The organism is Nonomuraea sp. MTCD27, from assembly GCF_041950495.1.
Taxonomy (GTDB): Bacteria; Actinomycetota; Actinomycetes; order Streptosporangiales; family Streptosporangiaceae; genus Nonomuraea.
Genome location: NZ_JBGNUW010000013.1, coordinates 344,508 through 397,174, shown reverse-complemented (window position 1 = coordinate 397,174; position 52,667 = coordinate 344,508). Strand labels below are relative to the sequence as shown.

At 73.5% G+C, this 52,667-nt stretch carries 52 protein-coding genes (1 of these 52 only partly in view); 32 read left to right on the top strand and 20 right to left on the bottom strand.

The genetic code is table 11. The annotated features are described in order from the left end of the window. Positions 1-398, bottom strand: a 398-nt coding sequence (locus tag ACBJ59_RS35065) for an NUDIX hydrolase (protein WP_375114491.1), incomplete at its 3' end; no start/stop codon positions are given. Between the two features lie 216 nt (positions 399-614). On the opposite strand from ACBJ59_RS35065, the gene ACBJ59_RS35060 reads away from it, so the two are divergent. Both ACBJ59_RS35060 and ACBJ59_RS35055 read left to right on the top strand, forming a co-directional pair. Then, positions 615-1,226 carry an RNA polymerase sigma factor gene (locus ACBJ59_RS35060; RefSeq protein WP_375114490.1) on the top strand — a complete coding sequence of 204 codons (612 nt, stop codon included), beginning with the start codon at positions 615-617 and terminating at the stop codon, positions 1,224-1,226. A gap of 90 nt (positions 1,227-1,316) precedes the next feature. Further along, complete coding sequence (locus ACBJ59_RS35055; RefSeq protein ID WP_375114489.1) at positions 1,317-1,556, top strand: anti-sigma factor family protein; 240 nt, start codon at positions 1,317-1,319, stop codon at positions 1,554-1,556. Positions 1,557-1,562: 6 nt separating this feature from the next. On the opposite strand, the gene ACBJ59_RS35050 is transcribed toward ACBJ59_RS35055, so the two are convergent. After that, positions 1,563-1,796, bottom strand: coding sequence for an anti-sigma factor family protein (locus ACBJ59_RS35050; RefSeq protein ID WP_375114488.1), 234 nt, complete (start codon positions 1,794-1,796; stop codon positions 1,563-1,565). A 104-nt stretch (positions 1,797-1,900) separates the two neighbouring features. Here ACBJ59_RS35050 and egtA point away from each other — a divergent pair, with 104 nt between their 5' ends. The 7 genes from egtA to ACBJ59_RS35015 are packed head-to-tail and all read left to right on the top strand — an operon-like array spanning position 1,901 to position 8,958. Continuing rightward, positions 1,901-3,136: an ergothioneine biosynthesis glutamate--cysteine ligase EgtA gene (gene egtA, locus ACBJ59_RS35045; RefSeq protein ID WP_375114487.1), complete on the top strand. Its 1,236-nt coding sequence runs from the start codon at positions 1,901-1,903 to the stop codon at positions 3,134-3,136. After that, positions 3,133-4,425 (top strand): ergothioneine biosynthesis protein EgtB, encoded by a 1,293-nt coding sequence (egtB, locus tag ACBJ59_RS35040; protein WP_375114486.1) that lies wholly within the window; start codon positions 3,133-3,135, stop codon positions 4,423-4,425. The genes egtA and egtB overlap by 4 nt, the downstream gene beginning before the upstream one ends. 1 nt (position 4,426) lies before the next feature. Beyond that, positions 4,427-5,134 carry an ergothioneine biosynthesis protein EgtC gene (egtC, locus tag ACBJ59_RS35035; RefSeq protein ID WP_364123762.1) on the top strand — a complete coding sequence of 236 codons (708 nt, stop codon included), beginning with the start codon at positions 4,427-4,429 and terminating at the stop codon, positions 5,132-5,134. Positions 5,135-5,153: 19 nt separating this feature from the next. Beyond that, positions 5,154-6,134 carry an L-histidine N(alpha)-methyltransferase gene (gene egtD, locus ACBJ59_RS35030; protein WP_375114485.1) on the top strand — a complete coding sequence of 327 codons (981 nt, stop codon included), beginning with the start codon at positions 5,154-5,156 and terminating at the stop codon, positions 6,132-6,134. Then, a complete protein-coding gene (gene egtE / locus ACBJ59_RS35025; RefSeq protein WP_375114484.1) occupies positions 6,131-7,414 on the top strand; it encodes an ergothioneine biosynthesis PLP-dependent enzyme EgtE in 1,284 nt (427 codons plus the stop codon). Before egtD ends, egtE begins: the two co-directional genes overlap by 4 nt. Positions 7,415-7,423: 9 nt before the next feature. Beyond that, positions 7,424-7,684, top strand: a complete 261-nt coding sequence (locus ACBJ59_RS35020; protein ID WP_375114483.1) for an NAD(P)H-binding protein — start codon at positions 7,424-7,426, stop codon at positions 7,682-7,684. Positions 7,685-7,737: 53 nt separating this feature from the next. After that, the gene (locus tag ACBJ59_RS35015; protein WP_375114482.1) at positions 7,738-8,958 is read left to right on the top strand and encodes an exo-alpha-sialidase; all 1,221 of its coding nucleotides are present in this window, start codon (positions 7,738-7,740) and stop codon (positions 8,956-8,958) included. A gap of 60 nt (positions 8,959-9,018) precedes the next feature. On the opposite strand, the gene ACBJ59_RS35010 is transcribed toward ACBJ59_RS35015, so the two are convergent. Then, positions 9,019-10,641, bottom strand: a complete 1,623-nt coding sequence (locus ACBJ59_RS35010; protein ID WP_375114481.1) for a hypothetical protein — start codon at positions 10,639-10,641, stop codon at positions 9,019-9,021. 160 nt (positions 10,642-10,801) lie between these two features. Here ACBJ59_RS35010 and ACBJ59_RS35005 point away from each other — a divergent pair, with 160 nt between their 5' ends. After that, on the top strand, positions 10,802-12,175 hold the full coding sequence (locus tag ACBJ59_RS35005; protein WP_375114480.1) for a hypothetical protein: 1,374 nt from the start codon (positions 10,802-10,804) through the stop codon (positions 12,173-12,175). Positions 12,176-12,594: 419 nt separating this feature from the next. Here ACBJ59_RS35005 and ACBJ59_RS35000 read toward each other — a convergent pair whose 3' ends face one another. The 3 genes from ACBJ59_RS35000 to ACBJ59_RS34990 all read right to left on the bottom strand — a co-directional run bounded on the left by ACBJ59_RS35000 (position 12,595) and on the right by ACBJ59_RS34990 (position 16,939). Beyond that, entirely contained in the window at positions 12,595-14,496 is a 1,902-nt protein-coding gene (locus ACBJ59_RS35000) for a S41 family peptidase (RefSeq protein WP_375114479.1), read from the bottom strand. Between the two features lie 198 nt (positions 14,497-14,694). Then, complete coding sequence (locus tag ACBJ59_RS34995; protein ID WP_375114478.1) at positions 14,695-15,423, bottom strand: maleylpyruvate isomerase family mycothiol-dependent enzyme; 729 nt, start codon at positions 15,421-15,423, stop codon at positions 14,695-14,697. Positions 15,424-15,460: 37 nt separating this feature from the next. Then, positions 15,461-16,939, bottom strand: a complete 1,479-nt coding sequence (locus ACBJ59_RS34990) for a carboxylesterase/lipase family protein (RefSeq protein WP_375114477.1) — start codon at positions 16,937-16,939, stop codon at positions 15,461-15,463. Positions 16,940-17,159: 220 nt separating this feature from the next. Here ACBJ59_RS34990 and ACBJ59_RS34985 point away from each other — a divergent pair, with 220 nt between their 5' ends. Both ACBJ59_RS34985 and ACBJ59_RS34980 read left to right on the top strand, forming a co-directional pair. After that, entirely contained in the window at positions 17,160-18,473 is a 1,314-nt protein-coding gene (locus ACBJ59_RS34985) for an OFA family MFS transporter (protein ID WP_375114476.1), read from the top strand. Further along, positions 18,470-18,595 carry a hypothetical protein gene (locus tag ACBJ59_RS34980; protein WP_375114475.1) on the top strand — a complete coding sequence of 42 codons (126 nt, stop codon included), beginning with the start codon at positions 18,470-18,472 and terminating at the stop codon, positions 18,593-18,595. The genes ACBJ59_RS34985 and ACBJ59_RS34980 overlap by 4 nt, the downstream gene beginning before the upstream one ends. A gap of 1 nt (position 18,596) precedes the next feature. Here ACBJ59_RS34980 and ACBJ59_RS34975 read toward each other — a convergent pair whose 3' ends face one another. Further along, a complete protein-coding gene (locus tag ACBJ59_RS34975) occupies positions 18,597-20,198 on the bottom strand; it encodes a flavin-containing monooxygenase (RefSeq protein WP_375114474.1) in 1,602 nt (533 codons plus the stop codon). Continuing rightward, a complete protein-coding gene (locus ACBJ59_RS34970) occupies positions 20,195-21,109 on the bottom strand; it encodes an alpha/beta hydrolase (protein ID WP_375114473.1) in 915 nt (304 codons plus the stop codon). Before ACBJ59_RS34970 ends, ACBJ59_RS34975 begins: the two co-directional genes overlap by 4 nt. A gap of 104 nt (positions 21,110-21,213) precedes the next feature. Here ACBJ59_RS34970 and ACBJ59_RS34965 point away from each other — a divergent pair, with 104 nt between their 5' ends. Continuing rightward, entirely contained in the window at positions 21,214-22,764 is a 1,551-nt protein-coding gene (locus ACBJ59_RS34965; protein ID WP_375114472.1) for an acetyl-CoA acetyltransferase, read from the top strand. Positions 22,765-23,071: 307 nt separating this feature from the next. After that, positions 23,072-23,878 carry an FRG domain-containing protein gene (locus tag ACBJ59_RS34960; protein ID WP_375114471.1) on the top strand — a complete coding sequence of 269 codons (807 nt, stop codon included), beginning with the start codon at positions 23,072-23,074 and terminating at the stop codon, positions 23,876-23,878. On the opposite strand, the gene ACBJ59_RS34955 is transcribed toward ACBJ59_RS34960, so the two are convergent. Together ACBJ59_RS34955 and ACBJ59_RS34950 are read right to left on the bottom strand one after the other, a co-directional pair. After that, positions 23,821-24,528, bottom strand: a complete 708-nt coding sequence (locus tag ACBJ59_RS34955) for an HD domain-containing protein (RefSeq protein WP_375114470.1) — start codon at positions 24,526-24,528, stop codon at positions 23,821-23,823. The genes ACBJ59_RS34960 and ACBJ59_RS34955 overlap by 58 nt on opposite strands. Beyond that, a complete protein-coding gene (locus ACBJ59_RS34950; RefSeq protein WP_375114469.1) occupies positions 24,525-24,983 on the bottom strand; it encodes a hypothetical protein in 459 nt (152 codons plus the stop codon). Before ACBJ59_RS34950 ends, ACBJ59_RS34955 begins: the two co-directional genes overlap by 4 nt. Before the next feature lie 127 nt (positions 24,984-25,110). Between ACBJ59_RS34950 and ACBJ59_RS34945 the strand changes: the two genes are divergently transcribed. Together ACBJ59_RS34945 and ACBJ59_RS34940 are read left to right on the top strand one after the other, a co-directional pair. Further along, the gene (locus ACBJ59_RS34945; RefSeq protein ID WP_375114468.1) at positions 25,111-26,088 is read left to right on the top strand and encodes a GlxA family transcriptional regulator; all 978 of its coding nucleotides are present in this window, start codon (positions 25,111-25,113) and stop codon (positions 26,086-26,088) included. Then, on the top strand, positions 26,085-26,696 hold the full coding sequence (locus tag ACBJ59_RS34940) for a DJ-1/PfpI family protein (RefSeq protein ID WP_375114467.1): 612 nt from the start codon (positions 26,085-26,087) through the stop codon (positions 26,694-26,696). Before ACBJ59_RS34945 ends, ACBJ59_RS34940 begins: the two co-directional genes overlap by 4 nt. 22 nt (positions 26,697-26,718) lie before the next feature. On the opposite strand, the gene ACBJ59_RS34935 is transcribed toward ACBJ59_RS34940, so the two are convergent. After that, positions 26,719-27,153: a MarR family winged helix-turn-helix transcriptional regulator gene (locus ACBJ59_RS34935; RefSeq protein WP_375114466.1), complete on the bottom strand. Its 435-nt coding sequence runs from the start codon at positions 27,151-27,153 to the stop codon at positions 26,719-26,721. Positions 27,154-27,193: 40 nt separating this feature from the next. On the opposite strand from ACBJ59_RS34935, the gene ACBJ59_RS34930 reads away from it, so the two are divergent. The 3 genes from ACBJ59_RS34930 (at position 27,194) to ACBJ59_RS34920 (ending at position 31,291) form a co-directional block, all read left to right on the top strand. Further along, positions 27,194-27,616, top strand: a complete 423-nt coding sequence (locus ACBJ59_RS34930) for an NUDIX domain-containing protein (RefSeq protein ID WP_375114465.1) — start codon at positions 27,194-27,196, stop codon at positions 27,614-27,616. A 71-nt stretch (positions 27,617-27,687) separates the two neighbouring features. Further along, positions 27,688-28,506: an SAM-dependent methyltransferase gene (locus tag ACBJ59_RS34925; RefSeq protein WP_375114464.1), complete on the top strand. Its 819-nt coding sequence runs from the start codon at positions 27,688-27,690 to the stop codon at positions 28,504-28,506. A 91-nt stretch (positions 28,507-28,597) separates the two neighbouring features. After that, a complete protein-coding gene (locus ACBJ59_RS34920) occupies positions 28,598-31,291 on the top strand; it encodes a S8 family serine peptidase (RefSeq protein ID WP_375114463.1) in 2,694 nt (897 codons plus the stop codon). A gap of 48 nt (positions 31,292-31,339) precedes the next feature. Here the strand turns inward: ACBJ59_RS34920 and ACBJ59_RS34915 are convergent, their stop codons facing one another. Next, entirely contained in the window at positions 31,340-31,687 is a 348-nt protein-coding gene (locus ACBJ59_RS34915; protein WP_375114462.1) for an STAS domain-containing protein, read from the bottom strand. A gap of 262 nt (positions 31,688-31,949) precedes the next feature. Here ACBJ59_RS34915 and ACBJ59_RS34910 point away from each other — a divergent pair, with 262 nt between their 5' ends. Continuing rightward, complete coding sequence (locus ACBJ59_RS34910; RefSeq protein ID WP_375114461.1) at positions 31,950-32,624, top strand: phosphatase PAP2 family protein; 675 nt, start codon at positions 31,950-31,952, stop codon at positions 32,622-32,624. Here the strand turns inward: ACBJ59_RS34910 and ACBJ59_RS34905 are convergent. The 4 genes from ACBJ59_RS34905 to ACBJ59_RS34890 all read right to left on the bottom strand — a co-directional run bounded on the left by ACBJ59_RS34905 (position 32,605) and on the right by ACBJ59_RS34890 (position 36,828). Next, positions 32,605-34,785 (bottom strand): xanthine dehydrogenase family protein molybdopterin-binding subunit, encoded by a 2,181-nt coding sequence (locus ACBJ59_RS34905; RefSeq protein WP_375114460.1) that lies wholly within the window; start codon positions 34,783-34,785, stop codon positions 32,605-32,607. The genes ACBJ59_RS34910 and ACBJ59_RS34905 overlap by 20 nt on opposite strands. Further along, a complete protein-coding gene (locus ACBJ59_RS34900; protein WP_375114459.1) occupies positions 34,782-35,786 on the bottom strand; it encodes an FAD binding domain-containing protein in 1,005 nt (334 codons plus the stop codon). Before ACBJ59_RS34900 ends, ACBJ59_RS34905 begins: the two co-directional genes overlap by 4 nt. 4 nt (positions 35,787-35,790) lie before the next feature. Continuing rightward, positions 35,791-36,270: a (2Fe-2S)-binding protein gene (locus ACBJ59_RS34895; protein ID WP_375114458.1), complete on the bottom strand. Its 480-nt coding sequence runs from the start codon at positions 36,268-36,270 to the stop codon at positions 35,791-35,793. Positions 36,271-36,354: 84 nt separating this feature from the next. After that, positions 36,355-36,828 (bottom strand): hypothetical protein, encoded by a 474-nt coding sequence (locus ACBJ59_RS34890; RefSeq protein ID WP_375114457.1) that lies wholly within the window; start codon positions 36,826-36,828, stop codon positions 36,355-36,357. Positions 36,829-36,852: 24 nt separating this feature from the next. On the opposite strand from ACBJ59_RS34890, the gene ACBJ59_RS34885 reads away from it, so the two are divergent. The 4 genes from ACBJ59_RS34885 to ACBJ59_RS34870 all read left to right on the top strand — a co-directional run bounded on the left by ACBJ59_RS34885 (position 36,853) and on the right by ACBJ59_RS34870 (position 40,372). Beyond that, on the top strand, positions 36,853-37,047 hold the full coding sequence (locus ACBJ59_RS34885) for a hypothetical protein (protein ID WP_375114456.1): 195 nt from the start codon (positions 36,853-36,855) through the stop codon (positions 37,045-37,047). Positions 37,048-37,054: 7 nt separating this feature from the next. Beyond that, positions 37,055-38,737 (top strand): fibronectin type III domain-containing protein, encoded by a 1,683-nt coding sequence (locus ACBJ59_RS34880; RefSeq protein WP_375114455.1) that lies wholly within the window; start codon positions 37,055-37,057, stop codon positions 38,735-38,737. 109 nt (positions 38,738-38,846) lie between these two features. Further along, positions 38,847-39,581: a hypothetical protein gene (locus tag ACBJ59_RS34875; protein ID WP_375114454.1), complete on the top strand. Its 735-nt coding sequence runs from the start codon at positions 38,847-38,849 to the stop codon at positions 39,579-39,581. Continuing rightward, positions 39,578-40,372 (top strand): nickel/cobalt transporter, encoded by a 795-nt coding sequence (locus ACBJ59_RS34870; RefSeq protein WP_375114453.1) that lies wholly within the window; start codon positions 39,578-39,580, stop codon positions 40,370-40,372. Before ACBJ59_RS34875 ends, ACBJ59_RS34870 begins: the two co-directional genes overlap by 4 nt. A gap of 20 nt (positions 40,373-40,392) precedes the next feature. Here ACBJ59_RS34870 and ACBJ59_RS34865 read toward each other — a convergent pair whose 3' ends face one another. Both ACBJ59_RS34865 and ACBJ59_RS34860 read right to left on the bottom strand, forming a co-directional pair. Next, on the bottom strand, positions 40,393-41,367 hold the full coding sequence (locus ACBJ59_RS34865) for an NAD(P)-dependent alcohol dehydrogenase (protein ID WP_375114452.1): 975 nt from the start codon (positions 41,365-41,367) through the stop codon (positions 40,393-40,395). 22 nt (positions 41,368-41,389) lie between these two features. Further along, positions 41,390-42,853 carry an IclR family transcriptional regulator C-terminal domain-containing protein gene (locus ACBJ59_RS34860; RefSeq protein ID WP_375114451.1) on the bottom strand — a complete coding sequence of 488 codons (1,464 nt, stop codon included), beginning with the start codon at positions 42,851-42,853 and terminating at the stop codon, positions 41,390-41,392. A 114-nt stretch (positions 42,854-42,967) separates the two neighbouring features. Between ACBJ59_RS34860 and ACBJ59_RS34855 the strand changes: the two genes are divergently transcribed. Genes ACBJ59_RS34855 through ACBJ59_RS34820 form a run of 8 tightly spaced genes read left to right on the top strand, consistent with a single transcriptional unit; the run spans position 42,968 to position 49,940 of the window. Next, the gene (locus ACBJ59_RS34855; RefSeq protein WP_375114450.1) at positions 42,968-43,747 is read left to right on the top strand and encodes a CoA transferase subunit A; all 780 of its coding nucleotides are present in this window, start codon (positions 42,968-42,970) and stop codon (positions 43,745-43,747) included. Next, the gene (locus ACBJ59_RS34850; protein ID WP_375114449.1) at positions 43,744-44,373 is read left to right on the top strand and encodes a CoA transferase subunit B; all 630 of its coding nucleotides are present in this window, start codon (positions 43,744-43,746) and stop codon (positions 44,371-44,373) included. Before ACBJ59_RS34855 ends, ACBJ59_RS34850 begins: the two co-directional genes overlap by 4 nt. Before the next feature lie 58 nt (positions 44,374-44,431). Further along, positions 44,432-45,580, top strand: coding sequence for a thiolase family protein (locus ACBJ59_RS34845; RefSeq protein WP_375114448.1), 1,149 nt, complete (start codon positions 44,432-44,434; stop codon positions 45,578-45,580). 4 nt (positions 45,581-45,584) lie between these two features. Next, positions 45,585-46,337, top strand: a complete 753-nt coding sequence (pcaH, locus tag ACBJ59_RS34840; protein ID WP_375114447.1) for a protocatechuate 3,4-dioxygenase subunit beta — start codon at positions 45,585-45,587, stop codon at positions 46,335-46,337. Continuing rightward, complete coding sequence (pcaG, locus tag ACBJ59_RS34835) at positions 46,334-46,858, top strand: protocatechuate 3,4-dioxygenase subunit alpha (RefSeq protein ID WP_375114446.1); 525 nt, start codon at positions 46,334-46,336, stop codon at positions 46,856-46,858. Before pcaH ends, pcaG begins: the two co-directional genes overlap by 4 nt. Next, positions 46,845-48,155 carry a 3-carboxy-cis,cis-muconate cycloisomerase gene (gene pcaB, locus ACBJ59_RS34830; RefSeq protein WP_375114445.1) on the top strand — a complete coding sequence of 437 codons (1,311 nt, stop codon included), beginning with the start codon at positions 46,845-46,847 and terminating at the stop codon, positions 48,153-48,155. Before pcaG ends, pcaB begins: the two co-directional genes overlap by 14 nt. Then, positions 48,155-49,252, top strand: coding sequence for a 4-carboxymuconolactone decarboxylase (pcaC, locus tag ACBJ59_RS34825; RefSeq protein WP_375114444.1), 1,098 nt, complete (start codon positions 48,155-48,157; stop codon positions 49,250-49,252). The genes pcaB and pcaC overlap by 1 nt, the downstream gene beginning before the upstream one ends. 31 nt (positions 49,253-49,283) lie before the next feature. Beyond that, positions 49,284-49,940 carry a TetR family transcriptional regulator gene (locus tag ACBJ59_RS34820; RefSeq protein ID WP_375114443.1) on the top strand — a complete coding sequence of 219 codons (657 nt, stop codon included), beginning with the start codon at positions 49,284-49,286 and terminating at the stop codon, positions 49,938-49,940. Positions 49,941-49,949: 9 nt separating this feature from the next. On the opposite strand, the gene ACBJ59_RS34815 is transcribed toward ACBJ59_RS34820, so the two are convergent. Together ACBJ59_RS34815 and ACBJ59_RS34810 are read right to left on the bottom strand one after the other, a co-directional pair. Continuing rightward, positions 49,950-51,059 (bottom strand): acyltransferase family protein, encoded by a 1,110-nt coding sequence (locus ACBJ59_RS34815; protein WP_375114442.1) that lies wholly within the window; start codon positions 51,057-51,059, stop codon positions 49,950-49,952. Positions 51,060-51,131: 72 nt separating this feature from the next. Next, positions 51,132-52,667, bottom strand: partial view of a hypothetical protein gene (locus tag ACBJ59_RS34810; protein WP_375114441.1) — the 3' portion only. 1,551 nt of this gene lie beyond the right edge of the window; 1,536 of the gene's 3,087 nt are visible here — the last part of the coding sequence; the start codon falls outside the window, past its right edge; it ends in the stop codon at positions 51,132-51,134.

The window sequence follows — 52,667 nt, the reverse complement described above, 5'->3', positions numbered from 1 at the left end:
GTGGGGTGGGCGGGGCTCGGGGTGGGGTCGGGGTGGTGGGCGGCGAACACGAGGTGCTCGCAGTCGGCGACGTCACCGGCCGGCCGGATCCGGATCAGCGGCAGCAGCGGCCCCGCCCGCCAGCCCGTCTGCTCCTCCACGTGCCGGGCCGCCGCCTCCTCCGGCTCCTCGTCCGGCCCGATCTCGCCGAGCGGGATCTCCCACCCCCACGTGTCGGTGATCGGCCGGTGCCGCCACAGGAGCAGCACCCGACCGCCATGGAACACGACGGCGCCGGCGGCTCTCGGCGTACGGATGAAGGGTTGCTCCACGCGCCCACCGCCGGTCAGCTCGACGTCCGCGACCCGCAGATCGACCCCGTTCGCCGCGTAGAGCAGCCTTTCCGACCGCCGCCGCATGGAATGCTCCTCACCCGTTCGCCGGGACGTGGCCCGCCGGCAACCGCCAGGACCGCTCTCCTGAGAATACGCACAGGAATAGCTACGCTCCGGCGTGGCAGGGAAATGTCAGAGGGGGAGATTAGCCTGAGCGGTGTCGTCCCGACGTGGGGCGGCGCCGGGCTCCGGCTCGGCTCCGAGGCGAGGTCCCATTGTTCGACCGGAGGGGAAGCGATCGTGGTGTCTTTCGCGGGCGGCGGGCTGCCCTCGGACGACGTCGTCGTCACGGCCCTGCGCGCCGGCGATGAGGCGATGTTCGCGGCGCTGCTCGACACCTGGTCCAGGGGCATGTTGCGGGTCGCGAGGTCCTACGTGTCCACCGACCACTCCGCGGAGGAGGTCGTCCAGGACACGTGGCTGGCGGTGATCGACGGGATCGGCGGATTCGAGGGCAGGTCCTCGGTCAAGACGTGGGTCTACCGCATCCTGGTCAACTCCGCGAAGAAGCGCGGCGTGCGGGAGAGCCGCACGCTGCCGTGGAGCGCCGTCGAGCAGGACGGCGGCCCGCCGCCGGGCGGGTGGAGCGATCTCACGGCGGTCTGGCCGACGCCCGAGGGCGAGGCGCTGGCCGCGGAGGTACGCGCGCTGATCGCCGAGGCCCTGGCCCGGCTGCCGCCCCGGCAGCGGATCGTGATCACCCTGCGCGACGTGGAGGGCTGCACCTCCGACGAGGTCTGCGAGATCCTGGAGATCTCCGCGGCCAACCAGCGGGTCCTGCTGCACCGTGCCCGCACGGCTGTACGCGGCTGGCTGGCGGACTACTACGACTCGGTCAAGCAGCCCGAATAGCGGGTCCGAAAACCGCGGCGCGCCATCCGGTCCGCGCAGCGGCGACAATATGTGAAACGGTTCATCCCAGAGACAAGGGCGGTCAACGTCGTGAAGCGGTTCACCTGCGACGAACTGGTGGAACTCCTCACCGCCTACCTTGAAGACGCCCTCGACCGGCCGTCACGCGACGGCGTACAGGCGCATCTGTCCTGCTGCGAGGGGTGCGAGCGCTACTTCGGGCAGTTTCGGGCCACCATCACGGCCCTCGGCGACCAGCCGCCGGAGAAGCTGTCCGCGGACGTGCGCGACCGGCTCATGTCCGCCTTCCGCGAGCACCACCGGTCCTGAGCCTCCTCACCTGGCGAAGCTCTCGTGCAGAGCGGCCAGCACCGGCGGCGGGACGACGCCGTCGCGCAGGCACCTCATGGCCGCGATCGTGGCGATGACCTGCGCCAGCCACCCCGAGCAGGCCGGGCACGCGCCCAGATGGTCCGCGACGACCCGATGCCGGCCGGCCGGGAGCGCCTCCTCCAGAAAGTCCGTGAGCAGCGTCAGCACCTCGTCGCAGCCCATTGGTCGCAGCTCCATGTGAACTAGTGCCCGGCACACCCCATCCGTTACACGAAATTCGTCTGTAACGATCGCGCCCCTCGCGGATCTATAGCTCCGGAGTCTGCGGCGAGGGGGAGACGATGATCGGGGTCACGGCCGAGAGCGCACCGCTGCGGGACGCCTCGGAGGTGGCGGACTTCGCGCGCCGCTGCTTCCGTCCCGCCCCCACTGACCAGGTGGGAGTCGAGCTGGAGTTCCTGATCTTCGACCGCACGGAGGCCGCCAGGCACGTCCCGCTGGCCCGGGCCGAGCGGGCGCTCCCGGCGGAGCTGCCGGGCGGGAGCCGGGTGACGTTCGAGCCGGGCGGCCAGCTCGAACTGTCCGGACCGGCCGGCCCGCTGCCTGGCACGGTGGCCCGACTGGCCGCCGACGTGGCCGCCGTGCGCGACGCGCTGCGGGCGGCCGGGCTGGTGCTGGCCGGGGTGGGCCTCGATCCCGTACGCGCGGCCCGCCGCCAGCTGACCCTGCCCCGGTACGAGGCGATGGCCGAATACCTCGGCGTGCCGTACGGGGCGCTCATGATGTGCTCGACCGCGTCCATCCAGGTCAACCTGGACTTCGGCGAGCACCCCGCGACCCGGTGGGAACGCGCCCACGAGCTCGGTCCCGTGCTGCTGGCGGCCTTCGCCAACTCGCCCTTGAGCGGCGGCCGGCCGTGCGGCTGGATGTCGGGCCGCCAGGCCGTCTGGGACAACCTCGACCCCACCAGGACCTCGCCCGTGCCCGCCACGGGCGACCCCGCCGCGGACTGGGCCGAATACCTGCTGGACGCCCGCCTCATGCTGGTACGCGAGGACGACGAGCGCTACCGCCCCGTCCGCGACGGCTCGACGTTCCGCGACTGGCTGGACGGGGCCGGGGGCCGCCGCCCCACCGCCGAGGACCTGGCCTACCACGCCACCACCGTCTTCCCGCCGGTCCGCCCCCGCGGCTGGCTGGAGATCCGCTACCTCGACGCGCAGCAACCGGCGGCCTGGCCGGTCTGCGTGGCCGTGACCCACGCCCTCATCGCCGACGACCGGGCCGCCGACGCCGCGATGGCCGCCGTGGAGCCGTACCGGGGGGCGTACCCGGACCTCTGGGGCAGCGCGGCGCGCTGCGGGCTGGCCGATCCCCGCCTGCGCCGGGCCGCCGAGGTGGCCTTCCGCGCGGCGCTGGAGGCGCTGCCCCGCCTCGGCGCGGGCCCCGGCCTGGCCGGCGAGGTGGCCGCGTTCGCCGACCGGCACGTGACGACGGGCCGCTCGCCGGCGGCCGACCTGATGGACCCGACGCCGGGGCGTGCGGCCCCGGCCTGGCTCGACGAAGGACTGCTATGAACGACTTCAAGGAACGCATCGCCAAGGAGCTCATCGCGGTGCGCGACCGGTCGCTCGCCTACACGGAGGCGGACGACGACCTTCTCGTACGCCAGCACTCGCCGCTGATGTCACCCCTGGTGTGGGACCTGGCGCACGTGGGCAACTACGAGGAGCTCTGGGTGCTGCGCGAGGCCGGGGGCATCACGCCGCTGCGCCCCGAGATCGACGACATCTACGACGCGTTCAAGACCCCGCGCAAGGACCGCCCCAGCCTGCCCTTCCTGGGTCCGGCCGAGGCCCGCCGCTACATCGAGGGCGTGCGCGGGCGGGTGCTCGACGTGCTCGACGCCGTCGACCTGGAGGCCCCCTCCCCGCTCCACCGCGACGGCTTCGTGTTCGGCCTGGTGATCCAGCACGAGCACCAGCACGACGAGACCATGCTCGCCACCCTCCAGCTCTCGGGGCAGCCCGGCCTCGTACGCGACGGCGACCTGCCGCCCGGCCGCGCCGGAGGCCCCGAGGAGGTGCACGTCCCGGCCGGCCCCTTCCTCATGGGCACCGACACGCTGCCCTGGGCCTACGACAACGAGCGGCCGGCCACCTGGGTGGACCTGCCCGGCTACTGGATCGACCGGCTGCCCGTCGGCAACGGCGCGTACGCGGCCTTCGTCGAGGACGGCGGGTACGACGACCCGCGCTGGTGGACCCCCGAGGGCTGGCGGTGGCGGCAGCGCAGCGGCGCCACCGGCCCGCTGTTCTGGACCAGGGACGGCGGCTCCTGGTGGCGCAACCGCTTCGGCCGCACGGAGCCGGTCCCGATGGACGAGCCCGTCCAGCACGTGTCCTGGTACGAGGCCGACGCCTACGCCAGGTGGGCCGGCAAGCGGCTGCCCACCGAGGCCGAGTGGGAGAAGGCGTGCGGCTGGGATCCCCGGGAGCGGCGCTCGCGCCGGTACCCCTGGGGCGAGGCCGACCCGGGGCCCTCCCTGGCGAACCTCGGCCACCGCGCCGCGCATCCGGCGCCGCTGGGCGCGTACCCGGCCGGGGCCTCCGCCTACGGCGCCGAGCAGATGGTGGGGGACGTGTGGGAGTGGACCGACTCCTGGTTCCGCGGTTACCCGGGTTTCCGCAGCTTCCCGTACAAGGAGTACAGCGAGGTGTTCTTCGGCGAGGAGTACCGCGTGCTGCGCGGCGGCTCGTGGGCGGCCGACCCGGCGGCGGTGCGGACCACGTTCAGGAACTGGGACTACCCGATCCGGCGGCAGATCTTCACCGGCTTCCGCTGCGCCCGGTCGGAGCTGGTCTGAGGTGTGCAGGCACGCCGCCTGGCTGGGCGCCGCCCGCCCGCTCACCTCGCTGATCCACGAGCCCGAGCACGGGCTCCTCAAGCAGTCGTACGCCCCCCGCCGCCAGCGGGCCGGCCTGATGAACGTCGACGGGTACGGCATGGGCTGGTACGACCCCCGCCGCGCCGAGCCGGTGCGCTATCGCCGTGCCGTGCCCATCTGGACCGACGCCAACCTGCCCGCCCTCGCCGAGGTGGCCCGCTCGACCTGCCTGCTGGCGGCCGTGCGCTCGGCCACCGTGGGCATGCCGGTCGAGGAGAGCGCCACCGCGCCGTTCGCCGACCGGACCTGGCTGATCAGCCACAACGGCCGCGTCGCCAGGGACGCGGTCAAGGATCTCGCCGACGGCGCCGAGAGCACCTGCGACGCCGCCTGGGTCGCGGCGGCCGTGTTCCAGCGCGGGCGCGCCGGGGCCGGGCTGGGCGAGGCGCTGGCCGAGGTCGTCGTACGGGCCGGGGAGAAGGACCCCGCCGCCCGCCTGAACCTGCTCGCCTGCGACGGCGCGTCCATCGCCGCGACCGTCTGGGGCGACACCCTGTTCCACCATCGAACCCACGACGGTGTGCTGGTGGCCAGCGAGCCGCTCGACGACCTGCCGGGCTGGCAGGCCGTACCCGAGCGCAGCCTGCTGACCGTCACCCGCGACGACGTACGCGTCCAGCCGTTGTGATCTCACTCCAGGAGGCTTCGTGCCCGTCAGCCAGTCCACCGTGCATGTGATCAACCACCTCGACCGCGACTACCTGCGCCAGGCCCTGGAGAAGGACGTTCGGAACGGCCTGACGTCGTCACCCAAGTGGCTGCCGCCCAAGTGGTTCTACGACGCCGCCGGCAGCGAGCTGTTCTCCCGGATCACCCGGTTGCCCGAGTACTACCCGACCCGCCGCGAGCTGGCCATCCTGCGGGCACGGGCCAAGGACGTGGCGGCGGTGGCCGGCGCGGACACGCTGGTCGAGCTGGGTTCGGGCACCAGCGAGAAGACCGTCCTGCTGCTGGACGCGCTGTCGGCGGCGGGCACGCTGCGCGGCTACACGCCGGTGGACGTGGACGCGGTCACCCTGGAGGCGGCGGCGCGGCGGCTGGCCGGGCGCTATCCCGGGCTGGCCGTAGTCGGGGTGTGCGCCGACTTCGAACGGCACCTCGCGCTGCTGCCCCGCACGGGGCGGCGGATGGTGGCCTTCCTCGGCGGCACGATCGGCAACCTCGAACCGGTCGCCCGCGCGGCCTTCCTGAACGATCTGCGGGCCACGCTGCGACCGGGGGACACGTTCCTGCTGGGGGCCGACCTGGTGAAGGACACGGGACGGCTGGTGGCGGCCTACGACGACGCGGCGGGGGTGACGGCCGAGTTCAACCGGAACGTGCTGCGGGTGATCAACCGGGAGCTGGACGCGGACTTCGACCCCGAGGCGTTCGCGCACGTGGCGGTGTACGACCCGGAGCAGGACTGGATCGAGATGCGGCTGCGGGCGAGCCGGGACATGCGGGTGCGGGTCGGCGGGCTCGGGCTTGAGGTGGAGTTCGCGGCGGGGGAGGAGATGCGTACGGAGATCAGCGCCAAGTTCCGGCCGGAGGGGCTGCGGGAGGAGCTGGAGGCGGCCGGCTTCCACGTACGGCGCCGCTACACCGACCCGGCCGGCGACTTCACCCTGATCCTGGCCGAAGCGTGACCCTCGACCCCATCCGCGCTCCCCGGCCTTCCGACGCTCCCGGCCCCGCGCCGGGGGCAGGGGTGGGGGAGGCGTGGCGGGCGGCCAGGAGCGTGGCACCGCCCGGCCACCTGGACGCGGCCGGCTGCAACGTGCCCAGCGACCGGGTGCTCGACGCGGTCGTGGCGCACCTGCGGCTGGAGCGCGAGCGCGGCGGTTACGGGGCGGTCCCCGACCTCGCCACCTCCCGGGAGGCCCTGGCCGCGCTGGTCGGGGCCGGGCCGGGCGACGTGGCGTTCCTGGAGAGCGGGACGGCGGCGATGGCGGCGCTGCTGGGCGGCTGGCGGCTCGGTGCCGGCGCCCGCGTCGGCTGCGCCCGCACCGAGTACGGCAGCACGCTCATGCTCCTGCGCCGCCTGGCGGCACGGCACGGCTGGCACCTGGTCGAGCTGCCGGTGGACGGCGACACCCGCATCGACCCCGACGGGCTGCGCGCCCGGCTGTCGGCGGGCCTGGACCTGGTGGTGGTCTCCCACATCGGCTCCCATCGCGGGGTGGTGCAGCCGGCGGTCGAGATCGGGGCGCTGTGCCGCCGGGCGGGCGTGCCGTTCGTGCTGGACGTCTGCCAGTCGCTGGGGCACGTGGAGGTGCGGGGGACGGGGGCCGGCGCGTACGTGGGGACGTCGCGCAAGTGGCTGGCCGGCCCGCGCGGCGTCGGCTTCCTGATCACCCCCGGCCTGACCCCCGCCATGGACGCCCCTGCCCCGACACTCGGCGGCCACGTGTGGCACGACCCGTCGTGGCAGGGCCTCGCGCCGGAGGCCGGTGGCCTGTCACGGGACGGGGGAGTGTGGGCGCGCGGAGGCGGCGAGGCGTCGTGGGAGGGCGGGGAGCCGGTGCCCGTGCCCGGGGCGGCGCGTTACGAGAGCTCGGAAGCGGCCGTCGCGGCCCGGGCCGGGCTCGGCGTGGCGGTCCTGGAGCACCACGCGCTCGGCCCAGCGGCCGTCCACGCGCACCTGGCCGAGCTCGGACGCACGGCCCGCGAGCTGCTCGACGGGGCGGGCGGCTGGCGCGTGGCCGAGCCGCTCGACGAGCCGTCGGCCCTGGTGACGCTCATACCCCCGCCAGGCGACACGGCCGAGCGCGCCGCCGCCCGGGCGGCCGAGGCGTCCCTGCTCGTGAGCGTCGTACCGACGGCCAGAGCGCCGCTCGACCTGCGCGAACCCGTCCTCCGCGTCTCCCCGCCCCCAGGCACCCCCGTGGACACGCTGCAGGCTCTCACCCACACCCTGTGTTTTTGAACGGTGTCTATGGATCTTGGAGGACGCTGTGCGTATCGGGTGTTCGGCGCCACGGGTGTCATCGGGTCCCGGGTCGTCGCGGAGGCCGCGCGGCGCGGCCACCAGGTCACGGCGTTCACCCGGGACGCAGCACGCGTCCCGTCCGAGGTCCCGTCCGGCGTTTCGAGCGGCGTCCCGGGCGGTGCCCCGTCCGGCGTCCCGGGCGGTGCCCCGGCACGTCCAGCGGCGGTTCACCGTGGGTTAAGGAGCTCGCCGGTTCATGAGGGTTGATCGCGGTGCCGCCGATGAGATCATGACCGCGAACGCGCGAGATGGAGGCATCCATGCGTATGTTTCGCACTTTAGGCGCCGCGGTCGGGGCCGTCGTGGCGGTGGCGATTATGGCGGCACCGGCCGCTGCCGCGCAGCCGCCCACGTACACCTGGCACAAGCAGACCCTCTGGAAGCAGTACTCGACCACTGATCCGGCCACCGGAGCGGCGGTCGTGACCTGCTTCCGGCTCCCGGCGGTCGTGAAGACCAGGAACAACGTGCTGCTCGCCTTCGCGGAGCGGCGCAACCGGAACAACTGCGCCGACCACGGCGCGTTCGACGTCGTCATGCGGCGCTCCACCGACAACGGAGTCACCTGGGAGGCGAGCAGGACCGTCCTGGCAAGCACCGCCGGGGCGATCCTCCAGGGGAACGCGACCGTCGTGGCCGACTCGACCGGACCCGTGTTCCTGCTCACGACCTCGGAGCCGACCGCCACCCAGACCACGCCGCGCACCCCGAAGGTCCAGGTCAGCAGGGACGACGGGCGCACGTGGTCGGCGCCGGACGACCTGTCGGACGAGATCAAGGCCCCCGCCGGTCCCGGCGACTGGTTCGCCACCGGGCCCGGGCACGGGATCCAGCTCACGCGCGGCGACCACGTGGGCCGGCTGGTGGTGCCGGTCTACTTCGCGGTGGGGAACCAGCAGAGCGTGCGCCTGGTCTACAGCGACGACCATGGCGGCAGCTGGCAGACCGGCGCGACCGCCACGTACGACAAGTCGGTGCTCAAGCTGGGCGAGCAGACCCTGGTCGAGCGGACGGACGGCGGCATCCTCGTGATCGCCCGCAACGGCGCGGTCCCCGACCAGACCTCCGTGCACGGCCTGGCCCGCGGGGTCAGCACGGACGGCGGCCAGACCTTCGACGGCGGGTTCCGCGCCGACAACGCCGTCACCGCGCCCCCGACCCATCCCGCCCTGCTCCGCCAGCGCTGGGACGGCGGCCCGTACACCCGCGTCCTGCTGTCGGCGCCCGCCACCCCGAAGACCGACAACAACCCGGTGGGCATGAACGTGCGCTCGTCCTTCGACGAGGGGGCCACCTGGCGCAACTACAACGACACGGTCAACAACGCCGGGGTTCGGATCGACAGCGATCATGCGGGGTATTCGGACATGACGCTCATCGGCAACGGCGCCATCGGTGTGCTGTACGAGGCGGGAGCGGCCCGGTTCCGCGACGAGATCCGGTGGAACTGGTTCTGGGAGAGCGCCATCGGCCTCCACTGAGGCTGAGGCTGAGGCTGAGGCTGAGGCTGAGGCCGGCGGACGCGTGGCGGCGTGGGGCCGTCAGGGGTGGTGGGGGACGAGGAGCTGGTCGAGGGCGGCGGCGACGCGGCGGGTGAAGGGGGAGGCGCTGGCGGGGCCGTGGAAGGGCTGCGTGACGCCCTCCGTGACGCCCTCGATGGTGGCGAGGTCGGCGCCCGGGTGGCAGACGACGTCAGGCGCCGGCAGGTCGGCGAGCAGGAACTCGCCCTGGTCGGCGCGGGCGTCCGACGGGTGGGCGGCGCGCCGGACCCAGCGCGGGCGGTCGGCGCGGTCCAGCCGGTACACGCCCGAGCCCTGGCCGGTCGCCACCCGTACCGGCGACTCGCGGCTCAGGCGAACCCTGATCGAGAACGGCCCGCCGCGCTGGGTGGCCCGGAGCAGGCTGAGCTGGTTGAACTCCTGCGGGTCCGCCAGCCAGCTCACCGGGCCGCCCAGCATCACGGCCAGGTGGGCCAGGACGAACGGGGGCACGCCGATCACCTGCTGGTTGACCGCCGAGACCTCGGTGCTCGCGTCGTGCCGCCACTTGATGGCCGACAGGTAGACCCGCTCGCCCGGCGTGAGCAGGGCGTTCAGGCTGAACAGCCCCGCCACGCCGTAGCGGCGCCAGCCCCAGATCGCGATGCGTTCCGCGCACTCGATGAGCAGCGCGGCGGCCGGGACCGGCCAGGGGCGGGACCAGTCGTGGCCGGCGCAGGACAGCGGGGCGGCGCCCAGCTCGGCGACGCCGGCCGCCGTGTGCGACGGCCGGTCCACGTACACGCTCACCCCGCCGGCGCCGTCCGGGACGCTGAGGACGGTGACGGCGCAGGGCCAGCCGTCCACGTACGCCGCCACCCGGTACGGCCCCAGCAGCCGCGCCGCCCGCGCCATGTCCTCCTCCCCCGACACGACCACGGTGCCGTGCCCGCCGGACCCGGCCCCCGCCTGCACCACGACCCGCTCCGTGCCCACCGCGCGCCGCAGCTCCGCCAGGCTCGGCAGCCGCTCGGCCGGCACGCAGCGGATCCGCGCCACGGCGGGCACGCCGGCCGCGCGCAGCAGGTCGTCGAAGAGGTGCCTGGCCTCGATCGTGGCCCGTACGCCGGCGTCGATCGCCGCGACGGTGCCGCCGGGGCCGGCCAGCTCGTGGAGCTGGGCGCCGGCGTACCAGGCGGAGATGACCGGTGGGCGGTCGAGTTTGACCAGGTGGCGGGCGGCGTCGTGGCGTACGCGGCGGAGCCAGCCCTGCCGTTCGGCCACCGAGCGTACGCGGGTGCGGTCCTCGGCGGCGACGACCATGCCCGGCAGGGCGGGGTCCCACGCCGAGTAGCAGCCGATGCTCAGGGCGGGACGCAGGGCCTCGATGGGGGCGGGGCCGGTGTAGCCGGTACGCAGGGCGGTGCTGAACCGGCCGACGGCGACCAGCGGCCGGCCCGCCAGCGCGGCCAGCAACTCGGCCTGGGCCACCTCGGCCGGCGCCCCGGCCTCCATCCCGGACCGCCCGCCGTCGCGGTTCACGCGCCCCCGAGGCCCCTCGTCCTGGGCCGGGTGGCCGGGCTCGGGGTCGCTGCCGGCGTGCCCGGGGCCGTTGTCGCAGCTCATGCGTTCGGGGCCGCTGTCGCGGCTCATGCGCCAGGGGCCGCTGTCCGCGGGACCGCTCACTCGTGCACCATCCTCGTATCGGCCGGTCCGGGAGACCGCTGATGCCGTGGGCATCACGGTCCGCACTATTGACGGTGCGCTGCGTACGGCGGATCGTCGAGAGCACCGCGATGTGAAGCGATGTGAAGCTGCGATGCCGCCACGGCGTACCCGCCCCGTCGTGAACGGGGCCCTCGCCGCGCTGATCGAGGAGGCCGGCTGGACGCACGCCGCCACCGCGCAGCACGTCAACGCCGTCGCCGCCGAGACCGGGGAGCGGATCCACTATGACCGCTCGGCGGTGGGGCACTGGCTGACCGGCACCGTTCCCAGGCCCGAGGCGATCCGCGCCGCCGTGGAGGCGTTCCGGCGCCGCCTCGCCCGGCCGGAGCTCTCCCCGACGCACCTCGGCTGGCCGGATCCCGGAACGGCGCCGCCCGCCGACGACCCGTGGCGCGGCGACCCGGTCGCCCGCCTGGCCACGCTGGGGGAGGACGACCTGCTCAACCGCCGTACCGTACTGACCGCCGGCACGTTCACGCTGGCCGCGCTCTCCGGCCTGTCCGGCCACCGAGCCGCCGTCCGGGCCCCGGGCCCCGCCGGCAGGGTGGGCGCGGGCGACGTGGCCCGTATCCGCGCCGCCACCGCCAGCTTCGCTGACCTGGACGACCAGTACGGCGGCGGCCACGCCCGCGTCGCGGTCGCCGCGTACCTGTCGCGCGAGGTCACGCCCCTGCTGCACGATGCGACCGGCCGCACCCGCCCCGACCTGTTCACCGCCGCGGCCGAGCTGAGCTACCTGGCCGCCTACATGGCCATGGACGCCGGCGCGAACGCGCTCGCCCAGCGCTACTACATCAGCACCGTACGGCTCGCGGACGAGGCCGGCGACCTGGTGCTGCGGGCGACGGCGTTACGCAGCATGGCCGTGCAGGCCGCCGAGCTCGGGCACGACGGCGAGGCGCTGGCGCTGGCCGACGCCGCCGCCTCCGCCCTCGGCGGGCACGGCCCCCGCCGCACGCTGGCCTGGATCACCGGCATGCGCGCCGAGGCGCACGCGGCGGCCGGCACCCGCTGGGACGCCCTGAACCTCCTCCGCAGCACGGAGACCCAGCTCGAACGCGCCGACTCCCCGCCGGAGACGGAGTGGACGGGCAACTACCGGCGCGAATCCCTGGAGCACCAGATCGGCCTGACCCTCACCCAGCTCGGCGACCACGCCACCGCCGCCCGCCACTTCACCGCCTCCATGAACGCCCGCCGTCCCGTCGAGCTGCGCACCCGTGCCCTGATCGGCCTGCGGGCGGCGCACGCCTACCTGCGGGCCGGCGACCCGGAGCAGGCCGCCGCCACCGCCCTCGGCCTCAGCGACGACGTACGGCTGATCGCCTCGGCCCGGGTGCGCGACGAGGTCCGCCGCCTCCGGGACGGCTGGCAACGCCACCGCGCCTGCCCGCTCGTCGCCGAGGCCGACAGCGCCATGGCCGGCCACCCGCTTCCACCCACCAGACCGGGCCGTCGCTCCCCACGCCCAGGCCCCCGCCCTGAACGCTGAGCACCTGGAGCCCCCGGGCCTTTGCCGGTCCCGGGCCTCCGCTGGCCCCGCGCCTCCGCCTGTCCCGGGCCTCCGCCGGTCCCGCGCCCCCCGCTGATCCCGCGGGTCTGGCCCCGCGCCGGGCCTGGCTCCCCGCTGTCCCGCGCGCCCCGTGTGCCCGCCCCCCGCCCCCCGCCCCCGCGCGCCCGCGCCCCCGATGCCTTCGGGTCTGACGCGCCCGCGCCGCTCGCGCGGTCCGTGCCTTCCGCGGGTCCCCTGCCTCGACGCCCTGCGTGCCCGACGCCCTGCGCGCACGGAGCCCGCATGTGCCCTCCGCGCGCCAGGAGCCACTGGCGAGGGCGGTGGGGCGGCGGGGCGGCAGGGCGATGGGGCGACTGAGCGGTGGGTGGTGGGACCGTGCGGCAGGGCCGTGCGGGAGGTCAGTGCGGGAGGGTGCGGGAGGCGACGAGGTCGCCGTCCTGGAAGCCCTCCACCCGAATGACGTGAGCCGACCCTGCCCCGGGCACCGGCACGGTCGTGACCTCCCGGGTCACGTTCACCGACGCCACCGGCCGGCCGTCCAGGTAGACGTCGGCCCGGTCCACCAGCCGCGTCGTGAGCGTCAGCTCGCCGGCCGCCCCGGAGACCTGCACGTCGAGCCGCCGCACCGGCCGCCCCGCGAGCAGTTCCCCCGCCCGCGTGAGCAGGTCGGCGTTGTCCTGCAGGACGTCCTTGCGGGTCATCTGGTGGCGGAAGTCGGGCACCACCCCGAGGTCCTCGACGGGCGTGCCGGCGAGCTCGTGGACCCGCAGCGTACGCCGTACCGACACCCGCATGTTCGCCTGCCCGGGCAGCGGCCGGTAGGGGTTGTCGGGTACGGGCGTGGGCAGTTCGAGCAGGACCTTGAGCAGCTCGTGGGTCCACACGTTGGCGCCGCCCGCGCCGGTGTTGTCGTCGGTGCCGAGGATCGGGCCGATCTTGTGGTCCTGGAAGCCGCCGGCGAAGATGTCGGTCGCCGAGTAGCAGAGGGCGTTGGTGACCAGGACGACCGGGCCGAAATACCGCTGGCCGATGGCGTTGGCCCCGCCCGCCGGGGTGATGGGGAAGCTGCCGGAGAAGACGGCGCCGATCTCCAGCGCCTGTTCCATGGACGGGCACCAGGGGCCGAGGTCGATCTGGCCGGTGGGGTTCTCCTGGTGCTGCTTGCAGATCCGCTGGTTCAGGGCGGAGGTGATGAACTGCGTCGGCTCCGGCACGATCGGGCGCGGCGTGAGCGTCTGCAGCAGGAACTCGCTGGCGTGGATGTGCCCGCCGCCGTTGCCGCGCACGTCCACGATGAGCCCGTTCTGCGGCAGGAGCGCGACGAGCCGGAGGAACTCCCCTAAGAACGCGTCCGGGTCGTTGACGTTGAAGCTGAAGATGCGGATGTGGCCGAAGATGCCCGACGGCGTGTCGACGCTCTTGGCCCGGAAGAAGCCCGGCATGGACGTCGGGATGTCGGCCCCCGGCGCGGCGGGCTCGGCCGTCAGCTCGGTGCCGCCCACGATCTCCTGCGTCGAGACGGCCTCCGGGATGTACAACATCTTGAGCGCCCGGCCGATCTCGTCCGCGCCGAGGTCGAGGCCCTGGGCGACGGCGGCGACGCTGAGCTGGTCGGCGTCCACGAAGGACGGCTGGTTGTCGTCGACCCGCCAGCTCTCGCGCAGCTCGCGGCGGATGCCGTCGGCGCCGACGTACGTCAGCACGACCCAGGTCTCGTCCGGCGGCACGTGCAGGCGCAGCGGCCGGATCGTCAGGGACTGCAGGCCGCGCGCGTGCCGGGCCGCCGGGTTGCTGCCCGCGAACCGGGCCGCGTTGATGTCCACCGCCCGGTCGATCGGGATGCCGTTCCAGTGGGTGACCTCCACGCCGGGGGCGAACCCGGGGGCGGAGAAGCCCGCGACCGTCCTGGTCACCACGTAGTGGCGCTCCTCGCCGACGTAGTACTCCTCGATCAGGTACGGCAGGTAGGCGATCTTGCCGGCGTACGGCAGGGGGAGGATGTAGTTGGTGTGCAGGTCGCGTACGGAGTGGAAGATCTCCGACATCTCCGCGTGGAAGCGCCATTCCGGGCCCATGGTCCTCGGGGTCTGCCGGTTCAGCCGCACGGCGAGCAGCCGCAGCCGCTGCACCGGGTTCACGGCGTGCATCGCGGCCTTCAGCGGCAGATGTACGTAGTTCTGCTCGATGAGCAGCAGCGCCTGCTGGACCAGGAGCTTCCTGTCGTCGAGCGTCAACCTGTCCGCCGTGCGCAGGAAGTCCTGGAGCTCCTGCTTCGCCGCCGCACCTGATGGCTCGGTCATGTCTTCCACCCACCCCGGGTCGTCGTCCGCGTGCGGGCGCGGGGGATCGGCTCCCGCGCCCGGATACCGGAACGCTTTCACCGGGCGCGCGGCTCCGCCAGAGGAGGTGACCTAGGGGTTTCCCTAGCCTGTGGCCATTTTGGTCGACGAGCGGAACATGCTCGGGATGCCGGCACGGCCGTAGCTCGGCAAGGGGGGTCAGAAAGCGTAGTTGCGCAGGACGGACAGGGCCTCGGCGGCGTGCGGGCCGGTGGCCTTCAGCGCCGAGTCGGCGGGGGCGAGGCGGCGGGCGCCCACCCGGCAGAAGTCGGCCGCCGGTCCGGTGATGACCGAGGGGGCGTCGGGGTCGCCGAGGTGCCACGGGTCGCCGTCGGGCGAGGTGAGCTCGCACCGGACGGGCCCGCCCGAGAGGCCCTCGACGTCGAACGCGTACGGCAGCGTACGGTGCCCCAGCCAGGCGATGTGGCGCAGCCGCGAGGTGTCGGGGTAGGCGATGCCCAGGGGCGCGGTGATGTCGTAGGCGTGGGCCCAGTGCTCGGCCAGGCGGGTGGTGGCCAGCGTCGCCGGGGACAGGGAGGCGGCCACCCAGGTCAGGCGGCTGCCCTTGGGATGGGCGCGGAGGGAGCCGGGCGTGGCGGAGGTGGCCGCGCGCCAGCGGGCCAGCACGTCGGCGGGGGAGATGGCGCGCTCGGCGGTCACGAGGGCGTCGGCCATGGCGTCGACCTCGCCGGGGGACCTGCGGTCGGCCAGCTCACCGGCGATCGAGGCGATGACCAGCTCCTCGCTCTGGGCCAGGTGAAGGACCACGTCGGAGACGGTCCAGCCGGCGGCGGCCGACGGGTGGGCCCACTGGGCGGGGGTGAGGGTGGCCAGGACGGCGTCGAGCTGCTCGTACTCGGCTGCGAGGTCGTCGAAGATGTCCGTCATGCCACACCACACTACAGAATAATGTTCGGTAGGGGTCTCAGGTGAGGAGGGGGAGTTCGCCGAACCGGTGGGCGGACCACAGGCGGCGCGAGGTCTCCTCCGGGTAGGGCACGACGGACGGCTGGGTGTCGAAGAGGCGGACCAGGCGCCGCCCGGGCTCGTACGCCGCCCACCCCGGCCCCTCGCCCGCCGCGAAGGCCGTCCACGTGCGGCGGAAATCGGCCGACACGCGCTCGGCCTCGGCCGGTGCGGGGTCGCCGAGGAAGAACCGGCCCATCCCGCTGTCCAGGTTGCCGAAGACCAGCGGCACGTCGAGGGCGTGGCAGGCGCCCAGCGCGCCGCCCATGACAGGGCTGGCCCAGGTCAGCTCGTACGCGTGCACCCGCCCGCCCCCGGCCGCCTGCGCGTCGGCCAGGCGCAGGGAGGGCATGCGGAACAGCCAGTCGGACCGGACCAGCTCGCCCAGCAGCTCGGGCTCCGCCCCGGGGAAGGCGTCGCGGTAGGGCAGCCCGGGCGCGAACGTACGCAGCAGGACGTCGGCCGAAGGCCCCGCCGACCTTCCCGTCTGCGTGAACAGGCGGTATTCGTCCCGGTTGTGGCCCACGATCAGCTCGACCCCGCGGGCCGCCCCGTCCGCCAGCGCCGCCCAGGGGTCGCGGGGCAGGACGTCGCCGTCCACGACGGGGGAGAACGGAGTGACGGTGCGGGCGACCGGGCCCCAGCGGTCCTCGTACTCGGGCATCTTGGCCGTCACCGCGTCGGCGGCGGCCACGAGCCGGTCGGGCGCGACGTCGGCGAGGTCGGCGACGGTGGGCCGCAGGCCCAGCTCGGCGGCCAGGACCGCGCCGATGCCGGCGGCCAGCGGCGCGGAGAAGTACGTGCCGGGGACGCTCTGCGCGATCGCGCGCCCGAACAGCCCCGCCGCGCGCGGCATGGCCATGAGCGCGGCCACGGACCCGGCCCCGGCGGACTCGCCGAACACCGTCACCCGCCCCGGATCGCCCCCGAACGCCGCCACGTTGTCCCGCACCCACTCCAGCGCGGCCACCTGGTCGAGCAGCCCCCGGTTGGCCGGCGCCCCCTCGATGTGGGCGAACCCCTCCATCCCCACCCGGTAGTTGAGCGTGACCACGACAGCGTTCCCCTCGCGGGCGAGCAGCGCGCCGTCGTAGACGGACTCGCCGGCGTCACCGCCGCGGTACGCGCCCCCGTAGATCCACACCATCACCGGCAGCCCCGCCGCGGCGTCCAGGGACGGCGACCAGACGTTGACCGTCAGCCAGCTCTCCCCGCTCCGCTCCGCCACGGGCGCGCCCCCCGGGGAGGGCGCCTGGGGCGGTGGCGGCCCGAAGGCCGGGCAGTCGCGCGCGCCGTCCCACGCCTCGGCGGGCACGGGGGCGGCGAACCGCAGCTCGCCGAGCGGCGGCCGGGCGAACGGGATGCCGCGGAAGACCGCCACACCGCCCTCGGCCCGGCCCCGCAGGCCGCCCGCCGCTGTCCTGACCTCTGGCTCCATGCGGCCCACCCCTTCTCGTTCGTCCCAAGATTACGATGGACTACCCTGGCCGTTCGTCGACGAGATTTGACCGTTCGCCGTAAAGATCATCCGCCTTTTCAATACTGCATACCGTATGTGATACCGGTGGGGCGTGGCAGACAGTTCGAGGTCCGTGAGCCCCGCAGGCTTCCTCAGTCGTTCCCGTAGCGTGGCGGCGCCCACCTGGAGCCGTTGGCTCGTGCCGCCGGCGGCGCTCTCCGTGCACCTGGCCATCGGGCAGGCGTACGCGTGGAGCGTCTTCAAACCCCCGCTCGAATCCTCGCTCGGGCTCTCCGGCACGCAGAGCGCGCTGCCGTTCCAGCTCGGCATCGTCATGCTCGGCCTGTCGGCGGCCTTCGGCGGCACGCTCGTGGAGCGCAACGGGCCCCGGTGGGCCATGTTCGTGTCGATGGCCTGCTTCTCCTCCGGCTTCCTGCTCTCGGCGCTGGGCGTGGCCACCGGGCAGTACTGGCTGGTCGTGCTCGGCTACGGCGTCGTGGGCGGCATCGGGCTCGGCATCGGCTACATCTCGCCGGTCTCGACGCTGATCAAATGGTTCCCCGACCGGCCGGGCATGGCCACCGGCATCGCGATCATGGGGTTCGGCGGCGGCGCCCTGATCGCCTCGCCCTGGTCGGCGCAGATGCTGGCCTCCTTCGGCCCCAGCGCGACCGGGATCGCCACGACGTTCCTCGTGCACGGCCTGGTCTACGCCGCCTTCATGACGATGGGCGTGCTCCTGGTACGCGTCCCGCCCGAGGGCTGGTCCCCGCCGAAGGGCCGGCGCCCGCGCACGGTCAAGTTGCGCCCGCTGATCACCACGGCCGACGTCTCGGCCCGCAACGCCATCCGTACCCCGCAGTTCTACTGCCTGTGGGTCGTGCTGTGCTGCAACGTCACCGCCGGCATCGGCATCCTGGAGAAGGCCGCGCCGATGATCACGGACTTCTTCACCGGCACCACGGCGGCCGTCGCGGCGGGGGCGGCGGCGGGCTTCGTCGCGCTGCTGTCGCTGGCGAACATGGCCGGCCGCTTCGTCTGGTCCTCCACCTCGGACCTGATCGGGCGCAAGAACATGTACCGCGTCTACCTGGGCGCCGGCGCGCTGCTGTACCTCGTCATCGCCCTGTGGGGCGACGCGTCCAAGCCGCTGTTCATCATCTCCGCGCTGGGCATCCTGTCCTTCTACGGCGGCGGCTTCGCGACCGTGCCCGCCTACCTCAAGGACCTCTTCGGCACCTACCAGGTCGGGGCCATCCACGGCCGCCTGCTCACCGCCTGGTCCACCGCGGGGGTGCTCGGCCCGCTGATCGTCAACGCCATCGCCGACGCGCAGAAGGCCGCCGGGCGGTCCGGGCCCGAGCTCTACACCACCTCGCTGTTCATCATGATCGGGCTGCTCGCGGTGGGCTTCCTGGCCAACGAGCTGATCCGGCCCGTGCACGACAGGTATCACGAGCGGCCCGCGCAGCGGCTCGACCCGCAGGCGACGGAGAAGGGACAGACGGTATGAACCCCCAGGAGACGGGCCGGCGTACCGGGCTGATGGTGCTGGCGTGGGCGTGGGTGGGGCTGCCCTTCACGTACGGGGTGTACGAGCTGTTCCTGAAGCTCACCCAGCTGTTCGCCGGCTGACTCACGAGGAGAGCACGAACCCCTCGTAGCCGGCCGCCGCCACCTGGTCGCACTTCTCCCGGTACACCCCCACACCCCCCACGTACGGCATGAACACCCGCGGCTTGCCGGGGATGTTGGCCCCGAGATACCACGAGTCGGCCCGCACGAAGAGGGTCTGCCCGGCGATCTCGTTGACGTGCGCCATCCAGGCGTCCTCGGCGAGCGGGTCGGCGTCGATGGCCGCGACGCCGCCGGCCCGCAGCCGGGCGACGCAGTCGGCGATCCACTCCACGTGCTGCTCGATCGAGACGATCATGTTGCTCAGCACGGACGGGCTGCCCGGCCCGGTGACGGTGAACAGGTTGGGGAAGCCCGCGGTCATCAGCCCCAGGTAGGTGCGCGGGCCCGCCTCCCACTTGCGGCGCAGCGACAGGCCGCCCTTGCCGGTGATGTCGATGGCCAGCAGCGGGCCGGTCATCGCGTCGTAGCCGGTGGCGTACACGATCACGTCGGCGGGGTGCTCGGCGGCGGCGGTGCGCACGCCGGTCGGGGTGATCTCCACGATCGGGTCCTCCCGGACGTCGACCAGGGTGACGTCCGGCCGGTTGAAGGTGGCGTAGTAGCCGGTGTCGACGCAGATCCGCTTGGTGCCGAGCGGATGGTTCCTGGGCGACAGCTTCTCCGCGACCTCCGGATCGGCCACGATCTCGCGGATCTTGGCGCGGACGAACTCGGCGGCGTGCTCGTTCGCCTCGGAGCTGATGCCGATGTCGCCGTACGCGCCGAGGAAAGTGACGCCGCCCTTGGCCCAGCGCGCCTCGAACTCCCGGGCCCGCTTCTCGTCGCCGGCCTCCAGCGCCGAGCCCGGGTTGCCGGGATCGAGCAGCCCGGTGTGGGACTCGCGCATGGCCCGCCGCAGGCCGGGATAGTTCGCCTTGACCCAGCTCTGGTACTCGGGCTCCAGCGGCCGGTTCCAGGCGGGCACGCTGTAGTTGGGGGTGCGCTGGAAGACCGTCACGTGCGCGGCCTGCTCGGCGATGACCGGGATGGACTGGATGCCGGACGAGCCCGTGCCGATGACGGCCACCCGCAGCCCGGTGAGGTCGACGCCCTCGTGCGGCCAGCGCCCCGTGTGGTGGCTGGGGCCCCGGAAGGAGGCCGCGCCGGGGAAGTCGGGAACGCGCGCCGCCGACAGGCAGCCGACCGCCGTGACGAGATGGCGGGCCGCGACCCGGTCGCCCCGGTCGGTCTCCACCCGCCACACGTGCTCGGTCTCGTCGTACGCCGCCCGCGTCACCCGGGTCCCGAACCGGATGTCGCGCCGCAGGTCGAACCGGTCGGCGACGTGCTCCAGGTAGCGGAGGATCTCGGGCTGGGACGGGTAACGCTCGGTCCACTCCCACTCCTGCTCCAGCTCGGGGGAGAAGGAGTAGGAGTACTGCATGCTCTCCACGTCGCAGCGGGCGCCGGGGTAGCGGTTCCAGTACCAGGTGCCGCCCACGCCGTCGCCGGTCTCGAAGACGCGTACGGACAGGCCCAGGCCGCGCAGCCGGTGCAGCATGTACAGGCCCGCGAAGCCCGCCCCGACGACCACGGCGTCGTACCTCGCCTGGGGTGTCATGCCACGCTCCGCTCGATGGCGGCGGCGACCATGACGAGCGCGTCCGCGCTGGCGGGCAGCACGTTCACCATCGTGAAGAAGATGTGCATCTGACCCTCGAAGCGCTTGAACTCGACCGGCACGCCCGCCTGGCGCAGCCGCTCGGCGTACGCCTCGCCCTCGTCGCGCAGCACGTCGTGCTCGGCGGTCAGCACGACCGCGGGCGGCAGGCCGGACAGGTCGGCGGCGCGCAGCGGAGAGGCGTCGGGGTTCGTCCGCTGGGCGGGGTCGGGCACGTAGTGGTCCCAGAACCAGACCATGGTGTCCCGGGTGAGCAGGAGCTGGTTCTCCGGGTCGCGGTAGGAGGCGTTGTCCAGGTCGCAGTCGGTGGCCGGGTACACGAGCACCTGCAGCGCGATGGCCGGGCCGCCCTCGTCCCTGGCCCGCCGGGTCACGACGGCCGCCAGGTTGCCGCCCGCGCTGTCGCCCGCCACGACGATCGGCAGGCCGGGCAGGCGGGCGGCGCTCCACAGCAGCGCCGCGTAGGCGTCGCGGGCGGCGGTGGGGTAGCGGTGCTCTGGGGCGAGCCGGTAGCCCACCAGGACGACGGCGCAGCCGGTCCGCGCGGCCAGCTCCCTGCCCAGGGTGTCGAACTCGTCGATGGTGCCGAGGACCCAGCCGCCGCCGTGGTAGTACACGATGACGCCGCGCGGGCTCTCGGACGGGACCAGGACGCGGGCGGGGAACGAGGCGCCGTCCTCCGCCGGGATGGTGACCTCTTCGACGCGTTCCACGTCGGGGCCCTTGCCGTACATCTCGCTCAGCGCCGCGCTGACGGTGCGCGCCTCCTCGGGGGTCGACTCGTGAAGCGGGGCGCCGCCGGCGGCGGCCATCTCCTGCAGGAACCGGGTCGTCGCGTGGTCAAGGGACATGCGAGGTCACCTCATCGGGGGAGCGCGGGCAGTGATCCACCTCACTTCGAACGTAGGATCCATCACGGTTATTGTCTAGAAATATCGTCTGTTGGAGCGTGTGGATGATTGTCTCGGACATTGACCCTCTTACGCCGATCGTCGTCGGGACCGGGCAGTCCTCGGAACGGATCGGCGAGCCGGGCTACCGCCGTCTGTCGCCCGTCGAGCTGGCCGCCGAGGCCGCCAGGGAGGCGCTCGCCGACACCGGCGCGGACCCCGCCGAGGTCGCCGCGGCCGTCGACACCGTGGCCGGGGTGCGGCAGTTCGAGATCTCCGCGCCCGGCATCCCCTCGCCGCTCGGCAGGTCGAACAACTACCCGCGCTCGGTCGCCGGCCGCGTGGGAGCCGCCCCGCGCCGGGCCGTCCTCGAGACCGCCGGCGGGCAGGCGCCCCAGCACCTGGTCAACGAGCTGGCCGCGACGATCGCCGCCGGGGCGGCCGAGGTCGTCCTGCTCTTCGGCTCGGAGGCCATCTCGACGACCCAGCACCTGGCCGGGGCGGCGCCGCAGGACAGGCCGGACTTCGGCGAGAGCGTCGAAGGCTCCCTGGAGGACCGGGGCTACGGCCTCGACGGGCTCGTCTCGGCCGCGCAGATCGTGCACCGGCTGACGGACGCGCCCAGCCAGTACGCGCTGTTCGACAACGCGCGCCGGGCCCGGCTCGGCCAGACCCGGCAGGAGTACGCGGCCGGCATGGGCGCCCTCTTCGCCCCGTTCACCAAGATCGCCGCGGTCAACCCGCACGCCGCCGCCCCCGTCGAGCGCGGCGCGGCCGAACTCGTCACCCCGACCGCGAGCAACCGCCTCATCGCCGACCCCTACACCCGCTACCTCGTCGCCCGCGAGAAGGTCAACCAGGGCGCGGCGGTCGTGCTGACGTCCGTGGCCGCCGCCCGGCGGCTGGGCGTGCCCGAGGACCGCTGGGTCTTCCTGCACGGCCACGCCGACCTGCGCGAACGCGACCTGCTGGACCGCGCCGACCTCAGCACGAGCCCGGCCGCCACGATGGCCGTCCGGCACGCCCTGGAGCAGGCCGGCGTCGCGGCCTCCGACCTGGCGGCCATCGACCTGTACAGCTGCTTCCCCATCGCCGTCTCCAACGTCTGCGAGGGGCTCGGGCTGCCGGTGGACGGGTCGGGGGAGCTGACGGTCACCGGCGGGCTGCCCTTCTTCGGCGGGGCGGGCAACAACTACTCGATGCACGCCATCGCCGAGGTGGTGCGGCGGGTGCGGGCCCTGCCGGGGGCGTACGGGCTGGTGGGGGCGAACGGGGGTGCGCTGAGCAAGTACTCCGCGGGCGTCTACTCCGCCGCGCCCGCGCCCTGGCGGGCCGACCGCAGCGCCGAACTCCAGTCCGAGATCGACTCCTGGGCCCCCGTCGAGCAGGCCGCCCAGCCGCACGGCCGGGCCACGATCGAGACCTGCACGGTCAAGCACCGGCGGGACGGGAGGCGTACGGGGTTCGTGGTGGGGCGCGTGGAGGGCGGGGGCCGCTTCCTCGCCCTGGCGGACGACGAGCGCACCCTGACCTTCCTGTCGGAGGGAGAGCCCATCGGCGAGCCCATCCACGTCCGCCCCGCCGACACCGGCAACCGAGCCACACTCACCCCGTAACCCCGAAGACCCGGACGCCTTGCGCACCCCAAGGCCCGTTCGGGCACGTCACCGCACCCTGCCCCTTTCCGCGAAGGCCCGCACGCCGCAGCCGCCCACACCCCGGACGGGCCTGCGCTCCGGACGGGCCCGCGCCCCGGCCGCGCCTCCTCCCCCAATGGACCTCGGCCGAAGTGCGGTGCGAAAGCGGCAGCGGTGGGTGGGCGCCCCGGGGGTCCCTGGGCGTGGGGTGCGGCCACGGGGGAGGAGGCGGGCAGGTGTGGAGGGCGTGGTCAGGGGCAACGGGACCATGGTGAAGGTGGTTACGGTGTCGTCCTGGCGCGAGCTGGACGATGCGATCAGCGAGGCCGGCAGGTGCGACGGCGGCGGGCCCGCGCATTCGACGCTGGTCTTCCGGGGCCTGGCCCGGAGCACGTACTCGCACATGTCGGGCCTGGCCCGGCTCCGGGGTGACTACGCGGCCGTCGAGTCGCACCTGATACGAAATTTCCGTAAATATGCTCACCGCCAGGCCCCAGGCCCGACCGTCTGGGACTGGCTGGCCCTGGGGCAGCACCACGGCCTGCCCACGCGCCTGCTGGACTGGACCTTCTCGCCGCTCGTGGCCCTGCACTTCACGACCGCGTCGTGGCCGGACGAGGACGGCGCGCTGCTCGCGGTGGACTGCTCGGGCGCCCACCGGCTGCTGCCGGAGCCGCTGCGCGCGTCGCTCGACGCCGAGGGCGCCCTGCTCTTCACCACGGAGATGCTCGCGGAGGTCGCCGCCGACCTGCCCTGCTTCGACCGGCTGGGCGGTGGCGGCCGCCCGTTCCTGGCGTTCTTCGAGCCGCCGTCGCTGGACGAGCGGGTGATCAACCAGTCGTCGGTGCTGTCGGTGTTCTCGGACCCGACGTTCCAGCTCGAGGAGTGGCTGGAGGAGCATCAGGGGCTCGGCCACCGATGGGTGATCCCGGCCGGGGTCAAGGCCGAGATCAGGCAGAAGCTGGACCAGGCGAACGTCACGGAGCGCGTCCTGCTCCCCGGGCTCGACGGGCTGGCCGACTGGCTGCGCCGCTACTACTCGCCGGACTCCATCGACGACGGGCAGGGCGGCGGCTCGATGACCGGCCGGTAGCCGTCGTAGTCGTCCCACGCGGAGTTCCCGGTCAGCTCCCGCCAGGTGGGCCAGGTACGGCGGGTCGCCTGGCGGACGAGCTCGCCGGGCACGCTGAACGGCGGCGCCTTCCGCGGCTTGACGAGCGCCTGGCCGACGATCGCGTCATGGAGCACGGCGGCGGCGTGCAGGCGGGGCAGCACCGCGTGGATCTCGTCGGCGTACCCGGGCGGGAGGGCGGGTTCGGCGGCCCCCAGGTCGAAGCCGGCGCCGGCCGTCACGAGCGCGATCTCGGGCCGCTTGCGCAGGGCGATCTCGGGGGACAGGTGCAGGGCGATCGCGTCCCAGACGACCTCCACCTTCTCGGGCGGCACGCCCTCGGCGGTGAGGAAGTCGGCGGCCAGGTCGGCGCCGTCGAGGTCGAAGCGCTGGTCGCCGTCGCCCGGCTCGCTGAGCCCGGTGTCGTGCAACACGCAGGCCAGGAACAGCAGCTCGTCGTCGTAGTCACGGCCGGGCCGCAGGTCCTGCCGCTCGCCGATCAGGCGCCCGTAGAGATAGGTGCGCATGCTGTGGTTGAAGATCGCGGGCTCTTCCAGGTCGCGGGCGAAGCGCGTCGCGTTCCGGGTCAGGTCGTTCCAGGGGAACGGGAGGCTGCCGTACAACGCCGTCACGCCCCTTCCACCGCGCCGGGGCGGACGATCATCAGCACGACGACCACCGTCCACACCACGTTGTAGCCGCCCGCGAGCATGGACAGGGTGCGCAGCGGCGCGCGGTCGCCGGGCGTGGCGAGGGCGTCGCGCTGGCGCGGGTGGATCTGCACCGCCAGCAGCAGGCCCGCCGCCGCGGTGAGGACCATGGCGAGGACGACCCAGATCTCACCGGTACGGCCCTGCGCGAAGGCCAGCACGATCCCGGCGGCGGGCACGACGAGCCCGGCCAGGCTGTAGCCACGCGTGATGCGGTGCAACGCCACGGCCACGGCCCGGCTACGCCCTTCCTGGGCGGCCGCGTCCCCGTCCGCGGCGATCGGCACGTATCGCGGGAACAGGCTCGTGGCGACGGCCGAGCCGCCCACGAACACGATGCCGGCGACCACGTGGATCGACAGCAGCAAGTGCTCCATGTGTTCCTCCTCCAACCTTCAGGTGGCCTGAAGCGTAGCACGCACCTTCAGGCATGCTGAAGGCATGGCGCGATCTGTGGGGTAGCGGTCATTGACGCCATCGCCCGGCGGCCAGCAGGGTGAAGGGGTGAACCAGCGCCGCGTCGTCTTCGTCGTCTTCGAGGGCTTCCAGTCCCTCGACCTGACCGGCCCGTACGAGGTGTTCCAGCAGGCCGGCAGGCTGGCGGGCGGCTACGCCTGCGAGATCGTGGCCCCGTCCCCGGGCCTCGTCCACGCGGGCAGCGGCCTGCCCGTGCACGCCGGTCACGGCATCGCCACGCTGTCCCCGGAGGGCGTGGACACGCTGGTCGTCGCCGGCGGCACGGGCGTCTACGAGGCCAGGAACGACCCCGGGCTGACCGCCTGGGTCGCCGCCGCCGGCGCCGGGGCCCGCCGGGTCACCTCCGTCTGCAGCGGGGCCTTCCTGCTGGCCGCGGCCGGGCTGCTCGACGGCCGCCGGGTCACCACGCACTGGGCGCGCGTCGACCAGCTCGCCCGGGAGCACCCCGGTGTGACGGTCGACGGCGATCCGATCTTCGTCAGGGACGGGCGCGTGTGGACGTCGGCCGGGGTGACCGCCGGCATGGACCTCGCCCTCGCGCTGGTCGAGGACGACCTCGGCGGCGACGTCGCGCTCGAGGTGGCCCGCCGGCTGGTCATGTACCTGCGCAGGCCGGGCAGCCAGTCGCAGTTCAGCGTGGCGCTGTGGTCGGCGCAGCCGTCCACCGACCCCGTCCGCGCCGCCGTGTCGGCCATCCACGCCGACCCCGGCGCCCGGCACGACATCCAGGAGCTCGCCGCGCACGCCGGGCTCAGCCCGCGCCACCTGCAACGGCGCTTCACCGCCGAGCTCGGCGTCCCACCCGGCTCGTACGTCGAGCGGGTACGCGTCGAGGCGGCCCGCCGCGCCCTGGCGGAGAGCGACGACCCGGTCGAGGTCATCGCCCGCCGCTGCGGCTTCGGCACCGCCGAGACCCTGCGCCGCACGTTCCACCGCCGCGTGGGCGTCGCGCCCTCCGACTACCGCGACCGATTCCACTCCATCGCCAAGGGAGGCGACCTGTGACCACGTACGGACTGCTCATCTTCGACCAGGCCGAGGAGCTCGATTTCGTGGGCCCCTGGGAGGTCTTCACCGTGTCCGCGGCCCGGCGCGGCGGCCAGGACGCCGCCGTGCTCATCGCCGAGGGCCCCGGCCCCGTGCGCTGCGCCAAGGGCATGCGCGTGCTGCCCGACCACACCCTCGACGACCACCCGCCCCTGGACGTGCTGCTCGTCCCGGGCGGCCGGGGCGCCCGGGTGGTCGAGCCGCACAACCCCGTCGTCACCGGCTGGATCGCCAAGACGGCCGCCCAGGCCACCTGGGTGTGCTCCGTCTGCACCGGCACGTTCCTGCTGCACGCCGCCGGCCCGGCGCGCGGGCGGCGGGTGGCCACGCACCGGGACCACGAGGACGAGCTCGAAGCGCTGGGGGACGTCACCGTCGTGCGGGACGCCCGTTACGTCGTGGACGGCGGCCTGCTGACCAGCCAGGGCGTCTCGGCCGGGATCGACAGCGCGTTGTGGCTCGTCGGCCGCCTGCACGGCCGCGACCACGCCCGTGCCGTGCGGCGGGCGCTGCAGTACGACCCCGCACCGCCGTACCTCGCGGACGAGCCCGTCCCGGACGCCTGACCGCCGGCGCCGGCGCCGGGGCTCAGGGGGCGAACGCGGACCGCACGGCGTCGCCCACCTGCCGCTGGATCGGGTCGGCGCCCGGCCCGAACATCCGCTCGTCCACCCCAGCCACCGCCGCCCGGGCCTCCTGGAGCAGGCGCTCGCCGTCGGGCGTGAGCTCGATCGTGGAGGCGGACCCGGCGCGGGCGGTGTGGTCGCGCACCAGCCCGGCCCCGGCGAGCGCCTTCACCGCCGCGTGCACGCTCTGCACCGTGATGCCGGACATCCGCGCGAGCTCGCTGAACGAGATCCCGGGCACGGCCGCGACGTGACCGAGCAGCCCGAGCCGGCTCACGGTGAGGTCGAGCGGCGCGAGGGCGGCGTTGAGCTCGGTCTCGATCCGGCGCGCGAGCGTCAGCACCACGATGGAGGTGCTGGTCACCGGGGCGGCGGGGCGGTCGTTCTCGGCACTCACCCGCCAAGTCTCCCGTACTTCCCCGCCAGGGTGCCGAGCCATGGCGGATGATGACGGCGTGAACGATGACGGCGTGCCGGAGAAGGTGGCCTGGGTCCTGGTACGCGACCACCAGGTGCTGATGACGCGCAGCCACGGCCGCGACGTGTTCTACTTCCCGGGCGGGATGCGCGAGCCCGGCGAGTCCGACCGCCAGACCCTCGTCAGGGAGATCGACGAGGAGCTGCTGACGGCCATCGACGGGGACACCATGGTGCATTTCGGCACCTTCGAGATCCCGGCCGGCCACCCGGAGCGCGGGCCGTTCCGGATGATCTGCTACACCGCCGACCACCAGGGGCCGCTCACCCCGTCCATGGAGATCGCGGAGAAGGCCTGGTTCGGGTACGCCGACCGGCACCGGGTGTCGTACGTCGACTCCCTGGTCCTGGAGGCCCTGCACGGAAGCGGCCTGCTGCACTGACCGCGCAGGGGGTTCACCCCGTACGGGGTGATCGCTACGCTGGCGCTAGCCCCAGCGCAGGGAGACGACACGTGAGTGCTGCTGAGCCGGACGTGCCCGGTGTTGACCCGACGGTTCCCAGCGTGGCCCGCATGTACGACTACTACCTGGGCGGGAAGGACAACTTCCCCTCCGACCGCGAGGCCGCCGAGAAGATCATCGCGATCGTCCCGGAGGTGCGTGAGACGGCCCGTGACAACCGGGCCTTCATCGGCAAGGCCGTGCGGCTCATGGCCGAGCAGGGCGTGCGCCAGTTCCTCGACATCGGCGCCGGCCTGCCCACCCAGGAGAACGTTCACCAGGTCGCGCAGCGGGTCGCCCCCGACACGCGGGTGGTCTACGTCGACAACGACCCGATCGTCCTGGCGCACGCCCGGGCCCTGCTCGCCGACACCCCCGACACCGTCGCGGTCTGGGGCGACGTCACCGACCCGGCGGCCATCCTGAGCGACCCCCAGATCACCGGGCATCTCGATCTCGGCCTGCCCACGGCGGTGCTGATGTCGGCGGTGCTGCACTTCGTGCCGGGCGACCGGCAGGCGAGCGACATCGTCGCGACGCTGCGCGCGCCGCTCGTGCCGGGCAGCCACCTGCTGATCTCCCACTTCTACACGCCCGACGCGGACGACCCCAAGGTCAAGGCGGGGCAGCAGGTGTACAGGGCGACGAAGCCGGGGGCGCTGGCCGCCCGCTCGCTGCGGCAGATCACCGACTTCTTCGACGGCATGAAGCTGCTGGAGCCCGGGCTCGTACCGGTCAAGTCCTGGCGGCCGGAGTCCGAGCTCGACCGGCTGGCGGAGGTCGACCTGACCGTCCCCGGGCTCCTGGGCGCGGTCGGCCGCCTGTCTTAGGGACTTCCCTAGGTCCTCCCCTGAGGACGGAGCGTGGCCATCGGCATAGTGTCGGCAGCTCTCATCCCCTTTTCTGAAGAAGGTGCCGAACATGGCCACTCCCCGTTCGGAAGAGAGCGAATACAGCTACGTCGACAAGACCAACGGCCATCTCACCGCGTTCGCCCCCAAGCCCGACGAGGCCATGGTGACGTTCGGGCGCCAGGGGGAGATCGACACGCTCAACCGGATCGTCTCCGCCCCCGCGCTCCTGTCGGTCAGCCAGGGCTACAACTTGGAGCGGGGCTTCGCGGCCGTGTACGTCAGCCCCACGAGCATGGGCGAGGTGACCGCGCAGGACGAGGTGACGGACTCGCTCCCGGTGATGATCGACGAGCACGGCGCGTCCCGGTACTTCCTGCCGGACGAGCTCACCGTCCAGTTCCGGGGGGACGTCGACGCGGCCCGCGCCGAGGAGATCATCCGGGAGCACGGCAGCCGCATCCTGGTCCGGCAGCGCACGCCCGGCTACTACACCGTGGCCGTGCCCGAGGGGCGGGGCCTGTTCGCGGCGATCCGCGAGCTGTCGCAGCCGGCGGAGGTGGTCTTCGCCGAGCCCAGCGAGGTGGGCTTCAACAGCGCCCTGCTGTTCGTCCCGGACGACGGCGACTTCGGCCTGCTCTGGGGCATGCGCAACACCGGCCAGGCGGTCAACGGCGCGACCGGCGTCACGGGCGCGGACATCCACGCCTCCGAGGCCTGGGAGCTCACCCGCGGCGACCCCGAGGTGATCATCGCGGTGATCGACACCGGGGCGTCCATGAACCACCCCGACCTGAAGGCCAACTTCCTGCCGCGCGGCACGGAGGACTGGGACTTCGCCGACGGGAACGACCCCGTACCGGAGGACGGGAACGGGCACGGCTCGCACGTCTGCGGCACCTGCGCCGCGGTCAACGACACGAACGGGGTCATCGGGGTGGCGCCGCTCTGCCGCCTGATGCCGCTGCGCGTGGACCTCACGACCGGCATGAACCAGAACCGGGCGGACGCCATCAGGTACGTGGCCGGCCACGCGAACGCCCACCCCGACCGCCGCTACGTCGTCAACTGCAGCTGGCGCATGAACGGCGACCACGCGGGCGTGCGTACCGCCATCCAGGACGCGGTCGCCGCGAACGTGGTCGTGGTCTTCGCCGCCGGCAACAATGGCACCAACACCGACGTCACCCCGCAGTACCCCGGCGTCTACCCCGAGGTGATCGCCGTCGCCGCGCTCGACCAGTCCGACCGCAAGGCGTCGTTCTCGAACTTCGGCACGAACGTCGACGTGTCCGCGCCCGGCGTCAACACCTGGTCCACCTTCCGGGACGGCGGCTACGCCTTCAGCGACGGCACGTCGATGGCCTCGCCGCACGTGGCCGGGGTCGCCGCGCTGGTCTGGTCGCGCAACCGCAACCTCACCAACCACCAGGTACGGCTGATCGTCGAGAGCACGTGCGACAACATCGACGCGACGAACGCCGGTCTCGCCGGCATGCTGGGCGGCGGCCGCGTCAACGCGATGAACGCGGTCACCTCGCCGCTGATCTTCCCGGCGGACGTGGCCTTCACCGCCGACCTGACCGGGGACAGGAAGGCCGACGTCGTCGGGTTCGGCGACGCCGGCATGTACGTCTCCAGGAACCAGGGGAACGGCAACTTCACCGCGCCCCAGCTCGCCGTCGGCAACTTCGGCTACGAGGCGGGCGGCTGGCGGGTGGAGCGGCATCCGCGCTACCTGGCGGATCTGACCGGTGACGGCCGGGCGGACGTCGTCGGGTTCGGCGACGCGGGCGTCTACATCGCGCTCAACAGCGGCAACGCCACCTTCCAGGCGTTGCAGCTCGCGGTCCCCAACTTCGGCCACGCGGCCGGGGGCTGGCGGGTGGAGCGCCACCCGCGCCTCGCGGTGGACCTCACCGGCGACCGCCGCGCCGACATCGTCGGGTTCGGCAACGCGGGCGTCTACGTCGCGCTCAACAGCGGCAACGGCACGTTCCAGGGGCCGCAGCTCGCGCTCGGGAACTTCGGGTACGACGCGGGCGGCTGGCGGGTGGAGCGCCACCCGCGCTTCCTGGCGGACGTGACCGGCGACCACCGGGCCGACATCGTCGGGTTCGGCAACGCCGGTGTCTGGGTGTCCCGCAACATGGGCGCGGGCCATTTCGACACGCCGCAGCTCGCGCTCGGGAACTTCGGGTACGTGGCGGGCGGCTGGCGGGTGGAGCGCCATCCGCGCTTCCTGGCGGATCTGACGGGTGACGGCCGGGCGGACATCGTGGGGTTCGGCGACGCGGGGGTGTGGGTCTCGCTCAACAACGGCAACGGGACGTTCCAGGCGCCGCAGCTCGTGCTCGGCAGCTTCGGTCACGTGGCGGGCGGCTGGCGGGTGGAGCGGCATCCGCGCTTCCTGGCGGATCTGACGGGTGACGGCCGGGCGGACATCGTGGGGTTCGGCGACGCGGGGGTGTGGGTTTCCCTCAACAACGGCAACGGGACGTTCCAGGCGCCGCAGCTCGCGCTCGGGAACTTCGGGTACGTGGCGGGCGGCTGGCGGGTGGAGCGCCATCCGCGCTTCGTCGCCGACCTCACCGGCGACCGCCAGGCCGACATCCTCGGCTTCGGCCACGCGGGCGCGTGGGTCTCGTTCAACAACGGCAAGGGCGCGTTCGGGAGCCTGGACCTGAAGATCGGCAACTTCGGGTACGGCGCGGGCGGCTGGCGCGTGTACAAGCACCCGCGCCTGGTCGTCGGACCCCGCTGACCGGCGGCGGCGCGCCGGCCGGGTCCGCGCGGGGCTCCCGGAGCCCCGCTACGACGCGGCCGGCGTGTCGCAGGGAGAGAACCGCCGGTCCAGCCCGGTCAGGCGCAGCAGCCGCGTCACCCGGGGACCCGCGCCGCTCAGCTGGAGCCGCCCACCCGCGGCCTCCACGGTGTTGGCGGCCCAGATCAGCGTGTTCAGCCCCGAGGAGTCGCAGAAGCCGACCCCCTGGAGGTCGACGACGACGAGCGGCGGCCTGTGGCATTTCATCGCCTGGGCCAGCCCGTTGCGGAACTCCTCCATCGTGGCCAGGTCCAGATCCCCTTCGGGACTCAGGACAGCCGCACCGTCACGCTGAGTGACGATCCAGGTGAAGCCGGTACACTGCGCGTTTGCCATTCCACCCCTCCGCTCCAACGGTTCGCCGTCCTTATATTTGCATAGTGCAATAAAAGGCGTAACCCGCTCCCAGGACAGGATTGGCATACTGGCGACCCGCCGATCACGCCCCTCCCGCCCTCGTGGTGGGAATCAACGCTCCCCGGCGGGGTAGCCGAGGGCGGATGCGCATCGAGGAAGGGCGGCCGATCACGGTCGTGGCGTCTGTGGCGGCGGGACGGGGGCCGCGGGCCCGCCTCGCCGGTGAGCGAGGGAGTGATCGGTGATCAGGTCCGAGGACGTCAGGTACTACGCGTTATCGATCTTGACGCCGATGCTGCTGCTGGCGGCGGCCACGTACGGCGCGGGCCTGGTGGTCATGGGCCGGCCCACCGGCGAGGCGGCCGTCAACCGGGCCCTGGCCGCCGGCCGCACCTCGCTGGGGAACACCCTCACCGACCTCGGCAGCAGCCTGTCGGACACCCCGTACATCGTGGCGCTCACCGTGGCGGCGGTGATCGCCCTCAGGCTCCGGCACGCCGCCTGGCGCGAGCCGATCTTCCTGATCGCGGCAGTATGGAGCCAGTCGCTGATCTTCCTGGCCACCACCGAGCTCGTCGGCCGCCACCGCCCGCCCGTCCGGCACCTCGACGAGGCCCCGCCCACCTCCAGCTTCCCGTCCGGCCACGTCAGCGCCGCCGTCGCGTTCTACTGCGGGCTCGCGCTCATCGTGGCCACGCGCGCCCGCGGCCGGCCGGCCCGGGTGGCGATCTGGGTGCTCGCGGTCGCCGCGGTGCTCGTGGTGAGCTTCTCCCGGCTCTACCGGGGCCTGCACTTCGTCACCGACGTCGTCTGGGGGCTGCTGCTCGGCGCCGGCTGTCTCGTCATGGCCGCCCGCGCGATCCTCCACCGGCCGCGGGTCGCGGCCGAGGCGGGGGTCAGAGCAGGTCCTCGATGAGGATCGGCAGGCGGCGCAGGCGGCGGCCGGTGGCGTGGAAGACGGCGTTGGCGATGGCGGGCGCGACCCCGACCACGGCCACCTCGCCGAGGTTCTTGACCCCCATCGGGTTGAGCACGAAGTCCGGCTCGTCGATGAAGTCGACCTCGATCCGGCCGATGTCAGCGTTGACCGGGATCACGTAGTCCGCCAGGTCGTTGTTGACGAAGCCGCCGTAGCGCGGATCGACCTCGCTGCGCTCGCGCAGTGCCGCGCCGATGCCCCACACCACCCCGCCGCGCACCTGCGCGTCGGCGGTCACCGGGCTGGCCACCCGGCCGCAGTCGGCCACGCTGACCACCCGGGGCACGCGTACGCGCCGCGTGGCGGGCTCCACCCGCACCTCGGCGAAGTGGGCGATGAAGCTGAAGGAGACGTGGGCGGGGTACTCGGGGCCGGCCGGCGCGACCAGGCCCGCCCGCATCCGGTCGATCATCTCCGGCGGCTGGCCGGGCGCCTGGGTGACGGCCTCGACCACGACTTCCTCCCCGCCGGTCGCCCTGACGGCCGCCGCCAGGTCCACCGGCCCCTCGGGCCCGGCGCCCACCTTCCGCCGCAGGTCGCGCAGCGCGGCGTGCACCGCCAGCAGGGTGCTGTTCGTCCCCCACGCGCCCGCGGTCAGGTGATGCGGCACGGACCGGGTGTCGCCGACGTCGACGCGCACGGCGTCGGGGGCCAGGCCGAGATCGCCCGCGACGGCGGCGACGAGGGTGGTCGTGATGCCCTGGCCGAACTCGTGCCCGCCCACCTGGACCAGGACGTGGCCGGCCGCGTCGGCGCGCAGCCGGGCCAGGGTCGGCACCGTGAGCGACGGGTACGCGCCCGCCGCCACCCCCCACCCGACCAGCGTCCCGTCGTCCTCGCGCATGGAGCAGGGGTCCGGCGCGCGCTCCGCCCAGCCGAACAGCTCCGCGCCCCGGCGCAGGCACGCGGTCAGATGCCGGGAGGAGAACGGCTTGCCCGTCACCGGGTCCGCGCGGGCGTCGTTGGACAGGCGCAGCTCGACCGGATCGCGGCCGGTGGCGTGGGCGATCTCGTCGACGGCCGACTCCAGCGCGAACACGGCCGGGTGCTCGAACGGCGCGCGCATGTAACCAGGGGTCTGCGCGTCGGTCCGGACGTGCCGCTGCCGGCCCCGGAAGTTGCGGATGTCGTACAGGCGCGAGGTGATCTCGGTGTAGGTCGCGGGGAGCAGGTCGTACCGGGAGGCCTGCTGGTCCACCTCGTGGATCGCGGCGAGCAGCCGGCCCGAGCGGTCGGCGCCGAGGCGTACGCGGTGGCGGCTGGCGGGGCGGAAGCTGGCCGCGTGGAAGGTGTGGGCCCGGGGCAGCACCAGCTTGACCGGGCGGCCGAGCCGGCGGGCGGCGACCGCCAGCGGCGCGATGTGCGGCTGCAGCGAGTTCTTCTGCCCGAACGCGCCGCCCACGTACGGCGCCATGACCCGGACGTCGTCGGGGTCGATGCCGAGCTGCCTGGCCAGGCCGCCGCGCAGCGCCCCCACGCTCTGCGTGCCCTCGTGCACGACCACGGTGTCCCCGCGCCAGTCGACCACGCCGCCGATCAGCTCCATCGGCACCTGGTGCTGCGGGCCGGCCTCGTAGACCTCGTCCACCCGGACGGGGCTGCGGTCGTACTCGCCGTCGGCGTCGCCCACCACGACGTCGGCGAGGAACGGCAGCGGGAGCGCCTCCTGCTGGAGCACGGTCTCGGTGCCTTCGGCGGCCAGCTCCACCGCGAACGGCTCCGTGTCGTACTCCGCCCGCACCAGCCCGGCCGCCTCCGTGGCGGCGACCAGCGTGTCGGCCACGACCAGCGCGATCGGCTGTCCCCGGTAGGCGATGCGGTCGTCCAGCAGCGGCTGCAGGCTCTGGAAGGCGTAGCCGTCGTGCATGATGTAGCCCGCCGGGGTGATGCCCAGGTCGTCGAGGTGCGACAGGATCAGCAGCACGCCGGGGACGGCCGCGGCCCGCGCCGTGTCGAGGCGCGTGATGCGGCCCTTGCCGACGGTGGCGACGACGGGCATGGCGTACGCGAGGCCGGGCGGGGTGCGGTCGGTGCCGTAGCGCGCCGCCCCGGTGACCTTCTCCCTGGCGCCGACGCGCCGGATGCCGTCTCCGATCATGGTACGGCCCTCTCCCCGGCGATCCGCAGCGCCTCGGCCACGGTGCGGATCCCCAGCTCGACCCGGAAGGCGTTGTGCGTGCCCGGACGGGCGCCCGCGAACGCGGCCTCGCCGGCCCGGCGCGCGCTCCGCCGGTCCAGCACCGCGCCGGCCAGCTCGCGCTCCGCGTCGTGGCAGCGCCAGGGGCGGGTGGCGACGCCGCCCACCGCGATGCGGCACTCCTCGACGGCGCCGCCGCCGTCCAGCGTCACCGCCACGGCCGCCGAGGCCAGCGCGAACGCGTACGACTCCCGGTCCCGGACCTTGTGGTAGGTCGAGCCGCGCCCGGCGGCCGTCACCGGCACGCGGATGCGCGTGACGATCTCGTCCCAGTCCAGCGTGTGCTCCCTGGCCGGCGTGTCCCCCGGCTCCACGTGCAGGTCGGCCAGTGCGAGCGTGCGCTCGCCGCGCGGCCCCGCCACGTCCAGGACCGCGTCGAACGCGATCAGCGCGACCGCCCAGTCCCCGGGATAGGTGGCGATGCAGGCGTCGCTGCCGCCGAGCAGGGCGTGCCCCCGGTCCAGGCCGCCGATCGCCGCGCAGCCGCTGCCCGGTTGCCGCTTGTTGCACGGGAAGGCCGGGCCGCCCCGGAAGTACGCGCACCGGGTGCGCTGGAGCAGGTTCCCGCCGATCGTCGCCATGTTGCGCAGCTGCTGCGAGGCGGCCTTGGACAGGGACTCCGCCAGCGCCGGATAGTCGCGCCGCAGCACCGGGTCCGCCGCCACGTCGGCCATCAGCGCCCCGGCGCCGAACGACAGCTCCTCCTGCCCGGCGGTGTCGATGCCGGCCAGCTCGCGCAGGGAGCGGACGTCCACGACGGCGGGCGGAGTCTCGATGTCCAGCTTCATCAGGTCGTACAGCGTGGTCCCGCCGGCCAGCACCTTCGCGCCCGGCCCCGCCTCCGTGAGGGCGCGCACGGCCTCGTCGAGGGTGGCCGGGGCGGCGTAGGAGAACGAGCGCACGGCCTCAGCCCTCCCCCCGGCCGGCGGCCGCGCGCACCGCCGCCAGGATGCCGGTGTACGCACCGCACCGGCACAGGTTGCCGCTCATGTACTCGCGGATCTCGTCGTCGTCGCCGGCGTGCCCTTCGGCGATGCAGGCCAGCCCGGACATCACCTGGCCAGGCGTGCAGTAGCCGCACTGCAGGGCGTCGTGGTCCACGAACGCCTGCTGCAGCGGGTGCAGCTCGCCGCCGGGGCCGGTCACGCCCTCGATCGTGGTCACCGATCCGCCGTTCACCTGCACGGCCGGCAGCAGGCAGGGCACGACGCGGCGCCCGTCCACGTGCACCGTGCAGGCGCCGCACTGTCCGTGATCGCAGCCCTTCTTCGACCCGGTCAGTCCAAGCCGCTCCCGAAGGACGTCGAGCAGCGACTCTCTCGGGTCGAGGTCCAGGCGGACGGCCCGGCCGTTCACCGTGAACCCGGTCGTCACCTCCGAGGTCATAGGCGCCACGCTAATCCGCCACGTCACACCGATCCCCATATGGCATGACAAATGCGAGTCAAGATTCCCGGCGGTTCGCGGAGCTCAGCGCTGGGCGGGCAGCGCCGATCCGGTGAGGCGGCCGGTGCGGCGGTAGACGGCGCACATCACGTCGCGGTCGCCGTCGGCCCAGGTCTCGGCGGTCGGCATGATCGGGTAGTGGTCGAGGCCGTCGACGCGGGTGGCGCCCCACAGCTCGGTGTAGAGCTCGCCGCAGCTCTTCCAGGCGAACGAGGTCAGCGCCGCCCGGTCGTACGGGCCGTCGGGGGCGTGGGTGAAGCCGTACGACTGGTTGTCCGCGCCGCCGGCGCAGGGCGTGTAGAGCACGATCCGCTCGCCCGCCCCCGGCGAGTACGTCGGATCGCTGAAGCACTCGCCGCCCTCGATCAGCAGGAGCCCGGTCGTCTCCGCCGTCATGAAGGTCTCCGTCTTGACGACCGGCTGCGCGGGCGGCACCACGAACAGCGTCCCGAGCGCCGCCACGGCGGGCAGCAGCCCCCACCGGCGGGTCACCGCCATCCGTCCACCTCCCGGCCCGCGCGCATGATCGATCCGATCGCCGATCGTAGGACGCGCCGGGGAAACAACGGACAAACAACCGATTACCGCCATATTTCCGATCATGAATTCATCTGCCGGACAAGCGCGGGACAGATGATCGTCAGAGATGCCTGGGTGAATGCGCTGGCGTCCATCCCGCAACTCGCGGATGGGCGAGTCCGCTTCTCGATGGAGTGAACCAGAAGTGAATCAGCCCACGAAGTCGCGGCCGTTCGGGTCCCGGCAGGCGAAGCTCGCGGCCGTCGGCACCGGCGTGCTGCTGGTCAGCGCGTTAGCCTTCGGCCCGGCGGCGATCGGCGCGGCGGCACCGCCCGTCTATCCCGCGGCCGAGGTGCACAAGCCCACCCCGATCCCGGACCGCATCATCCTCATCCCCACCACCACGCCGGCCACCACCCAGCGCGTGACGTGGCGCGCCGAGGCCACCGCCGACACCGCCATGGCCCAGATCCTCCAGGCGCCGCGCGCGCTCGGCCAGGTCCAGCCGGCCGCGGGCGCGGTGACCGACGTCAGGGCCAGCGCCAGCACCCCGGTCAACACCACGCTCGGGTACGCCTCCACGTACCACACCGTCGAGTTCACCGGCCTGCAGCCGAACACCCGCTACACCTACCGCGTCGGTGACGGCACCAACTGGAGCGCCTGGACCGACTTCACCACCGCCGCCGCCGGCTTCGAGCCGTTCTCGTTCATCTACTACGGTGACGCGCAGAACTACATCGACTCCGCCGTGCCGCGCGTGTTCCGCCAGGCGTTCGCCGACCGGCCGCAGGCCAAGGCGATCGTCAACGCCGGCGACCTCATCGACTCCGCCAACAGCGAGGAGCAGTGGGGCCAGTGGTTCAAGGCCGGCGGCTTCATCGACGGCCAGGTCAACAACATTTCGATCCCGGGCAACCACGAGTACAGCGGCGGCCTGTCGACGTTCTGGCGGCCGCAGTTCCCGTACCCGGACAACGGGCCGGGCAACGCCGAGCTCAAGCAGACCGTCTACACCCTTGACTACCAGGGCGTACGGTTCATCGGCCTGGACACCAACTACCAGAGCAACGCCACGCTGATGGCGGCCCAGACCGCCTGGCTGGAGGGCCTGCTCAAGGACAACCCGAACAAGTGGACCGTGGTGACCTTCCACCACCCCGTCTACTCCACCACGGGCACCCGCAACAACCCGAACGTCCGCGCGCAGTGGGCGCCGCTGCTGGAGAAGTACGGCGTGGACCTGGTGCTTCAGGGCCACGACCACTCGTACGGGCGCGGCAACCAGGTCGCGGCGCGCAAGTCGGCCACCGTGCACAACGGCGTCCCGTACGTGGTGTCGGTCTCCGGTGGCAAGATGTACGCGCTCAACGGCGGCGAGAACTGGACCGGCAACGGCGCCGAGGTGCGCAGCACCAGCCAGAACACGCAGCTGTACCAGCTCATCGACGTCGCCAAGGACACCATCACCTTCGAGGCCCGCTACGCCAACGGCGAGCACCACGACGGGTTCGTGATCCGCAAGAACGACAAGGGCGAGCGCACCGTCAACGACATCCGCACCCCCGAGAACACCGTCGGCGAGCAGGTCATCGTCGACAAGACCTCGGTGCGGCGCCTGGAGACGCTCAAGGTCTCGGCCTTCGGCTACGACCCGGGCGAGAAGGTGGCCATCTGGTGGCGCGAGCAGGACGACGAGGCGCGCCGCGGCGGTGCCTGGAACGGCCGCAACGGCACGCTGATCGGCTACGAGAAGGCCGATGAGCTGGGCCGGATCGAGCAGACCGTCCGGGTGCCCGTCACCGCGAAGCGGGACGCCACGTACGTGGTCTACCTGGACAGCCAGCATCAGAAGATCACCAGCCCCGCCATCACCGTGACCAAGTGATCCACCCCGGGTGGGGCCGTGCCGTCCGTACGGCGGGGTCACGCCGCGCACCTGCGGTTGCCGTGCTCGCCGGTACGGCTCCATCCGGGTTCCGTACAGGAGCTTCCCCGTGACCCTTCCCCTGATCACCCGCCTGCGCGCGCCCCTCACCGCCCTCGCCACGGCGCTCGCCCTCGTCCCCGCGATGGTCCCCGCGATGGTCCCCGCGATGGTGGCGCCCGCGCACGCTGCGGCGGTGGCGCACCCGTTCGGGCCGCCGTCCACGGCCAGGATCGCCGCCGACGGCTCCCGGGTGACGCTCACCTGGTTGCCGGCCGAGGACGACTGGGTGGCGCTCGGCCGCTCGGTCGGCGCGTTCGAGGACCCGGCGGCGGGCGCCGACACCACCCTGACCGGCGAGCAGAAGCTGGCCCGCTCCGCCGCCGTACGCGACTACCTGCTCGCCCGCGTCGGGGTGACCCAGGACGGCCGGCCCTGCGCGGGGGAGCTGGCCCCGCTGGAGCGGTTGCTCGCCCAGGGTGCCAGGTTCGGCTTCGAGTGCCCGGAGCCGGTGGTGGCGGTCGACGTCCGGATCGGGGCGCTGACCGATCTGCACGAGGCGTACCGCACCATGCTCACCGCCGAGACGCCCGCCGAGCCGGCGCAGGCGCTGCTCACGGCGGCGGCCGACACGCGGCGGCTGCGGTTCGACCCGGCGGCGGCAGGTGGCGTGCCCCTCGCGGTGCCGGTCATCGCGCTGGTGGCCGCGCTCGGGGCGCTGGCGGCGTTCCTGCTGCGCCGGCGGCGGCGCGGGCCGGACCCGCTCCCCGGATCCGCTCGGGGGCACGCGGACGTGCGCGGATGAACGGCACCACCGGTCCCGAGAACTACCTGATCGCGCTGTTCGACGGCGCGGGCGCGTTCTGGACGGCGCTGGTCGTCGCGCTGGGGGTGGGGGCCTTGCACGCGGTCGCGCCGGGGCACGGCAAGAGCGTGACGGCGGCGTACCTGATCGGCACGCACGGCCGGTACCGCGACGCCCTGCGGCTCGGGGTGGTCGTGGCGCTGATGCACACCGTGTCCGTGCTGGCGCTGGCGCTGGCCTGGGTGGGGCTGAGCAGCGCCGCCGCCGTCGGCACCAAGGCCGTCACCGCGTGGCTGCAGGTGGTCGCGGGCTTGGTCGTCATCGGTGTCGGGGCGCACCTGACGTACCGCCACCTCCGTCACCGGAAGGCCCACCAGCACGGGCACGGGCATGGGCACGGACATGGCCACGGGCATGGGCACGGACATGGCCATGGGCACGGGCATGAGCTCCCGGAGGATCCGTGGTCGCGGCGCGGGCTGACCGCTCTCGCGCTCTCCGGCGGGCTGGTGCCCTCGCCGTCGGCGTTCATCGTGCTGGTGAGCGGGCTGCTCACGGGGCGGTCGCTGGACGCGGTCGTGCTGGTGCTGGCGTTCGGCGTCGGGATGGCCGTCACGCTGACCGCCGTCGGGATCGTGACGGTGAGCGGGGCGGCGGTGCTGAGCCGCCGGACCCGCCGCCTGGGCCCGCTGCGGACGGTGGCGTCCTGGATGCCCGCGCTGGCGGGCGTCGCCGTGGCCGTCGGCGGCTGCCTCTACCTGGCCACCGCCGTCACGGCCCTGACCCCGTGACGGCCGCTCGCTTCGCCGGTCTACTCCTCCGGGTGCCCGACGCTGATCACGACGTTCCCCGTCTTCTGGCCCGTCTCGACGTACCGGTAGGCCTCGACGATCTCGTCCAGCGAATATCGCCGGTCGATCACCGGCCGGAACTTCCCGGATTCGATGAGCTCCTTGAATTCACGCGCCATCGCCGCGTCATTCTTGGGCAGCGGGAATTTGACCCTCCTGCCGCCGAACAGTGGCGTGATGAGCGCCAGCAACAGGTTCTGCCACATGGGCCCCACATCGGCGGCGATGAAGACGCCGCGAGGTTTCAGCAACCGCCGGCACCGCCCGAACGTGCTCTTCCCGACCGCGTCGATGACGACGTCGTAATCCTGCTCGTCCTTGGTGAAATCCGTGGCTGTGTGGTCGACCACCTTGTCGGCGCCCAGTTTCCTGACCAGGTCGAGCTGCGCGGTCCCGCAGACGGCGGTCACGCGGGCGCCGAGATCGTTCAGCAGCTGCACCGCCGCCGACCCGATGGCCCCGGTGGCGCCGTGGACGAGGACGTCCTGCCCGGCCCGGATCCCCGCCGACCTGATGAGCGAGCGGGCGTAGTGCGCCCCCTCGGTGCTGGGCGCGATCTCCTCGAACGTCAGGTCCTCCGGGATGAGCGCCAGCGTGCCGCTCTGGGGAATCGACATGTACTGCGCGTGGGCCCCGAATCCGGGGTCGTTGTATCCGAACACCCGGTCGCCGACCCGGAAAAGCGTGACGTCGCGGCCCACCGCCTCGACCTCGCCCGCGAACTCGGTTCCGAGAACGGACACCTTCGGCCTGATGAAGCCGGTGAAGAATCGCCAGAGGAATGGCTTGGCCGCCCGCATGGCGCAGTCCGTGCGGTTCAGCGTGGTCGCCCTGACCTTGACGAGCAGTTCGTCGTCCTTGACGACCGGCTGCTGGATTTCTAAGACGCTGACCACTTCCGGCGGGCCATATCTGGCGCGCACTGCGGCTTTCATGCCCGGATTCTAGCCACCGGATTCAGCCGTCCGCGGCCGCGCTGGTGTAGGCGAGCTCGGCCTCCATCCGCGCCGCCGTCTCCCGGAGGGCGGGCAGGACGTTGCGTACGAGGGTGCCGTCGGTGGCGCGGCCGGCGTGCGTGGCGACGTTCACCGCCGCCACGACGCGCCCGGTCCGGTCCCGGACGGGGACCGCGATGGACCGCACGCCCTCCTCCAGCTCCTGGTCGACCAGGGCGTACCCGTCCGCGGCGGCCTGCCGCAGCAGCGCCCGCAGCTCGGCGGGGGAGGTGACGGTCCGCGCGGACAGCCGCCGGGGCACGATCGTGGCCAGCCGCTCCTCGGGCAGCTCGGTCAGGAGCACCCGGCCCATGGAGGTCGCGTACGCGGGGAGCCGGGTGCCCACGGTGATGTCGATGCTCATCAGGCTCACGGTCTGGACCCGCGCCACGTACACCACGTCGTCCCCGGACAGCACCGCCACCGACGCCGACTCGCGGACCCGGTCCACCAGGTCGGCCAGGTGCGGCTGGACGATCTCGCGGAACGTCAGCCCCGACAGGTGGGCGTACCCCAGCTCCAGCACCCGGGGCAGCAGCACGAACCGGGACCCGTCGGCGGTCGCGTAGCCGAGGTGCTCCAGGGTCTGGACCGCGCGCCGCACGGTCGCCCGGGGCAGCCCCGTCACCTTGGCGCAGTCCGCGAGGGTCAGGCCGCCCCGCGCCGACCCGAGCGCGACCATGACGGCCAGCCCGCGCGCCAGCGACTGCAGGAAACCCATCCCCAGCTCCTGCTTGACGCTCCGGGAGCGATCCACCCCGGAAGCGGTCGGCGGCCGGGTGTCCTCGCCGGTCAGGGCCGCCTCCATCTCCGCGACCGCCTTGCGCAGCGCCGGCAGGCAGTGGTCGCGCAGCCCGGCCGCGGTGTGCCGGCTGGTGTGGCTGACGACGCTGACCGCGCAGACGGCCCGCCCGGCCCCGTCGCGTACGGGCACCGCCACCGCGATCAGCCCCGGCTCGACCAGCTGGTCGTCCTCCGCCCACGGCGCGGCCGGGTCGAGCAGGGCCAGGCCCGCCGCGCACCGGTCGGCGGGCAGCAGGTCGCCGACCCGGAAGGTGACCGACATCGTGCGCCGCCGGGTGAACCGTACGACGAAGCGCACCCCGTCCCCGTCCCGCACCGCCAGCGACACCGACTCGTCCAGCTCCTCGGCCAGCCGCCCGGCCAGGGGCGCGAGCGTGTCCCGCAGCCCGCTGCCCGCCAGGTACGCCTCGCCCAGCTCCATCAGGCGCGGCGCAAGCCGCACGTCGCGCCCGTCCGCCCGCAGGTAGCCGAGGTGGACGAGCGTGGCGAGCACCCGGTCCACCGTGGACCTGGCCAGCCCGGTCGCCCGGACCAGGTCCGTCGCCCGGGCGGGCCGGGCGGGGTCGGCCGCCAGGGCGCGCAGCACGGCCAGCCCGCGCTCCAGGGTTCCGGCCGCTTCCATCGGCTCCTCCAACGGACGAGGGGACCTTTGACAGGTCAGCCACCCATACACATACTGAAACAACATAATAGTGAACAAAAGTTCGCACAGCGAACACGTCTCGAACGGAGCGTCGTGCGGAGAGACAAGGTGGTCGCCACGCCCGCGGAGGCGCTGGCCGGCGTGCGTGACGGCGCGTCGTTCGCCGTCGGCGGCTTCGGCCTCAGCGGCATCCCCAACGTGCTGATCCAGGCCCTCTACGACACCGGCGTGAGCGGCATCGGCGTCGTGTCCAACAACTGCGGAGTGGACGGCGGCGGCCTGGGCATCCTGCTCGCGGCCGGCCGCATCGCCCGCGTGACCGCCTCCTACATCGGCGACAACAAGGAGTTCGCCCGGCAGTACCTCGCCGGCGAGCTGGAGGTCGAGCTCACCCCGCAGGGCAGCCTGGCCGAGCGGCTGCGCGCGGGCGGCAGCGGCATCCCCGCCTTCTACACCCCGGCCGGGGTGGGCACGCCCGTGGCCGACGGCGGCCTGCCGCTGCGCCACAACCCCGACGGCTCGATCGCGCTGGCCTCGCCGCCGAAGGAGGTCCGGGAGTTCGACGGCCGCCCGTACGTGCTCGAACACGGCATCCGTACGGACTTCGCGCTGGTACGCGCCGCCAGGGGCGACCGCTACGGCAACCTGATCTTCCGCAGGTCCTCCAGGAACTTCAACCCGCTGGCCGCCATGGCCGGGCGCATCACGGTCGCCGAGGTCGAGGAGCTGACCGAGCTCGATCCCGACGAGGTGCACCTGCCCGGCGTGTTCGTGCAGCGCGTCCTCGCGCTCACCCCCGAGCAGGCCGCCGACAAATCCATCGAGAAGCGCACGGTCACCGTGCCTCCGGAGCAAGGGACGGCCGCCGAATGAGCTGGACCCGTGACGAGATGGTCGCGCGGGCGGCAGCCGAGCTGCGCGACGGCGACTACGTCAACCTGGGCATCGGCCTGCCCACCCGCATCCCCGGCTTCCTGCCGCCGGGCGTGGACGTGGTCCTGCACTCGGAGAACGGCGTCCTCGGCGTCGGCCCCTACCCCCGGCCCGACGACGTCGACCCCGACCTGATCAACGCCGGCAAGGAGACCGTCACCGTGCTCCCGGGGGCGTCGTTCTTCGACTCCTCGCTGTCGTTCGGCATGATCCGCGGCGGCCACATCGACGTGGCCGTGCTGGGCGCGATGCAGGTCTCGGCCCGCGGCGACCTGGCCAACTGGATGGTCCCCGGCAAGCTGGTCAAGGGCATGGGCGGGGCCATGGACCTGGTGCACGGCGCGCGCAGGGTGATCGTGATCATGGATCACAACGCCAGGGACGGCTCGCCGAAGGTGGTCAAGGAGTGCTCGCTGCCGCTGACGGGGCAGGGGTGCGTGCATCGGATCGTCACCGACCTCGGGGTCCTCGACGTCACCGAGCAGGGGCTCACGCTCGTGGAACGCGCGCCGGGGGTGAGCGTGGAAGAGCTGCGCGACCGTACAGACGCGGAGGTCCTGGCGTGAGGGACGGCACGAGGGACGGCATGAGGGACGGCATGGAGAACGAGCTGGGGGACGCGGCATGAAGGACGTCTACATCGTCGACGCCGTACGCACCCCGTTCGGCCGCTACGGCGGCGCGCTGTCCGGGATCCGCCCGGACGACCTGGCCGCGCACGTCGTCTCGGCGCTGGCCGAGCGCAACGGGCTCGACCGTGCCGACGAGGTCGTCCTCGGCAACGCCAACGGCGCCGGCGAGGAGAACCGCAACGTCGCCCGCATGGCCGCGATCCTGGCCGGGCTGCCGGTGACCACGCCCGGCGTGACCGTGAACCGGCTGTGCGGCTCCGGCATGGAGGCCGTCATCCAGGCCTACCGGACGATCGCGCTCGGCGACTCCTCCACGGTCATCGCGGGCGGCGTCGAGTCGATGACCCGCGCGCCGTGGGTGCTGCCCAAGCCGGAGAAGGCGTTCCCGGCGGGCGGCCAGGAGCTGGTCTCCACGACGCTCGGCTGGCGGCTGGTCAACCCGGCGATGCCCGCGGAGCACACCGTCGCGCTCGGTGAGGGCGCCGAGCTGATCGCCGACAAGCACGGGATCGGCCGGGCCGAGCAGGACGCGTTCGCGCTGGCCAGCCACCAGAAGGCGGCCAAGGCGTCGTTCGAGCGGGAGATCGTGCCCATCGCCGGGGTCACCCGCGACGAGGGCATCCGCCACGACACCTCCCTGGAGGCGCTGGCCAAGCTCAAGCCCGTCTTCCGCAAGGACGGCGGCACCGTCACCGCGGGCAACTCCTCCCCGCTCAACGACGGCGCCGCGGCGCTGCTCCTGACCGACGAGGCGGGGCTGCGCGGCCGCGAGCCCCTCGCCAGGATCGTGGCCGGCGGCGTCAGCGCCCTGGAGCCGCGCTACTTCGGGCTCGGCCCGGTGGAGGCGGCGGGCCGGGCGCTGGCCAAGGCGGGCAAGCGGTTCGGCGACCTGGCGACCGCCGAGCTGAACGAGGCGTTCGCGGCGCAGGTGCTGGGCTGCCTGGCCGAGCTGCCCGACCTCGACCCCGCGATCGTCAACCCCGACGGCGGCGCCATCGCGATCGGTCATCCCCTCGGTGCCTCCGGCGCCCGCGTCACCGGCACCGTGGCCCACCGGCTGGCCGCCGCCGGGTCGGGCGTCGGTCTCGCCAGTCTCTGCATCGGCGTGGGCCAGGGGCTGGCCGTCGTACTCGAAAGGTAGCGCAATGTCCGAACCCCTCACGCAGGCCGACATCGACCGCGAGATCGCCGAGCTCAGCGCGGCCCGCGCGGGCGAGCCGGCCGACCACCCCGCCCGTGACTACGCCCCCTACCGCAGCACCCTCCTCCGCCACCCCCGGCAGCCGCTGGTCTCGATCAAGGATCCCGAGGCGTCCGAGCTGTCCGGGCCGGTGTTCGGCGTCACCGACGTGACGCAACTGGACAACGATCTCACCAAGCAGCACCTGGGCGAGCCGCTCGGCGAGCGGATCACCGTACGGGGGCGCGTCCTCGACCGCGACGGGCGGCCCGTGCGCAACCAGCTCGTGGAGGTCTGGCAGGCCAACTCCTCCGGACGCTACCTGCACCAGCGCGACGACCACCCGGCGCCGCTCGACCCCAACTTCTCCGGCGTGGGCCGCTGCCTGACCGACGACGACGGCAACTACCTCTTCACCACGATCAAGCCCGGCCCCTATCCCTGGCGCAACCACGTCAACGCCTGGCGGCCGGCGCACATCCACTTCTCGCTGTTCGGCACCGCGTTCACCCAGCGCCTGGTGACCCAGATGTACTTCCCCGGGGACCCGCTGTTCCCGTTCGACCCGATCCTGCAGTCGGTCACCGACGAACGCGCCCGGCAGCGGCTGGTCGCGACCTACGCGCACGACCTGTCCGTGCCGGAGTGGTCGCTGGGCTACCGGTGGGACATCGTGCTCGACGGCCCCGCCGCGACCTGGATGGAGGAAGGCCGATGAACCCCACCCCCTCGCAGACGGTCGGGCCCTTCTACGGCTACGCGCTGCCGTTCCCCGGAGGAGGCGACCTCGCGCTCGGCGGGATCGTCGTGCACGGCCGCGTCTATGACGGGGCCGGCGATCCGGTGCCCGACGCGCTGCTGGAGTTCTGGCAGGCCGACGAGCAGGGCGACCTGCGCGGCGCCCCCGGCTCGCTGCGCCGCGACCCGACGAACGGGGCCGTCCTCGGGCGGCACGGCGTCGACTTCACCGGCTTCGGCCGCATCGGCACCGACCTCGACGGGCACTGGACGCTGCGTACCGTGGTGCCGGGCAACGGGTACATCAGCGTGTGCGTGTTCGCCCGGGGGCTGCTGCACCACCTGTACACGCGGATCTACCTCGGGCAGGACGACTTCCTGGACTCGCTGCCGCCGGAGCGGCGCCGGACGCTGGTGGCGGTGGCGGAACGGGAAGGGGTCTACCGGTTCGACATCCACCTGCAGGGCGATAAGGAGACGGTCTTCCTTGACTTCGGCTGACCCGGCCCCCTCGCACCACCCACCGCCGGCGGGCGCGGGGGCCGATCTCGGGCTGCTGTCCCCCATGCGGGGAGCGGCCGAGGCGACCGGAGACGCCGCCGTGCTCCAGGCCATGCTGGACGCCGAGGCCGCGCTGGCCCGCGCGCAGGCGGCCCTCGGCCTGGTCCCGGCCGAGGCGGCCGGGGCGGTGTCGGCGGCCGCCCGCGCCGAGGCGTTCGACCTGCCGGGCCTGGTGGAGCGGGCGCGCTCGGGCGGGAACCCGGTCATCCCGCTCGTGGAGGACCTCCGCGTGGCCGCCGCGCCGTACGGGGAGCACGTCCACCGGGGCGCGACCAGCCAGGACATCGTCGACACCGCACTCATGCTCGTCGCCCACCGCACGCTGGGCCCTGTCCTGGCCGACGTCGCCCGGCTGGTCGACGGGCTCACCAGGCTGGCCGCCGAGCACAGGGACACCCCGATGGCCGCCAGGACGCTCACGCAGCAGGCCGTGCCCACCACGTTCGGGCTCAAGGCGGCGGGCTGGCGCAAGCTCGCCACCGACGCCCGCGACCGGCTCACCACCGCCCGCCGGTCCCTCCCGGCCCAGCTCGGCGGCGCCGCCGGCACCCTGGCCGCCTTCCGGCCCGCCGCCGGCGCATCGGGTCCGCGGGCCGAGGTGGCGCTGCGGCTGCCGGGGCGGTTCGCGGCCGAGCTGGGGCTGGCCGAGCCCGGCCTGCCGTGGCACGTGCTGCGCACGCCGGTCGCCGACCTGGCCGGGGCGCTGGCGTTCACCGCCGGGGCGCTGGGCAAGCTCGCGGCCGACGTGCTGGTCCTGTCGCGTACGGAGATCGGCGAGGTGTCGGAGGGCGTCGGCGGCGGCTCGTCGTCCATGCCGCACAAGCACAACCCGGTCCGGGCCACGATGATCGCCGCCGCCGCCCGCCAGGTGCCCCAGCTCGCCGCGACCCTGTACGCGTCCCTCGCCGCCGAGGACGAGCGCCCCTCCGGCGCCTGGCACGCCGAATGGCAGCCGCTGCGTGAGGCGCTGCGCCTGGTGGCGGGCGCGGCCCGGGACGCCGCCGAGCTGGTCGCCGACCTACGGGTGCACCCCGACCGCATGCGCGCCAACCTGGCCATCCCAGGAGACCCCTCCCCGGCCCCCGCCCTCGTGGACCGCGCCCTGGCCACCCGGACCGCCCAGGCGCCCGACGGGAAAGCCACCCGGGCGGACCGGACACCCGACGGGGAAGCCACCCAGGCGGACCGGACACCCGCCGGTGAGATCACCCACGACCGAGACAAGGCACCACGCTGATGCTGCACTACCGGCTCGACGGCCCCGAGCAGGGGCAGCCGCTCGTCCTGGCCCCCTCATTGGGCACCACGACCCGCCTGTGGGAGCCGCAGCTCCCGGCCCTGGCGCGCACCTTCAGGGTGCTCAGGTTCGACCTGCCGGGGCACGGCGGCTCAAAGGCGCTCCAGGCGGGCACCATGGAGGAGCTGGCCAAGCTGGTCCTGGACGTGGCCGCCGCCGAGGGCATGGAGAGCTTCCACTACGCGGGCGTCTCCATCGGCGGCGCGATCGGCGCCACGCTGGCGGCCCGCCACCCGGGACGGCTCCGGTCCCTGGCCATGATCTGCTCCAGCGCCCGCTTCGGCGAGCCCGGGACCTGGCGGGAGCGGGCCGAGCTGGTACGGGCCGAAGGCACCGCGCCGCTGCTGGAGGCCACCGCGCGCCGCTGGTTCGCCGGACCGCCCGACCGGGCCCTGCTGGATGATTTGCGCGACGCCGACCCCGCCGGCTACGCCGCCTGCTGCGACGCCCTGTCGGGCTACGACCTGCGCGGCGAGCTGGCGGACATCACCGTGCCGACCCTGGTCGTGGCCGGTCGCGAGGACCCGGCGACGCCCCCGCCGCACGCCAGGGAGCTGGCCGACGGCATCCCGGGCGCCATGCTGGTGGAGATCCCGGGCGCCGCCCACCTGGCGACCGCCGACCAGCCGGCCCGCGTCACGCAGGCGCTGCTCGCGCACCTGCCCGCCGTCCCCGGCATGCAGGTACGCCGGGAGGTGCTCGGCGACGCTCACGTGGACCGCGCCGTGGCCCGTACCACCGGCTTCACCAGGGACTTCCAGGACCTCATCACCCGCTACGCGTGGGGCGAGATCTGGACCCGCCCCGGCCTGGACCGCCGCACCCGCAGCTGCGTCACGCTCACCGCGCTCGTCGCCCGGGGGCACCTCGACGAGCTGGCCATGCACGTACGCGCCGCCCTGCGCAACGGGCTCACCCCCGACGAGATCGGCGAGGTGCTGCTGCAGAGCGCCGTCTACTGCGGGGTCCCGGCGGCCAACGCCGCCTTCGCCGTCGCCCAGCGCGTGCTGGCCGAACCGGAGGTTCCCGGGGAGTAGCACAGCACGCGGGCCAGCCTATGATGGGCCAATGACCTCGCCCCCTGCCGCCGCCGAACGCCAGCGGGACGCCGACCGCACGAAGGCGGAGATCCTCGAGGTCGCGCAGCGCGAGTTCGCCCGCTACGGCTACGCCGGGGCCCGCGTCGATGAGATCGCCGCCCGGATGCGCACCACCAAGCGCATGATCTACTACTACTTCGGCAGCAAGGAGCGGCTCTACATCGCCGTGCTGGAGAAGGCGTACGCGGAGGTGCGGGCCGCCGAGCGCACGGTGGACGTCGAGCACCTGGCGCCGGTCGAGGCGATCCGCACGCTGGCCGAGCTGACGTTCGACCACCACGACGCGCACCGCGACTTCATCCAGCTCGTCGCGATCGAGAACATCCACCAGGCCGAGCACATCCGCAAGTCGGAGGTCCTGGCCGGGCTCGGCACGCCCGTGCTCGACCTCATCGAGCGCATCATGGACGCGGGGCAGGCGTCGGGCGACTTCGTCACCGAGGCCGACGCCATCGACGTGCACATGCTGATCAGCTCGTTCTGCTTCTTCCGGGTGGCCAACCAGCACACGTTCGGCGCGCTGTTCGGACGCGACATGACCGCCCCCGAGCACCGGGACCGGCAGCGGCGGATGGTCGGCGAGATGATCGTCGCCTACCTGTGCGGCCGGGGCGCCCGCCCCTGAGCCGCCCCCTCACGGCCGCGTCAGGCGCCTGCCGAGCCGCTGGGCCGGCGACTCGATCAGGTGGTAGGTCAGCATGCTGAGCGGGACCAGGGCGAGGAGGAACGTCGCCAGGTCGGGGAGCACGTGCAGCAGGATCGGGTGCAGCAGGTAGAGGGAGAAGCTGATCACCCCGAGATATGACAGCCAGCGCGGGAAGGCCCGGCGGCGCAGCGCGTACGCCCCCGCGAAGACGCCGAACGCCAGCACGATCGCCGGCGCCCAGGCCGGATCGTCCTTGGCGAAGATCCCGCAGCCCAGCACCGCCGCCACCGCGACCCCGGCGGCCCGCCAGGAGATCGCCCCCTGCTCGGCCCGGTGCACCGCCGTCCCCGCGAACATCGTCGCCAGGATGATCACCCCCTGCCAGGTCCCGCCCCGGCTGCCCAGGACCACCAGCGCCAGCCCCAGCAGGCCGCCCGCGAGCGCGGCCACCGTACGCGTCCGGCCGCGGCCCAGCGCGGTCACCGCGACGGCCGCGACGACCGCGAGGCCGAGCAGCGCGGCGGCGAGGTCGGCCCGGCCGCCGATCACCGCCTTCGGCAGCAGCAGCCCCAGGGGCACGGCCGTCAGCGCCAGTGCGACGGCGACCCCCGCCGACCTGTGCGCCTGCCGCACCGAGAACAGCGCGACGCACATCAGGTAGAACGCCATCTCGTACGAGAGCGTCCACGTCACGCTGATCACGGCGGGCAGGTTGAGCAGTTCCTGCGACATCGTCAGGTTGCCGAGCGCCACCACGGGCCACGGGCGCTCGGCGAGCCCCGGCGGTAACGGCAGCACGCCCGCGTACGCGAGGAGGAGCGCCAGGCCGCAGGCGGCCAGCAGCAGCGGCAGGAGGCGGAAGGCCCGGCCGGTCCAGAAGGCGCGCAGGTCGCCGCGCCGCTCCAGGGACGCGGGGATGATGTACCCGCTGACCAGGAAGAACACGAACACGCCCCACGTGCCCAGGTCGATCCGGCGATCCACCTCCGCCCAGACGCCCGGGAGGAACGTCCAGCCGGCGTGGTGCATGGTGACGGCCAGCGCTGCCGGTCCCCGCAGGGCGTCCAGCCAGGCCAGCCGGGCGGGGGCCAGGAACATCTGCCGCAGTCTAGGCCATGTGTGACATATGTGATCTGAGCAGTCAGGGCTACAGGCGGTGGCAGCGGGGGGTCAGGGGAGTGTGGTGGCGACGCGTACGTCGTCGAAGTCGACGGCCGCGCGGCCCGTCACGAGCTGTACGGAGCCGGGCCCGGCGATCGGGTCCGGGTCGGTGACGGTGACGCGGGGCGCCGCCTCCCCGCCGACGAACGCGCGGAGCTCGGCCCCGCGCAGCTCCACGCGCAGCTTCGTGGGCCCCGTGACCGCCGGTCCCGAGCCCGTCGCGATGACGCCGGCGCCCGCGCGGAAGACGTCCACCGAACCGTTGGGCCGCAGGTACAGCAGGTACCCGGACCGCGTGTAGGCGTCGCCGGGCTCGGCCGTGCGCACCTGGACGCCGCCGAAGGCGGTCGGGGTCGCGAGCGTGCGGAACCCGATCACGGTCTCCACCCAGCCGTCGGCGATCCGCAGGTCGTCGACGACCGACTTCCAGCCCGTACGCGTCGTGTCCTGCTGGCGGTAAACGCCGTCGGCGACCGACCAGGTTCCGTCGACGGCACTCCACGCCTCGGACGTCGCCGCCGCCGAGGAGAAGCCGTCGCGGAACACGACCCCCTCGGCGTCCGGCACGATCTCCACCTCGAAGGCGTCGATCTCGGTCGTCCCGCCGGCGCGCAGCGTCTCCGCGGTGACCCGGCACGTACCCGGCAGCGTCGTCTCCCCGACGGTGACCTTCACCTCACCCGGGCCCGAGGCGGTGGCCGCGCCGGTGAGGCACGGCCCCGAGACCGTCACCGAGCCGATGCGCCGCCCCGAGATCCGTACCGCGAGCTCCTGCCCGGTCACGGCGCTCGCCGCGGCCGGCCGGACGGTGACGAGGTCGCGCCCCACGTCGGAGCGGGTCGCGGCGGCGAGCAGGCGCGCGGCGTCGCGGCGGCTCAGCACGTCCGCGCGGGTGAGCGCCGCCACGGTCCTGGCGACGTGGGCCACGAAGGCGCCGTGACTCTCCCACTGCTCGCCGGCGCGCAGGCGGTCGGCGACCGTGCAGCCGGTCCCGTCGTCGGCGTTGGCCACGCCGGTGTCCAGGCCGCCGATACGGACGGTGCCCCGCTCGTCGGAGCCGGGGCACGCGTCGTCCACCACCCGCACGTCGTACGCGAGCTCGCCCGCCGCCTTGAGGTCGAGGACCCGCAGGGTACGGCTCCCGCCCGCCACCGGGAACGCCGACGACCACAACGTCGCCGCCGCGGCCCCGGTCCAGCGGATCTCCACACTGCGCCCGCCACGGTTGACCACCACGCCCGAGACGTCCGGGCCACCGGAGACGCTGCCGGCCGCCACCGTGTCCCCGCCGGTGCCCCCGCCGATCCAGCGGACCGTGTCGCCCTTGTCCACCACGAGCGGGATCCGCTCGAAGAACTCGCCCGAGGCCGCCTGGACGCGCACCTGGAGCCGGTCGCCCAGGGTCACGGACTTGCGTACCGGGCTGCCGGGGGCGGCGTAGCGGATCTCCAGCCGGTCGAGGTCGCCCACCGTCGCGGGGTCGACGGGGGAGCCGTCGCGGTAGAACTCCGGGACCGGCTGGTCATAGGCGTCGAAACGCAGGCC

Excerpts from the sequence above, each read along its gene's own strand:
- ACBJ59_RS35050 (WP_375114488.1), bottom strand. The coding sequence starts at position 1,796 with ATGGAGCTGCGACCAATGGGCTGCGACGAGGTGCTGACGCTGCTCACG.
- egtA (WP_375114487.1), top strand. The coding sequence starts at position 1,901 with ATGATCGGGGTCACGGCCGAGAGCGCACCGCTGCGGGACGCCTCGGAG.
- egtB (WP_375114486.1), top strand. The coding sequence starts at position 3,133 with ATGAACGACTTCAAGGAACGCATCGCCAAGGAGCTCATCGCGGTGCGC.
- ACBJ59_RS35020 (WP_375114483.1), top strand. The coding sequence starts at position 7,424 with ATGGATCTTGGAGGACGCTGTGCGTATCGGGTGTTCGGCGCCACGGGT.
- ACBJ59_RS35015 (WP_375114482.1), top strand. The coding sequence starts at position 7,738 with ATGCGTATGTTTCGCACTTTAGGCGCCGCGGTCGGGGCCGTCGTGGCG.
- ACBJ59_RS35000 (WP_375114479.1), bottom strand. The coding sequence starts at position 14,496 with ATGACCGAGCCATCAGGTGCGGCGGCGAAGCAGGAGCTCCAGGACTTC.
- ACBJ59_RS34995 (WP_375114478.1), bottom strand. The coding sequence starts at position 15,423 with ATGACGGACATCTTCGACGACCTCGCAGCCGAGTACGAGCAGCTCGAC.
- ACBJ59_RS34990 (WP_375114477.1), bottom strand. The coding sequence starts at position 16,939 with ATGGAGCCAGAGGTCAGGACAGCGGCGGGCGGCCTGCGGGGCCGGGCC.
- ACBJ59_RS34980 (WP_375114475.1), top strand. The coding sequence starts at position 18,470 with ATGAACCCCCAGGAGACGGGCCGGCGTACCGGGCTGATGGTGCTGGCG.
- ACBJ59_RS34975 (WP_375114474.1), bottom strand. The coding sequence starts at position 20,198 with ATGACACCCCAGGCGAGGTACGACGCCGTGGTCGTCGGGGCGGGCTTC.
- ACBJ59_RS34970 (WP_375114473.1), bottom strand. The coding sequence starts at position 21,109 with ATGTCCCTTGACCACGCGACGACCCGGTTCCTGCAGGAGATGGCCGCC.
- ACBJ59_RS34965 (WP_375114472.1), top strand. The coding sequence starts at position 21,214 with ATGATTGTCTCGGACATTGACCCTCTTACGCCGATCGTCGTCGGGACC.
- ACBJ59_RS34950 (WP_375114469.1), bottom strand. The coding sequence starts at position 24,983 with ATGGAGCACTTGCTGCTGTCGATCCACGTGGTCGCCGGCATCGTGTTC.
- ACBJ59_RS34930 (WP_375114465.1), top strand. The coding sequence starts at position 27,194 with ATGGCGGATGATGACGGCGTGAACGATGACGGCGTGCCGGAGAAGGTG.
- ACBJ59_RS34920 (WP_375114463.1), top strand. The coding sequence starts at position 28,598 with ATGGCCACTCCCCGTTCGGAAGAGAGCGAATACAGCTACGTCGACAAG.
- ACBJ59_RS34915 (WP_375114462.1), bottom strand. The coding sequence starts at position 31,687 with ATGGCAAACGCGCAGTGTACCGGCTTCACCTGGATCGTCACTCAGCGT.
- ACBJ59_RS34905 (WP_375114460.1), bottom strand. The coding sequence starts at position 34,785 with ATGATCGGAGACGGCATCCGGCGCGTCGGCGCCAGGGAGAAGGTCACC.
- ACBJ59_RS34895 (WP_375114458.1), bottom strand. The coding sequence starts at position 36,270 with ATGACCTCGGAGGTGACGACCGGGTTCACGGTGAACGGCCGGGCCGTC.
- ACBJ59_RS34890 (WP_375114457.1), bottom strand. The coding sequence starts at position 36,828 with ATGGCGGTGACCCGCCGGTGGGGGCTGCTGCCCGCCGTGGCGGCGCTC.
- ACBJ59_RS34885 (WP_375114456.1), top strand. The coding sequence starts at position 36,853 with ATGATCGATCCGATCGCCGATCGTAGGACGCGCCGGGGAAACAACGGA.
- ACBJ59_RS34870 (WP_375114453.1), top strand. The coding sequence starts at position 39,578 with ATGAACGGCACCACCGGTCCCGAGAACTACCTGATCGCGCTGTTCGAC.
- ACBJ59_RS34865 (WP_375114452.1), bottom strand. The coding sequence starts at position 41,367 with ATGAAAGCCGCAGTGCGCGCCAGATATGGCCCGCCGGAAGTGGTCAGC.
- ACBJ59_RS34860 (WP_375114451.1), bottom strand. The coding sequence starts at position 42,853 with ATGGAAGCGGCCGGAACCCTGGAGCGCGGGCTGGCCGTGCTGCGCGCC.
- ACBJ59_RS34850 (WP_375114449.1), top strand. The coding sequence starts at position 43,744 with ATGAGCTGGACCCGTGACGAGATGGTCGCGCGGGCGGCAGCCGAGCTG.
- ACBJ59_RS34845 (WP_375114448.1), top strand. The coding sequence starts at position 44,432 with ATGAAGGACGTCTACATCGTCGACGCCGTACGCACCCCGTTCGGCCGC.
- pcaH (WP_375114447.1), top strand. The coding sequence starts at position 45,585 with ATGTCCGAACCCCTCACGCAGGCCGACATCGACCGCGAGATCGCCGAG.
- pcaG (WP_375114446.1), top strand. The coding sequence starts at position 46,334 with ATGAACCCCACCCCCTCGCAGACGGTCGGGCCCTTCTACGGCTACGCG.
- pcaC (WP_375114444.1), top strand. The coding sequence starts at position 48,155 with ATGCTGCACTACCGGCTCGACGGCCCCGAGCAGGGGCAGCCGCTCGTC.
- ACBJ59_RS34820 (WP_375114443.1), top strand. The coding sequence starts at position 49,284 with ATGACCTCGCCCCCTGCCGCCGCCGAACGCCAGCGGGACGCCGACCGC.
- ACBJ59_RS34815 (WP_375114442.1), bottom strand. The coding sequence starts at position 51,059 with ATGTTCCTGGCCCCCGCCCGGCTGGCCTGGCTGGACGCCCTGCGGGGA.